We start from the raw sequence: 57,671 nt of genomic DNA on the forward strand, positions 1-57,671 counted from the left end.
TGGTTGAAGATGCAAACCTCAACCGGTCAGTGTTGGTGCTTCCTGATGGCTCCATCAGCTTCCCATTCGCCGACGGCGTTCGTGCAGCGGGACTTACAACGAGCCAGGTCGCCGCAAAGCTGGCTGACACGATGGCCCCGAACTTCACCACAACACCGAATGTCTATGTTTCTGTTGGCCAAGTCGCCGTTCGTCAGGCTACCGGTCCGATTGTTCCGGCCACGGATGACATCTATGTCTCTGGCGAAATCAACAATCCCGGCAAACTTGCGGCAAGCAGAGGCATTACCGTTCTGCAAGCCATTGCCCAAGGGGGCGGCTTGACACGTTTTGCCGCCACCAAACGTATTCAGGTGCGCCGTGGCAGCAAGATCTACGGCTATAACTACGAAACCAATGCGGGCAACATCCGCCTGCAAAAAGGTGACGTGATCATCGTGCCGCAGCGCAAACTTTTCGAATAAGCGCGACGGCAAAAAACGAGCAGAGGAAAACAGGTGGGACAGAAAAATAAAATTGCCGCCCTCCTGGCAGGAACCAGCCTGATCGCAACCGGGTTGGTTCCCGCCACTGGACAAGAAGCAGATGCCGTCGCCCCGATCGAGGGGTTTGCGATGACGCTGGGCATATCATCAACTTTGCGGGTCAACGACAACCTCAGCTTCAGCGACCCGTCGCCGGGCACGTCGACCCTGTGGGATAACACCGTTAACTTCGGGTTGCTCAGCGAAACCGGCGTGGCCCGGTTCACCGCTGATCTGGGTGCGACTGTCCGCACCGCAGCCCTGCCCGGTCAATCGACCGAAACGACGTTTGACGATCCCTCTATCGTTCTGGGTTATCAGATGGAAAGCGCCGACAGCCTGCTTGAGGCTGAACTGGCCTATCAGCAGGTTTCGCTGCAATTTGAAGACCCGTTGCTGGGCATTGACGACCTGATCGAAGACGGGCTTGAACCAAGCGATCTGACCGCCTCGGACGGTATGCGTGGCACGTATAGCGCAAGCGTTTCTTTCGAAACGGGCCGCACCGCCCCCTTTGGGTTTGGCACTGTCCTTGAATACGAAAAGACCGAATACTGGGACACCACCGATCCCGGCAACTATGATGACGAAACCACCGCAGCCGAAGTCTTTGCCCGCTTGCAATTTTCGCCCGTGATGGAAGGCCGTATCGCACTGGATTGGGAACAGTATGACGCGATGGACGCTGTTAGCACCTCGCGCCGCACCACCGGCGCGACGGCCAGCCTGACATACGAGATCAACGCCATCACCCGCATGACCGCCAGCCTTGGCTATACCGAGATCGAGGAAACCAACCTGATCGGGACCACACTGCAAGACGGCGTGACCGGTGGTCTGGCCGTGACCCGCGATTTTCCCACTGGCAACATCACAGCCGAATATTCCACCGGGATCAGCACCACGGGCCGCCGCGACACGATTGAGGTGCGCGGCGAGTTTGAGACACCGGGTGGATCCATCACCGCTGGCCTTGGTGCAACACGGTCGAATGCGGGCGATGTGAACATGATTGGCAGCCTGGGCTATACCAACGAACTGGCAATGGGCACTGTTACCGCAGCTCTGGAACGAAGCTATGATACGTCGAACGCTGGTATCGAAAACCGGTCAACCACCGCTTCGCTTGGCTTCGACACCGATCTGTCGCCCAACGCATCCATCGGGTTCGAACTGGATTATGCCGAGGTGACGGATGTTGCCGCCGACACAACCACTTCGATTTCCGGTTTCCGCGCGACCTATAACCGCGATCTGACGGCGGATTGGGGCCTGACGGCAGGGTATGAATATCGCAATCGCCAGGAGACTGGCGCCACGAACCGCGAATCCAACGAGCTGTTCGTCACCCTTGAACGGGAGTTCAGCATCCGCTGATCCCTGCCCCGCCCTGCCCCGCAAAGCAGAGCGGCTGAATTCAAAAAACCCACCCGTGCCTCGCAGCCGGGTGGGTTTTTTGTTGGTGTGCCAAGATGGCGTGGCGGCGTGGGAACCGCCTCAGTTCGACACTGAGCTGGCTGATTTCACTGCAACCACAGTTTCTTCTTCCGGCTCGCCAAATTGGCTGCCGGCCCCAAGCGCGATGTTCAGGCGCACATAGTTGCGGGCCAGTTGGCGCAGGTTGTCGGCAAGGGCCGTGTCAGCATCTGCAATCCGTTCCTCGGCGCTGATAAGGTCACGAATGGTCGCGCCTTCACGCCTCAGAAGCTCTTGGGTCAGATCCCGTGCTTCGCCGTTCAGGCGCACGCGACGCTGCGATTCCACAACGGCGCTGCGGCTGGCCTGATAGGCGGCAAGGGCGCTTTCGACTTCGCTGACTGAACCCAAAACAGCAGACTGCCAGCCCGCATAGGCTTGTCGGGCCGCGGATTGCCGCGCGGCAACACGGGACTTGTCGCTCTTCATCGGCAGCGACGGCAGGTTCAGGGTCGGCCCAATGGAATATTCAAGCCCGTCCCCGGAACTGGTCTTGCCATAGCCGATCATGCCGCTCAGCGACAGCGATGGGTACATGTTGGCCTGCGCGATGCCGACATTGGTGACGGCTTCATAATAGCTTCGTTCGGCGATTTTCATATCAGGGCGATTGCGCAGGATATCTGCGGGCACGCCGGTTTTCAGGGTTTTCGACGGGCGCGGCTGGCTGGCATTGTCGTCCAGATTGATGCCCAGACGGCCGGGCGCGACACCGGTCAGAACGGCGATCTCGGTTTTGCCGGCGCGGATCGCGGCGATCAGGGCCGGAATTTGCGTTTGTGTTTCGGCCACAAGCGCTTCGGTCTGGACGACGTCCAGCGTGGTCGCGGCGCGTTGGTCAAACAATTGCTTGGTTTGCGTCACCGCATTCCGGCGCGAGGCAAGTTGCTGACGACGCAGGTTCAACAACCGTTGGTTATACCGAAGGTCCACATAGGAATTGGACAGGTTCAACAGCACCGTCAGGCGGGCGGCGTCTTCTTCGGCGTCTGCGATGTCGATACGGGCGCCTGCGGCCTGAATTTGCTGGCGGCGCAACCCATATGGATCAAGCATCCAATCCAGACCAAGCCGGGCGCGGGTGGTATTGCTTCCCGTGCCACCTGGCGATTGCCCATAGCGGTACGTGGCTGTGGGCGACAGGCTCAGAAGCCCCGGAACGGCGTCGCGGTTGGCTTGGGCTTCGATTACCTTTTCTCGGGCGATTTCAAGGTCATAGTTCCCTGCCAGGGCACGCTCGACCAGCTTGTTGAAGACAGGATCCTTGAACCCCATCCACCAGGTATCATTGGCCAAAGGCACCGGAACCGCCTGCGTCGAAACGCTGGAATAAGATTTGGCGAATTTGAAGTATGGAAGTTTATAAGGCTCGTCCGTTGCACAACCGGAAAGCCCGATTGTCGCTGTCAGGACAATGCCCAAGACCGGCGCTTTGCGCCTGCTCATCTGTTTCATTTTGCTACCCGTCTGCCTCGTCAGCCGTCTGTGCGACTGTTGTTTTTACGGTTATTATTGACGGCAGACTGGCACAGAACCTTGTTTTCACCAAGAAATACTGAATTATTTGCAAAACTGCCGGGTCAGGCTGACCAAAAAACCACAACCTGCAAACATGAAGCGGGCCTTAGCCTTCGCGGAAAGCGCGTCTGAGCTGCTGCAAGAATGGCTCGGTCAGATAGGTCAGAACCGACCGTTCACCGGTTTGAAGGAAGGCTTCGACCGGCATTCCGGGGATCAGTTCGACATTGCCAAGACGTGCGATTTCTTCGGCGGGCAGGGTCAGATCAATGCGGAAATAAGACCGCCCGGTCTGTTGGTCATCGACAGATGTGGGCGAAATGCCCGCCACGGTCCCGAACAGTTCCGGCGTGGTGCGTTGGTTGAAAGCCGGGAACAGCACTTTCGCCACCTGCCCCACAAACACCTGATCAATCGACTGCGGGTCCACCTGCAACTTGAACTCGACCCCATCGGACAATGGAACAATCTGAGTAATTGTGGCCTCGGGCGCTACAACCCCACCTTCGGTGGTGGCCTGAAGTTCGTGGACGATCCCGTCGGTTGGAGCAAGGATGTCGATCCGCTCCAACTGCTTTTCGACGGTCACGATTTGCAGGATCAATTCCTCCCGTTCGGCGGTGGTGGTGCGCAATTCTGTCACCACCTGTTCCTTGAATTCGCGATCGGCTTGCAGGATCTCAAGCTCCGTATCGCGGATCGAGTTATAAATCCGTGCCAATTCTGACTGGTGCTCGGCGATCTGCCCCAGCAGAGAGGATTCTCGCCCCTGTAATTCCAGCAATTCACTTTCGCGCACCAGCCCTTGTTCGCTCAACCCCTGCTTGGTTTCCCTCTCCTGACTGACATAAGCCAATTGGTCCTGTTTGGCGCTGATCTGTGCTTCAACCCCGGAAATCTGATTGCGGAATTGCAAGATACGTTCCGCCAGTTGTTCCTTGCGACCGTTCAACACCTCGCGTCGGGCCACAAAAATCTCGCGCTGGCCTTTGAAATGCTGGGTCAGGTCGATATCCGGCAGATAAGGGCTGTCAATATTGAAGACGGGCGCTGCGAGTTCCTGATATTCTGCGTCCAGCCGGGCTTCGCGGGTGACAACCTCGGACAGACGGTTGCGATAAATCTCAAGATTGATTTTCAGCAGGCTGGGATCGAGCCGCAGCAGCACGTCGCCCTTGCGCACCACATCGCCGTCTTTGACCAGTATTTCCTGAACCACGCCGCCATCCAGGCTTTGCACCTGCTTGGGCAGGCCGCGCACGACCACCTTTCCCGGCGCGATCACCGCGCCGGTGATCAGCGTTGTGGACATCCAGACAAAGGCCGAAACCAGCAGTGCCAGACTGGCCAGCGCGCCCAGATAGACGGGAGTCGCCAGACCGGTCTTGATCGGCGCATGAGGGGCGGATACGGGATTGGCCATCGCCTATACCTCGAACACAGAGCTGGGGGCGGCAGTGGGCCGCTGTGGTGTGGCGTGTTGCAGCACGTCTTCCTTCAATCCGAACCGGCCGACTTTGCCTTCGTGCAGGATCAAGATCTTGTTCACGGCCTGAATGACACTGGGACGGTGCGCCATCACCAAAACGGTGCAGCCTTTCTTGCGCATGCCGATGACGGCACTGGCCAAAGCCTCGTCCCCTTTCGCGTCGAGGTTGGAGTTCGGCTCGTCCAGCACCAACAGACGCGGGCTTCCGTAAAGCGCGCGCGCCAGGCCAAGACGTTGTGTCTGCCCGCCCGACAAGGGTTGTTCGGTGGTGCCCACATAGGTCGTATAGCCCTGCGGCATCTTCAGGATCATGTCATGCACACCCGCAATCTGCGCAGCCTCGATGACATCCTCGTCGCGTGCATCAGGGTCAAACCGCGCGATGTTCTCGGCAATGGTGCCGGGCAACATTTCGACCCGTTGCGGCAGATAACCGATATGCCCGCCCAAATCTTCATTGTGCCATTGGTTCAGCGTCGCACCGTCCAACCGAACTTCGCCGTGGTCGGGTTGCCACAAACCCACAAGAAGCCGGGCAAGACTGGATTTGCCCGCCGCACTGCTGCCGACAACACCCAGCCCGTCCCCCGGTTCAAGTTCGAAGCTGATCCGTTCCAGAATGCGGGGCCGGTCGCTGACCAACGAGTTTTTCGGTGTCAGTTTCGTGACGTTCTTCACCACCAGATGCCCCTTGGGCTCTGGCAGATCGAAACCGCTTTGCGGGTCGGGAATGTAATCCATCGCATCTTTCAAACGGCGATGCGCATCGCCCGCCCTGCCGATCGTGCGCCAGTGAGCGATCACCTGATCGACAGGTGCCAATGCGCGCCCGGCGACGATCGAGGTCGCGATGATCATCCCGGCCGAGATTTCCTGCGCCAGCGCCAGATAGGCCCCGACGGTCAGCAAAGTGGATTGCAGCAGCAGCCGGAAGGACTTGGAAAACGCTGCCACGATCTCGGACCGATCGCCGCCGGTTTGATAATGGCCCAGGCTGTTTTGATGCAGCCCGCTCCACCGGTCCGTCACCTTGTCCAGCATCCCAAGGGCCAGGACGGCTTCGGCATTGCGACGCGTGCGTTCCACGAATGACCGCTCGACCCCTTCACTGTTTCCGGCGTTCTTGATGGGATCGCGCGATGCGAAGCGGTTGATGATCGCCGCAATGATCACGATGATCGCACCCCCAACCGTCAACCAGCCCAGCCACGGGTGGATAAAAAACACGACCGCCAGAAAAATAGGGATCCACGGCAGATCAAACAGGCCCAGAATGGCGGGGCTGGCCAGAAAGGCACGGATAACGGCCAGATCCTGCACCGGGTTGTAATGTTCCTTGTTGTCCACAAATCCTGACCGCAGCCAGAAGCCAAAGGCATCAGCACCAACCGCCTGATCCATCCGGTAGCTTGCGCGCGACAAAAGCCGGGCGCGCAGAAATTCGTAAACACCCAGAAAGGCGTAAAGGATCACGACGATGACAAACAGCCCCTGCAACGTGGCAACGGACCCGCTGGACAGCACACGGTCATACACCTGAAGCATATAAAGCGGACCCGTCAGCATCAGCAGATTGATCGCGGCACTGAACAAACCAACCGTCAGAAACGCCCGGCGCAGGCGCGAAAGCTCTTTCTTATAGGGATTTTTCTTGGACTTCACAGAAAACTGTTCTGACAATCAATTATTCCCATAGGTATCTGCGTCGATAATGCGACCAGTTTGTTCACATGTTCGGGGTGATGCAAGAACTGAACAATGGTCGTGGTCAATTAGTCCAGTGTTGTGCAAAAAACAACGCGCCGCGGATCATCCGGGGCGCGTTTGTTTTGAAGGCCGCTGTGGTTCGAAATCAGACGGTCAGCTTTGCGGCTCGTCAGAACCATTCAGGATATAGTCGCGGATCAAACGCAACATGGCGATGCTGACAAGCGCCGAGGCCGTGCCAACGGAACTGTAGAACCAAAGCGCCATCCAGATCGAATAGCCGTTCAGAAGGGCGGCGATGGCTGTGCCAAGCCCAACAAGCATTCCAAGACCAAGAACACCAATTACCATGTTCAACTCCCGTCCATGCGGTTGATCGCCAAGCTGCGCGACCTCGCAGAGATCATTCCTTCGATTCCATTACGCTCCACCTTGCGGAGCATTCGTGGCACAATTAAGGCGCGAGCGCCTGTTCTTCAGGGTTGAAAAACGATAGCCGCGGGTCGCAGGGGTGGCGATGCGCGGCAGTTTGTTCCGACCTGAGTGGTAATGACACTATACATGAAATCAACCAGTGCGGGAGTCCCGCCAAACAGAAACTTTTAAACAAGCGATACAGTGCCGATCTGCCGCGCGCGGTTCATTGACTGCGACCCGCCAGATCGTCGCGCCGAAATATTCGAAAGAATATATCGCAATTCGCCTAGCTGTTGTTTCCACGCGACTTTTTCCGACGGTTTTTATCGGGTGCCCCTTTGGTCTTTTTGGCAAAAACCTGACCCGCTTTCCTGTTGTCTCGCAGCCACATTCAAAAACAGCATAGTCTGTGACCCGCGACACACCCGGTCTGCAAAACCGAATCACTTTGCCGGTTTATGGCGCCGGGAAGCGGTCCTCTTGGGCAGGTTCACGGACCCTGAGCCGCAGCAAAAAGGTCAAGACATAGCCCTTGAGCCACAGAAATCCGGCCTCTTTCAATCCCCGAATGGCCCTGCCCCGCTGTATTCACGCCCGTTTCACGCTGTGATTACGGCTATGGCCCAGTGTGCCATCAGGGTTATCATCCGTGGGAGTGCACAATTGTTATCAGAGCATTTTTTGCAAGAAATGCCGAGTTTGGGTAGTATTTCGAAACAATCTTTTGTGCTTGCCACAAAGGTTTCCGAAGGAACACCAATGGACGCTGATCATTCCCGCCAACACGACCTGGACATCTTCTTGTTCGGGCCTCTGGCCGTGCAAGATGGGGCTGGCAACCACTTCACCCCGAAAAACCAGAAATCCAAGGCTGTTCTGGCCATGTTGGCCCTTGCCCCGCGCGGGTCGCGGTCACGCGTCTGGTTGCGCGACAAGTTGTGGAGCGACCGGGGCGAGGATCAGGCATCAGCCAGTCTGCGTCAGGCGCTGCTCGACATTCGTAAATGCTTCGGCGCGGATAAGAAGGACATTCTCAGCGCCGATAAATACTCCGTCTCGCTGGACCTGTCGCGCATCCGCGTTGATGCCATCGACCTGATGGACAAGGTGGAACAGGGCGAAGTGACACCGCCCGTCGGTCTCGAAGCGGTTTCGGAGCATTTTCTGGAAGGGTTCGACATCTGCGATCCCGAGTTCGAAAGCTGGCTGACGTTAGAACGCCAGATTTGGGAACAGCGGCTGGTGGATCACGACAGTGACAACAAAGCCGAAACCCCGCCTGAAATGTCAGCCGATGCTTTGGGCCTGTCGCGCGGCCCGTCTTCGCCTGATCCCGTGATCAGCGCGCAGATGAACGTCTCGGACCTTACCCAGCCCAAACAGGCGGCCACATGGGCCATCGGGGTGCAAAGTGGCATGGCCGGGGATGCACATGCCGGGCTTCTGATTGACAAACTGACCCGAAACCTGCGCGAAATGGGCCGTGTGCCCAGCGTGCGCACCTTTGAAAACCAGCCCTTGTCGCAAATGCGCAGCGAGTTTGGGCAGGTCGAAATCCCGTTGGTTCTGCGGGTGACGGAACTTGACCAAGGCCCGTCGGTCCGCCTGTCGGTCGAGCTTTTGACAGGCAAGGATGGCGTGACCGTCTGGTCGTCCAGTCAGGCTTTCGCCCCCAACGATTTCGCCCAACCCGCCTGCCCGGCCCTGAACGGGCTTGTATCGCACGCGGTGATCCAGATCGGGCGTCATTTGCAAATGCACGCAACCAGCCCGCAAATGGCAGGCGCCGGGCAATTTATCGAATGTATCTATCAGATGTTCGGGCTTTCGGTGAACGAGCTGTCCAGCGCCGAGGACAAACTGGCGCATCTTTTGAAGGTGCAACCCAACGCGCAAACCTATGCGTGGATGGCCTTTGCCAAGTCTTTTCAGGTTGGCCAACGGTTCACGCCCGACGCCGCCGCGCAGATTTCCGAAGCGCAGTATTACGCGACCCGCGCGCTGGAAGAGGACGAGTTCGACCCGCTCGTGCTGTCCCTCGCCGCGCATATCCATTCCTATCTGTTCAGCGAATTTGACATGGCCGCGTCACTGTTCGAACGCGCATTGAAGATCGACCCCGAACAGGCGATCGGCTGGGATCTTTACGCCACGATGAACGCCTATGCAGGCGACACGCGGAAATCTCTGGCCATGGCATCCTGGGCGCAGCATTTAGGGTCTAACACGCCGATCAGTTACTATTTCGACACCACGAAATGTATCGCCGCCGCCTTGGCGGGCGATCATACCGCCGCCATAGAAGCGGGCGAAAAGGCGCTGGTGCAACGACCCAAGTTCAACTCGATCCTGCGCTATCTGATTTCCAGTCACGCCCATCTTGGCAACGTCCAGATGGTCGAAAGCCTGCGCCACAAACTGGTCGAAATCGAACCTGATTTCTCGACCGGAGTGCTGCGGGGATCGGGCTATCCGGGGCTGGCCACGGAGGGCGGTCGCCAGTTTCTTCTGGGGCTGAGCAAGGCCGGATTTGACCGTGATTAACAAACAGGGGATGACATGATGAAAGACCGGGCCGACACGATCCATGAATGTGGCTCTATCGCTGAATTTCTGAGCCTTGCGCAGATCACCGTAGGCCCAAATGGCCTTCAGTTTGATGATGCCACCGACAAGATCGCCGAGATCTCGGTCGAAAGCCGCACAGGCGCGCAGGGCGCAGGCGGCGTCAGCGCAGTCAGGATGGTTCTGAACAAATCCGCCTTCAACAAATCGGCGCTGAACAAGAATAAAAACAAGAACAAGAACAAGAACAAGAACAAACTTCAGGCCCCAAGCGCCCAAGGGGCCAGCGGCGCCTTGATGCCCACGGACGCCCTGTTGCGTCTGCACCGTGCTGGTGCTGCCGATCTGGGCGCACGACTGCCGGATGAATGGACCAACATCACCCTGCCGCCGCCGCCCGGCCCGGATCACAGTCGGTTGGAAACTCTGCTGCTCTTGGCCATGCAGCGCAATATCGACGAACGCAAAATGCGTATTCCCGATATCATACAAGAAGCTACGCTGGATCTGACCGCCTTCACCCGCCCGCTTGGCATTGACGGGCTGTCGGGGTTTGAAAACACCGAGGCGCTGTTTCTGGAACTTTTGACCGTCACTGAATATATCGGGCTTTATTACAAGGGTCTCTTCGGGCGGCTTCGACCCAACCAGATTGAACCGCGCCTGCGTCCCGTCCTGCCCAACCCGGCGCACGAGGCCTATCCCAGCAACCATTCCTTCCAGTGTCACACGCTGGCCTTCGCGTTCAACACGATCCTGCCGGAACATCCCGCCACGCAGGTCTTGTCCGAAGCCGCGTTGAACGTGGCGCAAAACCGGGAATGGGCCGGGCTGCATTATCCCAGCGATACGGCTGCCGGACTGCTTCTGGCGAAACGATTTGCACCCCTGTTCGCCGAGGCTTTCGCCGACCGCTATCAGACCGTGCAGCAAGAATGGATCTGAGGGGCCGAAGAATATGAACACCGCAATCTCAAAATGCGCCGGGGCAGAGCAAGTCGAGGAAAGCAGCTATTATTACCTGTGGCACCTTGTGTCGCTGGGCGTGCTGACGCCCGACAAGGCGCAGACGGGTTTTGCCGATACGCTGTGGGACACTCTGGCGGCCAGGGCCGAGGCGACGCCTTCGACCGTTGTTCTGATCGATGTCGGATGCAGCTTTGCCCACCCGAACCTGAAAGACCGGGTCGATGCAGCGCGCTCGCTCGACTTCACCGGAACGCCCTATGGGGCGCGTCTGGCGACTGGATCGAGTGGCGAGCAGAAGAACTTTGCCGGGTTGTCGGTCGATGGCTTGCATCTTGACGGGCTGGACGCTGATGAACGCGCGATGTTCGATGAGGTGGTCCAGCATCTGACCGACAGCACCGGCGAGCTGCGCCCCTTTGGCGACACCGAAGCCAGATTTGCGTCGCATGGCACCGCCGTCAGCGGACTGATCGTCGGCGGGCCGGAACATTGCTGCGCGAAGGACGATAAACCCTCGGTCGGGGTGATCCCCTATTTCGGGGTCGATCCGTTTTCAACCCTGATTTCGCTGCGCACCGGGTTTGACAATGACCCGCTGCAATTCATCGCAGCCCTGCTTTATGCCTGGCACCAAAAGCCCGACGTGATCGTGATGCCGCGCGGCTTGCCGGACCCTGACGCTTCGGTCGTGACACCCAAGGACGATTTCAAGGCCGAGCTGCAAAGTTGGGCCAATCGCGAAGCCGCCGACCTTCTGCACCGGATCGAAGTGTTGACCGCCAAAGCCTCGCCCCATGATCCCACCGCGCCACAAGTGTCCGAAACCGGGCGCCACCTGTGGCATGTGGTGCAGGCGCTGTTCATCGCGATCAGCAAACACGTTCCCATTGTCTGCGCCGCTGGAAATGAAGGCGAAAGCCAATTGCTGTTCCCCGCCAATCTTGCAAATCGTGAAAACGGCATCATCGCCGTGGGGGCTGTGTCGGGTCAGGGCTATCGCTCTGGCTATTCCAATTATGGTGACGGCCTGACGCTGGTTGCCCCGTCAGATGATATGGAGGTCTTCAACCGCCACCAATTGCGGGAAACGCCAAAACGGGTGGACAAGATCGGGTATCTGAAACCCGACAGCGCGATGGCAGTGTCCTATAGCCGCAAGGGATTGCTGAGCACCGACATTCCCGGAAGTTTCGGATATGACGGGGCGGGGAACGAAGATCCAGACATGCCAGTCGAGCTGGCGAAGAGCGGGTTCTACACTCAGTTTGGCGGCACCTCTGGCGCCTCGGCGCTGGTCGGCGGTGTGGTGGCGCTGGTGCGCCGGGCCGAACGGTTGTCGGGCAGCGGCAAGGGTCCACGCGACGGGTGCGATCTGAAAACGCTTCTGATGACCACTGCGCGTCGTGACATGCCGATGATGGGCACAACGTTGCCCCTGAAATCCGACTGCATGAATGTTGCCAATGAAGACGCCGACGCGTTCGAGACTTTTTTTGGCGCCGGGCTGATTGACGCCAAAGCCGCGGTGATCGCCGCGCTGAACTGAACCGCGACAAGCCGCCAAAGCCGCCGGCCATGACCCCGGCGGCTTTTTCTTGCGCACGTCCCGCTGAATTCACGCAAATCTGCCCGAAATTCACGTTTAATAACGCAATATTCACGCCACCCTTTCGCCCCGTTTATGCCCCGGCGTCATATTATACAGGCGTTCTGAGGAACCCGTTTGGCGAAAGCCATTTTTATCACCTGTTCCTTTCCAAACCCCAGGCTGGTTTCTCAGTTCGCACCAGAGATTCAGACCCAAGACCCGATGATACCAACCCGATAACCGACCTGATGAACCGAGGTATGACCATGCAAAAACTGGACCCGAAACTGAAAGACCGGATGGAAAGTCTGACAGGAAATTCTCATCCCGTGCTGATCACCTGCCATGATGATTGCAATCTTCTGATGGATCACCTGAACAAGAACGGTGTCATGGTCGACGACAATATGGCCGAGATCCAGTTGCTCGTGGCGGATCTGACATCGCGACAGATCGAAGATCTGCTGAACCATGATACGGTCGCCCAGATCGCACTGGACGATGATGGTAGCGTGTTCCAGTAACCTTCGCCGTGCGGCCGTCATCGGCAATGCCGGTGCCGGTGGGCCGCACAACGCAGGCGATGGAACACACGTAAACGGGTCGGTTTCTCCCGCCGACCCGTTTTCTTGTTACCGCGGCATGGGTGTCTGATCCGTCAGACCCAGACGCGGTTTCAACGCGTCCAACCCATCGGCCAATGCGTCAACCACCCCGGCTTCGCGCATATGGGCGCGCATCGCGGCGTTCAGCCCGCCTTCGGTCGCAAGACTGTCCAGCAGATCGGTAAAGGACGTTTCCGGGTTCTCGGTCATACTGCGCAGAAAGCCTGCAAACACCGTCGCCAAATACTGCTCCGATGCCGTTTGATCGCCCGTCAGCGCCGCCAGCCAACGCGCCCCTTCACGCATCTGATCCAGGATCGGCGATGCCAGCGCCGTGGCCGCGAAATGCGCGTTCAACGCAACCTCGGACTGGCAGGGTATGATCATGTCGGTATCCGCAAACAGACTGCGCAACGCCATGCTGTCAGGATAGACCGGCAAGGCCGAGCCGCCCACCGCAATCGACGGCAGCGGGATCGTGATCGCGATTTCGTTCACCGGTGCGCACAACGTCCTTAGATCGGCCAACGGGACATCCACCATCACCGAGATCACCCGGTGATCGTCGCGGAAGGGCAGATCGGGCACGACCTTTCGTGCCACGTCTGCCAGCAGACACAGAAAGACGGTGTCGCTGTCTGCAACCACCTGATCGTTCGGGGCGATGGTCACATCGCTGAACTGCGCGGCCAGCGCCGCCGCCATCGCGCCGTTCCGTTCGGACACGAGGATCTGATGCCCGCGCCCGGTCAACCCGGCCACCATCGCCGCCGCGATCTCGCCCGTGCCGATGAACCCTATGCGTTCCATGCGTCGTCCTTCCTAAGCGGGCGCGTCCTGCGCGATCATCCGCGCCACGTCCAACATCCGGTGCGAAAAGCCCCATTCATTGTCATACCAGCCAAAGACCCGAAGCAGCCCCCCTTGCGACACCGAGGTTTCTGGCCCCGACAGAACAAGGCTTTCCGGCCGCATCCGCAGATCGCTGGACACGAGCGGCTCGTCCGTCCAGCCCAGAACATGCCCGTCGGCGGCTGTTTTCAGAACCGCGCGCGCTTCGGCCACCGATACCTCGCGCCCGGTGCGCACAGTCAGGTCAATGGCTGAAACACTGGCGGTCGGCACACGGATCGCCCGCGCCTCGACCCGCCCGGCCAGATGGGGCAACACCTCGCCCACCAGTTCATGGGCGCTGGTGGTGGTTGGCACCATGGACAGCGCGGCTGCCCGCGACCGCGCCGGATCGGCACGGGGCTTGTCCACTGTCGGCTGACTGCCAGTGTAACAATGCACCGTGGTCATATGCCCGCCAATCACGCCCAGTTCGTCATCAAGCAGTTTCAGCAGCGGGGCCAGCGCGTTCGTCGTGCAAGACGCGTTTGACACGATTCTCTGCCCCGTCAGCTTTGCCTCGTTCGCGCCCAGAACGATGGTCACATCCGCCTCGTTCGACGGGCCGGAAATCAGCACATTGCGCGCCCCTGCCTGAAGTCCACGTTCCGCCACCGCCCGTTTGCCCGCCATGCCGGTGCATTCCAGCACCACATCCACATCCGACAGGTCCATTGTGCTGATGTCAGACAGTCCGTGAAACGGAATCACCGTGCCGTTGATCGACAACCCGCCTTCCGATGCCTCGACCTGCCCCGCGAAGGGGCCAAATACGCTGTCATATTTGAACAGATAGGCGCAGGTGTCCAAGGACTCGATATCATTGATGAACGCGACCTCGAAATCCGACGGCGCGGCAGACAGGATCCGCAGGATCGACCGGCCAATGCGGCCAAAGCCGTTCAGGCCAATACGCGTTTTGCGCGGGGAGGAGGGGGACATCTGAACCTCGTCATCTGGGTGATGGGTCCACAGAACGCGAAAGCCGGGTCAGGTGCAAGGGGCGGTGTGAAATCTGCGGGCGTTGACGAATGCTCACGTTTGCGTTTGCCGGATGGACGAAGGGGGCGCATCCGGGTCAAATGGCAAAAGGCCCGATCAGAGGGCAAGGGGAATGGGAAAGATCTGTCGATGTTGGACGCCTATGCACGCAAACTGATTGACCCGCCGCTGAACGTGGCCGGGCGGGGTTTGGCACAGCTTGGCATAGGAGCGAACGCGGTGACGCTTGCCGGGTTGGGTTTTGGTCTGGCAGCGGCAGGGGCCGTTGCGATGGGTGCGTTTACGGTGGGTTTGGGCCTGATTCTGGCCTCGCGCCTTTCCGATGGGTTGGACGGAGCCGTGGCGCGCGCGACCCACAGAACCGACTTTGGCGGCTATCTGGATATCACCTCGGACTTTCTGTTCTACGGTGCGGTGCCGTTGGGGTTCGTGCTGTATGATCCGCAGACCAACGGAATCGCAGGCGCGGTCCTTCTTTTGTCCTTCTACGTCAACGGGGCGAGCTTTCTGGGCTATGCCATTCTGGCCGAGCGGAAGGGCATCGGCACCCAGGCCCAGGGCGTCAAATCGCTTCACTATTCGAACGGTTTGCTGGAGGGGACCGAAACCATCGTCTTCTTCATCCTTCTCTGCCTTCTGCCCACATATTTCGCGCCGCTCGCGTATCTGTTCGGCGCACTTTGTTTTGCCACTGCGATCTTGCGCGTCTGGGGCGCGTATCAGGCGTTTGGCGACATCACAACCGACCGACAGGAGACCTGATGAAACACCTTGCCCTTGCCGCCAGCCTGACCTTGGGCGCGCTGACGCACCCGGCCCTATCAGACCCTAACCCAGCCGATTGGGACGCGATCGAGACCGAAGCCCGTGGCCAGACCGTTTATTGGAACGCCTGGGGTGGCTCGCCCACCACCAATGCGTTTATCGACTGGGTCGGCGACCAGGTCAGCGGACGGTTCGGTGTGACGCTGGAGCATGTGAAACTGACCGACACCGCCGATGCCGTCACCCGCGTGCTATCGGAAAAGCAGGTGGGCAAGGACACGGACGGTGCCATTGACCTGATCTGGATCAACGGGGCAAATTTCGCGTCGATGAAAGAAAACGGCCTGCTGTTCGGCCCGTTCGCGGAAGACCTGCCCAACTGGCAATTTGTCGATGTCGAAGGCAAGACCGTGCGCACCGATTTCACCGTTCCGGTTGCGGGGTATGAGGCCCCATGGGCGATGGCGCAGGTCGTGTTCATGTATGACACGGCGGACATTCCGACCCCCCTGCCCTCGGCCGCTGAAATTCTGGACTGGTCCCAGGCAAATCCCGGCCGCTTCACCTATCCCCAGCCGCCCGATTTTCTGGGCACAACGTTTCTGAAGCAAATGCTTGTGGAACTGGCTGACGATCCTTCGGTGCTGGCTCAGCCCGTCACGGACGACACCTATGACACCGTCACCGCGCCGCTCTGGGACTTCCTCGAAGATCTCACGCCGACCCTGTGGCGTCAGGGCCGCGCCTATCCCGCCAACGGCCCGCGCCAGATCCAGTTGATGAATGACAACGAGATCGACCTCGCGATCAGTTTCTCACCTTCCGAGGCTTCGACCGCCATAGCCAACTATGAATTGCCTGCCACAGTGCGAACTTTCGTTTTGGACAAGGGCACGATCGGCAACGCGTCCTTCGTGGCGATCCCCTATAATTCAGGCTCCAAGGCAGGTGCGATGGTGGTTGCCAACTTCCTGATGTCGCCCATCGCGCAAGCCCACGCGCAAGACCCCGAAGTGCTGGGCTATGGCACCGTCCTCCATGTCGGTGCCCTGCCGCCCGAGGACCGCGCGCAGTTTGACGCGCTTGACCTTGGCATCGCGACGCTGACGCCCCAGCAACTGGGCGATGTGCAGGACGAACCGCACCCCAGCTGGATGACCCGCATTGCCGAGGATTGGCAGGTTCGATACGGCGTGCAATAGACCCTGACATGGCCCAAACCCGAAAGTTCCTTCACCTTCCCTTGTTCCCGGTGCTGACCGTTCTGGTTCTGCTGGGGCCGGTGGCGGCAGGGCTGTGGGGCACTTTGCTTCCGGCCTTCGGGCATCTTCCGACAACAGGCCGGACGGGGCTGACGCTCGATATATTTCGCACGCTGTTCGACTGGCCTGGCTTTGGCCCGGCGGTGCGCCTGTCGGTGGTCACGGGGCTGGCCGCCGCAATCCTGTCGCTGACGATCACCGCGCTGATCCTCGCTGGTTGGGCGGGCACACAGGGCTTTCGCGTTCTGGAACGTCTTCTGTCCCCTTTCCTGTCTGTCCCCCACGCCGCCGCTGCCTTTGGGCTGGCTTTCCTTATCGCCCCGTCCGGCTGGATCGTGCGGCTGTTTTCGCCGTGGCTGACCGGCTGGGACCGCCCCCCCGACCTGTTGATCCTGAACGACCCGTGGGGGATATCGCTGATTCTGGGTATGGTGATGAAAGAGGTGCCGTTTCTGCTTCTCATGTCCATCGCGGCATTGGGCCAGATCGACGACCGCCGCCGCTTGGCTCTGTGCCAAAGCATGGGCTATGGCCGCATCCTTGCCTGGCTTGTCGCGGTGTTTCCCGCCGTCTATGGTCGCATCCGCCTGCCTGTCCTGGTGGTGCTGACATGGTCCATGTCGGTCGTTGACGTGGCGGTGATCCTTGGTCCGTCCACACCACCGACCCTTTCTGTGCAAATCGTGCGTTGGATGTCGGACCCCGACCTTGTCTTCCGCCTGCAAGCCGCCGCTGCGGCGCTGGTTCAACTGGCGCTGGTCATCGGTGTGGTCGGGTTCTGGTTTCTGGGTGAAAAACTGGTGGCGCATCTGGTCTGTATGCGGATCGAGACGGGGCGACGGGGACACCGCGACCGCCCCTTGCGCATGGCGGGCTTTGCGGCTGGCACAGCGATCTCAGGCGTTTTGCTTTTGGGGCTTCTCAGCCTCGCCATCTGGTCCGTTGCCGGGTTCTGGACCTTCCCCGACCTGACCCCCGACCAATTCACCACGCGCAACTGGATGCGGCACAAATCCGGCAGTCTGGATGCATTTTTCGAAACGATGCTGATTGCCGGCATCGCGGTTGCCATCGGCATGGTCCTGACCATCGGCTGTCTTGAAACCGAGCACCGCCGCAATCTCCGTCTGACCCAGCGGGGGATGTGGCTGATCTATCTGCCCCTGATCGTGCCGCAAACCGCGTTTCTTCCGGGGCTGCAAACCTTGTTTCTGTCGCTTGGCCTGGATATGGGGCGCGGGCCTGTCGTTCTGGCGCATCTGGTCTTCGTGCTGCCCTATCTGCGCCTGTCGTTGGACGGCCCTTGGCAGGCATGGGACAACCGCCAAGCCACTGTCGCTGCCGCCCTTGGGTCCGGCCCCAACCGCGTGCTGTGGTACATTCGTCTGCCGATGCTGCTGGCGCCCCTGCTGACGGCCATCGCCGTCGGGGTCGCGGTGTCCGTCGGGCAATATCTGCCGACGCTGCTGGTCGGAGGTGGCCGCATCGAGACGCTGACCACAGAGGCCGTCGCGCTGGCCTCGGGCGGCGATCGGCGTGCGATCGGCGTATTTGGCCTGATGCAGACCGCCGCAGCTCTGGTGCCCTTCGCTCTGGCTTTGACTCTGCCCGCCCTGATATGGCGCAACCGAAAAGGGCTGTTGCATGGCTGACGGACTGCATCTGAATCAAATCGGTATCAGACATTCGGGTCACCGCCTGATGTCGATCAACACCCATGTCGCCCCCGGCGAAGTCGTGACCCTTATGGGACCGTCGGGCGTGGGCAAATCCACTCTACTTTCCGCTGTGATAGGCACTCTTTCACCCGAGTTCACACTATCCGGGCAAATCCATCTGAACGGGCGCGACCTGACCGGACTGCCACCTGATGAACGCTGTGTCGGCATCCTGTTTCAGGACGCGCTGTTGTTCCCGCATCTGTCGGTGGGGGCAAACCTTGCCTTTGGTCTGGCCCAGGGTGGAACGCGGGCGGAACGACGCGCAAAGATCGACGCCGCGCTGGCCGAGGTGGGGCTGGGAGGCTTTGCAGATCGTGATCCCGCCACCCTGTCCGGCGGGCAGCGCGCGCGGGTTGCCCTGATGCGGATGCTGTTGTCCGAGCCGCACGCGCTGCTGCTGGACGAGCCGTTTTCCGGGCTGGACGCTGAACTTCGCGGTCAAGTGCGGCAGTTGGTGTTCGATCACGCCAAGGCGCGGGCCTTGCCGGTGCTTTTGGTCACGCATGACGCCGAGGATGCTGACGCGGCAGGCGGAAAGGTAATTGTGCTGGAATAGGGTCTGGCATCTCCGGAACACCGACCGGCGCAATTACGGTGCGGTACACCGGGTCATGGTGGTCCAGAAAGTTCGTCTGATCCGGCCCTGTCAAGATTGCCTGCACCCGTGCTTGGGCCTCAGCGTTCCCGCGTATGGCACTTCGCCATCGGCTTCATTCAGCCCAGCATGGTGAATGACGAGAATGCAGAATTCGGACTGCGTGATCCGGGAATATGTCCTGATTGATTCTTGGGCGTAATCGCCCCACTGTGCGCGTTCAAACGATACTGGACCGCCGAAGGACACCGATGTCACATCTCGATCTTCACGATCCTGTCCCGAACGTCGAATGCTTGATCGTGATTGCGTCGATCCGGACCGAAGAGGAATGCAGACTGTTCCGGTGTGGGCGTTTCGGCTCGGGCGCGGGGCAAAGGCGACGATCCGGACGTCCACACCGCTGCAATAATGACGATCTTTGTCACTCCGACCACCGGATGGTCGCATGTCGACCCGACGAACGGCACTCTCGGAGTTTTGGCCAATATGTGGCTCTGACCCGGCACTTCGTCACTGTTTCCTTACGTTGGACCCACCCCATCGTCACGGTGCAACACCGCAAGGTTATCCATGCCTGACACCCCTGCCCCCACCGTTCTGGCCGCCCGCAATGCGGTGATCGCGATGTTCGTTCTGAACGGCACGCTGTTTGGCCTGTGGGCGTCGCGTATCCCCACCGTCTCGGTCAAGCTGTCGCTGGACCCCGGCGCGCTGGGGTTGCTTCTGCTCTTGATGGGTGGCGGTGCGATTGCGGCATTTCCGCTGGCAGGCCGCTGGGTGGACCGCCATGGCGCGGCCACCACCACCGTCTGGGTCGGGGCCATTCACGCGCTGTCAATCCTTGGCATCGGGTTGGCCCCGACGGTTTCAACCCTCGCTGCCGCGCTGTTCTTTTTTGGCGCAACACATGGCGCGATGGATGTGGCGATGAACTCTTGGGCAGGTGCGGTCGAACGACGCCTGCCCCGCCCGATGATGTCACGCTTCCATGCCTCTTGGTCCGTGGGCGCGGGGCTTGGGGCGGCGTCAGGCTTCGTCGCGATCAAACTGGGACTGCCGCTGCTGGCCCACGGCGTGTTGGTGATCGGCGTGGTGGCCGCCGTCTGCCTGTGGCTGGCCGTTCCGCCCGCCACGTCGCCCCTTTGGGCGCCGGCACCGCGTATTGATGCGCCGCATGCACCGCTGTTCACCTTGCCCAAGGGCCAGCTCGTGCTGGTCGGCCTGATCGCCATGTGTGCGTCACTGGGCGAAGGGGCGATGGCGGATTGGGGCGCGATTTTCCTGATGACCACGACTGGCGTTTCCGAGGCGTCGGCCGCCATCGGGTATGCTGTCTTTTCCGTGGCGATGGTGATCATGCGATTGGGCGGAGATAGGGTCACATATCGCCTTGGGCCGATGCGCACCGCACGGCTTGCCGGTGGCACCGCCGCGCTTGGGGCCGGGTTGGCCGTCGGCATCGCCACCTATCCGGTCGCACTGGTCGGCTTTGCGCTGATGGGCATCGGCTATGCGGTGATCATGCCACTGGCCTTCAGCCGCGCCACCAACGACCCCATTCTGTCGCCCGGCAAGGCGGTTGCCAGCCTCGCCACGCTTGGTTACGGCGGGCTTTTGATGGGGCCACCGGTCATCGGCTTCATTGCCGAAGTCAGCTCGATCCGGGTCAGCTTCGCCTTGCTGATGGCTTTGGCGGTGCTGATGGCGTCGCTGGCTCCGGCGCTTAGACAGCCCGACCCTTAATCATCCTCCGACACGATCGCAGGCCGATAGGGTTGATCCGCCTTCTTGAACAGCACGTAAATCGCCGGGATCACCAGAACCGTCAGCAAGGTCGATGATGCCAGCCCGAACAGAAGCGAGATCGCAAGCCCCTGAAAGATCGGGTCGGTCAGGATCACCGATGCCCCGATCATCGCGGCAATCGCGGTCAACAGGATCGGCTTGAACCGGATCGCACCGGCGCGCAGCAGGGTTTCGCGCAGGGGTTCGTCCCCTTCGGCCCCGTGACGGATGAAATCCACCAACAGGATCGAGTTGCGCACGATAATCCCCGCCAGCGCAATGAATCCGATCATCGAAGTTGCGGTGAACGCGGCATCGAACACCCAGTGTCCGAACACGATCCCGATGAAGGTCAGCGGAATTGGCGTCAGGATGATCAACGGCACCCGGAACGACCCGAATTGCGCCACCACCAGCACATAGATCGCCAGGATCGCCACCCCGAACGCCGCGCCCATGTCGCGGAAGGTGACATATGTGACTTCCCATTCGCCGTCCCACAACAGGGTGGGGGTGGCATCGCTGTCGGGCTGACCATACAGACTGATTTCGGGCTTTGGCACCTCGGCACTCCAGGGTCGGTCGTCCAGCGCGTCTTGCACAGCGATCATTCCGTAGATCGGCGCTTCGAAATCACCCGCCATTTCGGCCATCACCATTTCGGCAAAACGCCCATTGTGCCGAAAGATCGGATAGTTTCCGGCCTCTTCCGTGACCGTCACAAGATCGCCCAGCTCGACCACGCCCCGGTCGCCCGGCAACAGGTTTGCGGGCACAGGGGTGGACGCCAGACGCTCGGACCAGCTCAGCTCGCCACGCGGCAGGGCCACACGGATTTCGGTCGGGTCGCGCCCCTCGCCGCGATGGGAATAGCCTACGGGCATCCCGTCGAACAACACGCGGATCGTGTCATAGACATCGCTTTGCAGGACGTTGAAATATTCCAGACTGTCCTGATCAATCGCCAATCGCAGACGCGGGCGGGGTTGGCCGAAGCTGTCTTCGACATCCACCACATAGGGCACGGCGGCGAAGGCTTCGCGCACCTCGCGCGCCACCGCCCGCCGGGTGTCGGCATCGGGACCATAGATCTCGGCCAGCAAGGTCGCCAGAACCGGTGGCCCCGGCGGTATTTCAGCAATCTGGATCGAGCCGCCTTCGGGCAGGTCCATATCCGCCAGCATTTCACGTGCCGCCAGGGCGATTTCGTGGGACGAGCGGTCGCGGTGACTCTTTTCTTCAAGATTAACCTGTAAATCGCCCAGTTCTGGCTGTTTTCGCAGGTAATAATGCCGCACAAGCCCGTTGAAGTTGAAGGGTGCCGCCGTGCCCGCATGAAGCTGGATCGAGGTTGCTTCGGGCAAGGCGGCCAACCGCTCCGCCGCTTCGGTCAGCACACGCTCGGTCCGTTCAAGGCTGGTGCCTTCGGGCATGTCCAGAATGACCTGAAACTCGGATTTGTTGTCAAAAGGCAGCAGCTTCACGACCACGGTGCGGTCGAAGAAGAAGGTCATCGAGCCGCCGGTCAGAACCAGCACCACGACCAGGAACACACCTGCCCGCCAGCGGCTGGCAATCACAGGCGCGGCAATCCGGCGGAACAGACGTCCCAGCACGCCTTCGCTGTCGTGGCCATGCCCGCCAGCCTCTGCACCGCCGCGCCCGGCGATCTTCAGCATCAGCCACGGGGTCAGGATCACGGCAACGAAGAAGGAAAAGATCATCGCAGCCGACGCATTGACAGGGATCGGCCCCATATACGGCCCCATCAGGCCCGACACGAACAGCATCGGCAAAAGTGCAGCCACCACGGTCAGGGTGGCGACGATGGTGGGGTTGCCCACCTCGGCCACAGCCTCGATCGCGGCGGTCACGCGCGAGCGCCCGTCGCGCATCGCCCAGTGTCGCGCGATGTTTTCAATCACCACGATGGCGTCATCAACCAGAATACCGATGGAAAAGATCAGCGCGAACAGTGACACCCTGTTGATCGTATAGCCCATCATGTTGGACGCAAACAACGTCAGCAGAATGGTGGTCGGAATAACGATGGCGACCACGATACCTTCACGCCATCCAATGACAAGCGTCACAAGCAGCACGATAGAGACCGTGGCAAGGCCAAGGTGAAACAGCAGTTCATCGGCCTTCTCATCGGCCGATTGACCATAGTTTCGGGTGACTTCGACCGCGATATCCTCGGGGATCAGACTGCCACGCAGAAGCTCCAGCCGCTCCAGCACATGTTCGGCAACCAATACGGCGTTGGCGCCTTCGCGTTTGGCAATTGCCAGCGTCACGGCGGGCAGGCGCGTCCAGGCTGCCGCGGGATCGTCGCGGGTCATCGTCCAGGTGCGCGCGTCCACGGGTGCGCCACCAACGACGATATCTGCCACATCGCGCACATAGACGGGACGTCCGTCGCGGGTGGTCAGTTGCAACAGGCCAATATCCGAAGGGCCGCGCAAGGTCTGTCCCGCCGTCACCGTCAGGCTGCGGTCCAGTGTGGTAACGGTGCCTGCCGGGAAGGCCTGGTTGGCTTCGCCCACGCGCGCGGCCAGTTGTTGCAGTGTGACACCATAAAGGGCCAGCCGTTCGGGATCCGGTTCAATGCGGATCTGGTCCGTGCGCCCGCCAACGATATAGGTCAGCCCTACATCCTCGACCGACATGAGCGAGGCGCGCAACTCCTCGACCAGAGAATACAGCGCACGATCGTCCCAATACTCGGCCGCGTCCGGCCTGGGCGACAGGGTCAGCGCGACAATCGCCACGTCATTGATACCGCGCCCGACAATCAAGGGCTGCGATATGCCCTGCGGGATGCGGTCCATATTGGCCATGATCCGTTCGTTCACACGCAGGATTGCGTCATCTGGATCGGTGCCCACGTCAAACCGGGCAGTGACCATCACGCTGTCATCCGCCGTCTGGGAATAGACATGTTCAACCGCATTGATCGAGCCTAGGATCGCCTCAAGCGGTTCTGTCACCAGTTCGACCGCATCGGGCGCGTGCAGCCCGTCGGTGCGCAGCATCACATCGACCATGGGGACCGAGATTTGCGGCTCTTCTTCACGTGGGATGACCGCCAGTGCAATCAATCCCATCGCCAGCGAAGCCAACAGCAAAAGCGGCGTCAGGGGCGAGCGGATGAACGCCTTGGTCAGACGCCCGGAAATACCCAGTTTCATGGCTGCACCAGTTTGTCGCTTGCCGACAATCCTGCAAGAATTTCAACACCGTCGCCGGTTTCCTCGCCCAACAGAACCACCACGTCGCGCGTGCCGTCTGAGGTTTGCAGGGTCACGAAATCATTGCCGAACCGGGTGGAGACAAGGTCGCGGGGAATGACAATGCCCTGCCGCGTATCGACGGTCACATAGACCCGCACGCGTTCGCCCACAAAGAAGCTGCCCAGCCCGTCCACCTCGGCATCTGCCGTGATGCGGCCATTGGTGATCTGGGGATAGACCTGCCGGATCACGCCGGTCTGGGCGACTTCGCCCCCAAGTGCGGCCCCGGCGATTTCGATCAGGTTGCCTTCGGCGATGGATCGGGCATGGCGTTCGGGCACGTTCAGGCGCAACAGATAGTGATCTGATGCGATGATCGCCACCGGCTCGCCCGGCAACATGACGCTGCCGCGCGGGGCCAACACGTTCAGCACACGACCTGCGCCGGGGGCCAGCACCTCGCCTTCCCGCTGTTGCTGCACCAACACGTCGCGCGATTGGCGGGCCGAAGCCAACCGCCCCTCAAGCACCGCCACAGCGGTTTGCGCCTGATCCACGCGGGTTTGGGCGATGATGCCACGCGCCAGCAAGTCCTCGGCCCGCCGCAGGTCGTCACGTGCCTGTGCCAGTTCCGCCTCAAGCGATGTGGCCTGCGAAGTGGCCGCCGCAATCTGCGGTTCCATCTGTTCGTTGACCACCCGCGCCAGAACGTCACCTGCCGCAACCATGTCGCCTTCGTCAACCATCAGATCAACAATCGTGCCGCCGATCCGGGTCCGCGCGGTCAACGTATCGACGCTTTCCACCGTGGCGAACACCGCCTTGCGGTCTGACAGATCGGTGGCCGTCACCTCGTAAGTCTGGGCCATCACCGGCCCGGCAAGAAAAAGGGAAAGAAGCAGTGGTTTTAACATATCGACGCCTTTGGTTTGGGCGGGTTTCTGTCTGCGTCCGGCATTGGGCAGCCAGTTGCGCTTGACTTTCATATTAGCAAAAACTAAATTAGTAAACACTAAAATATTGTCAAGTTGGACACGCCTTCCAAAGCAAGGGGAAAAGATGACGCCTGCCAGCACAGACCCGATGGCCGATCTTCTGGCCCGTGCAAATGAGGTCGCGACCTTGTTGAAGCAATTGGCCAATACGCGTCGGCTTATGATCCTGTGTCGCCTGGCCGCAGGTCGCGCAACCGTGTCCGAACTGTGCACGGTCGCCGACCTCTCGCAATCGGCAATCTCGCAGCATCTTGCAAAGATGCGGTCCGAAGGTTTGGTGAAAGGCGAAAAAGAGGGATTGCAGATCTATTACACGATCTCGGACCCGCGCTGCCTTGACGTGCTGGGACATCTGAAAGCCAGCTTCTGCGATTGATCGGCTGGTTTGCCCACCCACGCCGAACGGTCAAGACCATAGTCAAACTGTAATAGTAATGTCGGCTTTCAGGGATGCAGCGGCGACGCGTTCCGCGTTTCGCAGATCATTGTCCGCCGTGCGGGCGCGCGCCTGATCCAGCGTAAGCCCATGTGCCAGCCACCGATCCACAAGGCGCTGCTCCAGCACCTCTGGCGGCACGTCCAGCCGGACAGATATGTCCCACCAGTCGTTCAGGTCACGCCACCCCGGCGCGTCAAACAGCAGATAATTGCCCTCGATGATGATGGTGTCGCAGGTCTCGGGCACCACGCCCGCCCCTGCAATGGCGATATCACGATCACGATCGAAGATCGGAAAATATACGATGTCTGCGTTGGGAAGGGCGCCGACGAGTCGCCGCAGGCCTTCGACATCAAATGTCTCGGGCGCGCCCTTTCGGGCCAGCAGCCCGCGTGCGGTCAAGACACGATTATCAAGGTGAAAGCCATCCATTGGAACGACCAATGCGTTGCACCCTGCCCCCACCATCAGTTCGGCCAGAACGCTGGACAGGGTCGTCTTGCCAGAGGCAGGCGGCCCGGCAAGGGCAACAAGCCTGCGCCGTCCGGCACGAGGCGCTGCCAGAATGCGATCCAGCAGCGCCTTTGCAATGTCATTTACATCATTCACGCAGCATCCTCGGCCGGTGGTTCCTTCGCGCCCGTCATGAACGCGACGGCGTCGGACATGGTATAATCTTTCGGGTCGATGGTGCAAAGCCGCTTGCCCAGCCGGTGAATGTGAATGCGGTCTGCGACCTCGAACACGTGGGGCATGTTGTGGCTGATCAGGATGATCGGAATACCACGGGCGCGCACGTCCTGGATCAGCTCCAGCACCTTGCGGCTTTCCTTGACGCCCAACGCTGCCGTCGGTTCATCCATGATGATGAACTTGGTGGCGAAGGCGGCAGCGCGTGCGACGGCGACGCCTTGACGCTGGCCTCCCGAAAGGGTCTCGACCGGTTGTTTGATCGACTGGACCGTCATCAGACCAAGCTCGGTCAGCTTGTCGCGGGCAAATTTCTCCATCGCTGGTTGGTCCAGCATCCGCAGATATTTCCCCATCCAGCCTTCCTTGCGAATCTCGCGACCCGTAAACATGTTGTCGGCAATCGACAGCGCGGGGGACAGGGCGAGGTTCTGATACACGATCTCGATCCCCATATCCCGTGCCTCGATGGGTGAGTTGAACCTGACCGGCTTGCCTTCAATCAGGATCTCGCCTTCGTCCGGCATGGTCGCCCCGCAGATCGCCTTGACGATCGACGACTTTCCCGCACCGTTGTCACCGATGACGGCAAGAACCTCGCCCGCGCGCAGTTCAAAATCCGAGTGGTCAATCGCGGTCACGTGGCCATAGCGCTTCACGACACCGCGGGCCTGAACGACAGGAGTTGCGTTTTCCATTATGCCGATACCCTTCTGATCCATTGGTCAATTGCGACCGCAATGATGATAAGCCAGCCGATGGCAAAGACCTGCCACAACACATCCACGCCTGACAGGCGCAAACCCGACCGGAAGACGCCGACGATCAACGCGCCGAACAGCGCCCCCATGATCGACCCGCGCCCACCGAACAGCGAAATGCCCCCGATGACAACGGCGGTGATGGAATCCAGATTGCCTTCGTAAAACGACTGCGGCGAAATTGACCCGACACGCCCAATCGACGCCCAGCCCGCCAGTGCACAGATGAACCCGGCCACGCCATAGACCGACAGCAGCGTGCGGTCGGTGCGGATGCCGGACAGATCGGCCGCTTCCTTGTCATCCCCAATGGCATAGACATGACGACCCCATGCGGTCTTGTTCAGCATGTACCACAGCACGATGAAGACGACGATCATCAAAAGCGCGCTGAGCGTGATCCGCGCACCGCCGATGCTGAAGGATTCGCCAAAGAATTTCAGAAACGGGGCCTCGGCGTCAATGTCCTGTCCGCGAATGGACTGCGCGCCAGACAGCCACAACAGCAGCGCATAAAAGATCGACCAGGTGCCAAGGGTCGTGATGAACGGCGGCAGCTTGATCCGGGTGATGAACCAGCCGTTCAACGCCCCCGCGCCAACGCCACCCATCAGGCCGATCACAATCGCGATCAGAGTGGGCACGCCCGAAAATACAGCAAGGTTGCCCATAACAACTGACATCAGAACCATGATGGCCGCGACCGACAGATCAATGCCCGCCGTGATGATGATCAACGACTGGGCGGCGGCCAGAATGCCGATGATCGACACCTGTTGCAGGATCAGGCTGAGGTTGAAGGCCGAGAAGAACTTGCCCCCGGCGATCAGACCGAAAGCAATCAGGCTCAGCACCAGCACGATCACGGGAACCAGCGTGGGGTTGTTGTGAAGCAGGTGCTGAATCCGTTCCAGCACCGTATGATGTTTGACATTAAACGCGGCGACACTTGCATCGCTCTGGTCCAAAGCGTGTTCAAAGTCCTGGCCTTTTTTGGCCGGTGTTGTCGGATCAGACATGACTCTCTCCCTTACCGGTCAGCGTAGCTGCGGCATCAGATTCCGTCAAAATTGACAAGGCGAATGGGAGAGCGGGGCGTAATGACGCCCCGCCCGGAAGATTGGTTGGGGTTAGCCCCAGCACTTCTCCAGACCTTCAGCAGACGTGATCGACGGAACGCCTTCGACGGGTTCGTCGGTGATCAGTTCGACACCGGTGTTGAAGAAGTCCAGCCCTTCGCTGTTCTGCGGCTTCTCGCCGGTTTCGGCGAAGGTCTTGATCGCTTCGATCCCCTTCGAAGCCATCAGCAGCGGAAACTGCATCGCGGTCGCGCCGATCACGCCATCGGCCACGTCCTGCACGCCGGGGCAACCGCCATCGACGGACACGATCGTAACACCTTCATCCTTGCCGAACGACTTGAGCGCCTCGTAGGCTCCGGCCGCAGCGGGTTCGTTGATCGTATAGACAAGGTTGATGTCCGGGTCGATCTGCAACAGGTTTTCCATCGCGGTGCGACCGCCATCGGGGGAACCATCCGTCACGTCGTTGCCAACAATGCGCGGATCGTCTTCGTCGCCAATGTCGGTCGGGTCCTTGATGTCGATGCCGAAGCCTTGCAGGAACCCGTTGTCACGCTGGTAATCCACCGAAACTTCGGATGCGTTCAGGTCCAGCAGCGCGATTTTCGCGTTGGCAGCATCGTCGCCCATCTTCGCCCTGGCCCACTGGCCGATCAGAACACCGGCCTTGAAATTGTCGGTGGCGAAGGTCGCGTCTGCCGCGTCGGCGGGCTCAAACTGGGTGTCCAACGCGATCACAAGCGCACCGGCTTCACGCGCCTGAGTGATCACCGGAACCAGCGCGCGGCTGTCGGTCGGCGTTATCAGAATACCCTTGGCACCTGAAGCGATGCAGGTCTCAACCGCGGCAACCTGAGTTTCCACATCGCCGTCGTATTTTCCCGCATAGGTCGACAGGCTGATGCCATTCGCTTCAGCCGCTGCCGATGCCCCTTCTTTCATTTTTACGAAGAACGGGTTGGTGTCGGTCTTGGTGATCAGACAGGCATTGGTTTCCGCATAGGCTGCACCAGCCATAAGGGTCATCGCCAAAGTCGAAGTGGTCATTAGGGTTTTCATGTTTTCCTCCCACAAGAAACAGTTTCTGGATTTGGACAAGGCTCCTCCCCCATCCAAGCCTGCATAGGTTGAACAGCAGGTCTGACCCTAAAAAGCCCGATTCCCCTGCTCGTGTCAATTAGTTTGTTAACTTTACTTACTAATAGATTGGGTTTATCTTTTATTCCATACGGGAGGCAACTATGGTCCGCGTCATGAGCGAAGATGGCATCAGAATGCGAAGCGCAGGCGTGAACCAAAGTGGTATCCGCGACCATAACGAACGCCTGATCCTGTCCATTCTGCAACGCCACCGTGCCGTGCCCGCCGCCGAACTGGCACGCAGGACCGGACTGTCCAAACCAACCGTGTCGACCATCCTGCGAAACCTCGAAGACGATGGGCTGGTGCGTCGGGGCGATCCGGTGCGGGGAAAGATCGGCAAACCCTCGATCCCGATGGAACTGGAACCCGACGGCGTATTGTCCATCGGCTTGAAAATCGGGCGCAGAAGCGCCGATCTGTTGTTGCTTGATTTTTCTGGCACGGTGCGCGGACAGTTGCGTTCGACCTATGATTATCCAATGCCCGATGCGGTGTTCGGGTTTCTCAAACAAGGGCTGGAGACACTGCTGGGCCAACTGCCCGTTGCGTTGCGCGACCGGGTGTGCGGGATCGGGATAGGAACGCCATTCGAGCTTTGGAAATGGCACGATCTGGTCGGCATCGCCGCTGAAAGCTTTCGGTCATGGAAAGACATCAGTTTCGCCGCCGAAGTCGCCAAGTTCAGCGATCTGCCCGTCGCGGTTGTGAACGATTCCACAGCCGCTTGTCATGCCGAACGGCTATATGGCCAGAACACCGTCTTTCGCGATTACGCCTATTTCTTCATCGGGTCTTTCATCGGTGGCGGTGTGGTCCTGAACGGCACTGTCTTCGAAGGAAACCAAGGCAATGCCGGGGCGCTTGGCTCGATGCGCAGCACGGGACCGTTGGGCGAGGCGCAACAGCTGATAGATGTTGCCTCGATCCACCTTCTTGAATCACGACTGGTTGAAACCGGGGTCGATCCGTCGATCATCTGGCAACAACCACAGGATTGGAACAACCTGTCCCGCCATGTCGACCCATGGATCGGTCAAACCGCACAGGAACTGGCCAAAGCGTCCCTGTCAATCTGTTCGGTCATTGATTTCGAGGCGGTGCTGATCGACGGTGCGTTCCCGACCGATGTGCGGTTGGAACTGGTCAAACGGACACGGCGGTATCTTGTCAATCAGGACAAACGAGGATTGATCGAGCCGCGGATCGAAGCGGGCAGCATCGGCCACAACGCCCGTGCCATCGGGGCCGCCAGCAGCCCGATCTTTTCACAGTTTCTGCTGAACACCAATGCAGGGTTGTCAGGTATTTGAGGTCACGCTGACAAAACAGGGCGCTGATCGTTTGGTGGGCGTCTGTGATGTGGCAACCCAGAAGCAATCCTGTCTGAGTGTGACGGCTTGTCCGATCTGGATTTGCCGTGCTTACTCAAACGTATTGATGCTACGCTTCGTGGCAGCAGCCCCCTGCCCGACGAGGACATCCATGGACCAGATCGCAAATCTTAACTGGATCGAAGGAATTGGCTGGCTGGCCTCTTTGATCACGATTGCCTCCTATTCGGTCAGCACCATGCTGCCGCTTCGGTTTCTTGCAATCACGTCATCGCTTTGTTTTGCCACGTATGCCTTCATCCTGCACCTGTGGCCGCTTCTGGCGATGGAGCTTATCTTGCTTCCCATAAACCTTTACCGGTTCTGGCAGTTGCTGTCTCTGCGCAGAAAGGTAAGCACGGCATCCGGCGCCAAACAGGCCGATTTTTCAGTCATCAAAACTTATGGAAAGCGGTCGCGGTTTGATGCAGGCTCGGCGGTCTTTGAACGCGGTGATCTGGTGGACCAGCTTTATTACCTGGCAAAAGGTCGGATCAAGATCGAAGACTTCGGCATCGACTTGGCACCCGGCGATGTCTTTGGCGAGATTGCATTCTTCGCCGATGCCGCCACGCGCACCGCGACCGCCCGCTGCACCGAGGATGCCGAGGTTTATGGCATCAATGAAAAGCAGTTCATGCGATTGCAGTTCGAAGACCCGAGTTTTGGGTTGGCGATCATGCGAACGATGACCCGTCGCCTGATGGCTAATGTGAACAGTGCATCGGGCACGTCCTGAAAACCTCGTCTTGCCCGACCGTTCCTGGGCGCGCGCAATCTGGTATCGATATTGCTGTCGGTTTTGCCTATGCAGGAACAATGCGGCCCCCAGATTCTTGAGGGCCACAGGCTTTATTTCGGAAAATTGTCCGTCCGATCAGTGGCCCAAGGTTGCCGCATCCACCCGACGTGGATCGGATGCCCCAAACAAAAGCCCGGAGTCCGCGTCAACCATGATGGACTGGGTGGACCCCATGACTGATTGCTCGCTGACCGAATGGCCGCGTTGTTCCAGTATGCGGATCGTGTCTTTGCTGATGCCGTCCTCGATCCTGATTTCATCAGGCAGCCATTGGTGGTGGATGCGCGGGGCAACCGATGCTTCGGCGATGTTCATGCCGTGGTCGATGACGTTCATGATGATTTGCAACGTGGTGGTGATGATGCGCGAGCCACCGGGGCTTCCCGTCACCAGGAACACATCATCGTCTTTCATGACAATGGTGGGCGACATTGACGACAGCGGACGCTTGCCGGGTTCCACTGCGTTCGCGTCGCCACCAATCAGACCATAGGCATTTGCAACGCCAGATTTGGCTGAAAAGTCATCCATCTCGTTGTTCATCAGAACACCTGTGCCATCGGCCACCATGCCAGTGCCGTATGAGAAGTTGATCGTGTAGGTGTTCGACACCGCGTTGCCCCACTGATCCACGATCGAGAAATGGGTGGTCTCGTTGCTTTCATATGGCGCAAGATCACCCGGTTTGATCGTTTCCGACGGGGTCGCCACGTTCAGGCTGATCTGTTTTCTGATATCCGCCGCATAGTCTTTCGACGTGATCTGATCCAGCGGGACGTCAACGAAATCGCTGTCGCCAAGATACTCGGAACGGTCGGCATAGGCGCGTTTCATCGCCTCGGACATCAGGTGGATCGTGTCGGCCGAGTTGTGACCAAGGAACCCGATGGGATAGTCTTCCAGGATGTTCAGGATCTGCACGATATGCGCACCGCCCGAACTGGGCGGGGGCATCGAAACGATCTTGTACCCACGATACTCGCCGGTCACAGGTTCGCGCAGAACGGGCATATAGGCCGCCATGTCTTCGACGGTGATCCGCCCGCCTGCCGCTTGCACGGATGTGGAAATCTGTTCTGCCACGCTGCCTTTGTAAAACCCGTCAGTGCCTTCATCGGCGATCTTTTGCAGGGTGTTGGCCAGATCGGCCTGAACCAGAAGATCGCCCGGTTCATAGAAGCTGCCATCTTCCTTGTAGAAAATCTTTTCCGAGGACGGCCATTTCCTAAGTCGCTCATCCAGACCTTTCAGGCTGTCGGCCAATCCCGGCGTGACCGCAATGCCGTCGCGGGCCAGCGCAATGGCCGGTTGGACAACCTCTTTCCACGACATGGATCCATATTCATCCAACGCCATCTTCATACCCGCAACGGTGCCCGGCACACCCGAGGCCAGGCCGGTGAAGCGTGACAGGTTGCTGTCGGCATTGCCATCCGCGTCCAGAAACATGTCTCGTTCTGCGCCTGACGGGGCCATTTCACGATAATCAATCGCACGCGTTTCATTGGCTTCGGCGTCATGCACCAACATGAAGCCACCGCCACCAAGATTGCCCGCGCGTGGCAGTGTAACGGCCAGTGCGAACGCAACGGCAATGCCCGCGTCAATCGCGTTGCCGCCCGCTTCAAGAATATCCAGACCAACCTGCGCCGCCACCGCTTCCTGCGCCGCGACCATGCCGTTTTCGGCATAGACCGGATGCACGCGATCGTCGCCCGAGAAAATGGCAGCTTGTTGTGCGTAAGATGTTTGGACAGTGATCAACGATGCGCAGAGCGCACCGATACATAAATGTTTCACGGTATATCCCCCAAAAAATGTTCAAGAAAGCAACGGAAGCGTCTGGCACCACGACCGGCTGGTCAAGCGGGGTGGTGGCGGCACGCGGATTTTCGCGCAACTTACAGTAGATTTATGACCTTGGGTAATTCTACATTCGAGAGATCGCCCCTTGTCCCGGCAATGTTGGTTGACGATGCAGCGAGGCGCTGGGTCGTGAGACGCCGCTGATCAGCGAACTGAAAAGCGGGCTGAGCGCCATAAGCCGTGTTGCCCCGGCGTCTCTAGGCATAACGCGGATGGCAACCCGTGGCACGACCATCAACACAGCGCCGCCAGGACCTTGCCGGAACCGCTATGCCGACACTTCAGGTTGCAAACTCGTCGGTCCGGCACAACGAATTGTCCGCGGCAACTTATGTGACAGGGCTAATCCCCATCTTCGCGCAAAGGCTGCCTTGTTTCGTGTCTGGCCCTTCAAGTCATCCCGGTGTGTTGCCCGATTGTTATTCAGTTGGCCAAAAAAAAGGGCGGATTGCTCCGCCCCAGGTCTTGAGGGAATTCAGGCTGGCTCAGAAGCCATACACCAGCGACACACCCAACGAGTTGTCGGCATTGCTAAAGCCGGGCTGCGGGTCGCTGTTCCAATCCGTGCGGTAAGACACACGTGTCGAAATACGATCGGTGACTTTGAAGTTCACACCCAGATCGTTGTAAATCGTGGTGTCTGCGTCAGAGAAAAGCACATCCGTGTCCATCGACAGAGAGACGGTTTCCGTAATGTCCGTATAGAAACGTGACGACAGGATTCCAGCGACTTCGGTCGAGCCTACGCCCGCTTGGTTTTCGACATAACGCGCGCCGGGGCCGGCTTGGACGCGCCAGCTCATGTTGGGTTCGTTGATCACACGGTAGCCAGGGCCAAAGCCAAGGAACGCGTCGATCTTGTTGGCGTCGAAATTGTCATAACGGACCGAACCCAGACCAAACAGATAGAACTGTTCGTTGAAGTAACGGTTCACGTCATAGGTTGCGTAGATTTCTTCCTTGTTGCGCACGCCATTGTCTTCAGCGAACTCAGCTGCAAAGCCAAAAGTTTGGTTCCAAGGGCCGTTGCCATAGCGGAAACGACCAGCAAGATCCAGGTCGGCAGTGTCAGTGTTGCCTGCCGTCGCCGTAAAGCCAAGCGCGACGCTACCGGTCCAACCTTGTGCGTATTGGTTGCTCAGACGGTCGCGTTTATCTGCGTTGTTCAGATCATCTGTGACATCTTCCTGAATGTCGTCGATACGATCATCAAGGGTGTCAACGCCAACCAAAGCGCCCTGCGCAAATACAGGGGCAGCCACGAGAAGCGCCAGGGCCGATGCAGCCAGCACATTACGTTTTTTCATGGGTCTATCCTTTCCCCAAAAAAGTATGACCCGACCTGAAAGGGCGGGAGCATTCCTGCTGGGAGAGCAGATAGATCGCCACTTGACATAAGAACAATTCAAAATAATCAGGTATAAAACGATATCTACTTATAGATAGGAAGGTCCTCTTTCTTTCCAAGGACTTCGACGCTTTCGCTCTCGCTGATCTGAGCCAGTTCGGCGATAACAGCGTCTTGATCGGCGTCAATCTGTGACCGGATTGCAACAAGTGCGTTTTCAGCGACAGCCCGAATGTCGTCTTCAAGGTCGTCGCGCCAGACCGACCAGACAGGAAACGGAAAGATCGGCGCGTCCGGCACCAGATGCAATTCGCCCCGGTCGAGATAGCGTTTGATATAGCGCGCTGGCAGATAGGCTGCCGCCTTGCGCATCCGGACATAATCCGCCGCCAAGGCACCAAGCGACAGTGTCATTCCGGGGTTGGTCAGTTGCGGCAATTCAAGCGCGTGGGCGTGGACAAATTCGGGGCCCCAGTCCACAAACACATAACGATCCGCTATGTCGTCAAGACCGGCCTCCCACGACGCTGCAAGGACAAGCTCTTCGTCATATATCTTGCGCGCGGTCAGTCCTGGGCGCAGTTGTGGGCTGTACATCAGGCCAATCTGGACGATCCCTTCGACAAGAAACCGCATGATGCGGTCAGGCATGCCAAGTTCCGCACGAATATTGAGGGTCGGCATGGCGTCCTGCATACGGTCAATCCAACGAAACCCCAGTCGCGGCCATAACGAATATTGGGCACCGATGCTAAGCGACTTGCTATAGCCCTCGGGCACCCCAATCTGCTGGCGCGCTTCTTCCCAAATCTTGACAAGTGACAAAGCGTAGCGTTCGAACTCGCGCCCGGCGGGCGTCAGTTCAGCACCCGCTTTGGAGCGCAAGAAAAGCTGCTTTCCCAAACTTTCTTCCAACCGGGCCACGCGCAAACTGACAGCTGATTGTGTCACCAGAAGGCGTTCGCTGGCATTCACGAAAGAACCGCTTGCGGCAACCTCCAGAAAGGTACGAATAAGAGTGATATCCATGCGAGACATCCATAAGAAATACTGCGATCAGCCATGAGTGTAGCCAGTATTCGTCATTCTGTCTGTATCTCTTGATGCCCGAGTCAGATGGCGAACGCCCGCCATTGCTTTCCTTGGGGAATATTCCGAAGAGCGTTTCGAAACCGCAGGGTTTGCGAGCTGTTGGTGCTTGTTCAAATCCGGACATTCCGACCTATTCTCAACCCAGATTTCCCGGCCAGGACACTCCACTGTTCTTCCCTTCAAAAGCAGAGTAGTCTGACCTGAAGCTGATGTTTTAACGGAGATCGACCTGAATGACGCCATTCGCTATTGCCGGCGTGCAAATGTATGTGAACGCATTGCAACCAAACGTGGATGGGATGATCCATCGACTTGACGTTCTCATGGCACGCTTCCCCTGGACCCAGATGGTATTGTTCAGCGAACTGGCCGCATACGGACCACTGAACAAATTTGCCTTGCCGCTTCAAAACGAAGCAATAGACCGGTTTCGAGACGCCGCGATAAAACACAAAATCTGGCTGATACCCGGGTCGATGTTTGAAAAAACCGAAGATGGTAAAATCTATAACACGTCGACGGTCATCAACCCGCAAGGCGAAACAGTTGCGACCTATCGCAAGATGTTCCCCTTCCGCCCATACGAAGCTGGCGTCGAGGCTGGAACCGGGTTTTGCGTGTTCGACGTGCCCGAAGTTGGCCGGTTTGGATTGTCGATCTGCTATGACATCTGGTTCCCGGAAACGACCCGACAGCTTACCAGCCAAGGCGTCGAAGTCTTGCTGCACCCGGTTCTGACCGGCACCACCGACCGCGACGCGGAACTGGCCATTGCGCGTGCCACCGCCGCCCAATTTCAGTGCTATGTGATCGACGTCAATGGTCTGGGCGCTGGCGGCGTTGGCAAGTCCTGCGTGATCGACCCGTCGTCAATGGTTCTGCATCAGTCCGCTGGACAAGAGGACATGTTCCCGATTGAATTGGATCTGGACCAGGTTCGCCGACAACGCGAAACCGGAATGAAAGGACTGGGTCAGGTTTTGAAAAGTTTCCGCGACCGATCTGTCGACTTTTCCATCTATGACCGCGACAGCGGTGCCGACGCCTATCTGAAAACTCTTGGGCCTTTGGAAATTCCGACGCAAGGGTCGCGCGCCGGGCTGCATGTTGACGTTCCCGGCCAAACGACACCTGCCTTGGGCGAAGACACTGCACCGACGCAGGATACACCACCGCAATATCCTGCAAAGATTTACAGCAGCTAAGACAGGCGCCCTGACGACTAACGATTGCGCTTCAGTCTGCTCTGCATCCGATTAAGAAGGGGAGACATTCGATGCAATCAGTGAGCGACTATTACTCCGCGCTTCAACTACGGTCTGACCGCTGGAGCGCCTTGCGCGACGCCACCGCTGCCCTTTCGCGGGATGCCGAGGGTGAAAAATCAAAGCAGTTGATCGGAAAGATTGGACAGCTTTTTGACTCGCTGTCCTTGATCGAAGCCTATTGGGCTTTCCCTGGCATGCAGGCGTTTGACGTCATTCGCCGCCAGTTCGAACATCGGAAATATGACGACGTTGCATTTTCGGTTCAGCGCATAACCCGGGCCCTGACGACGGGCGCATATCGGCGCAGGCAAGTTCCGCTGGAACGCGACAGCGTGGACGCCGACGAACATGAAGACGAGGTCGTCCAATCTTTGGAAGCGCGGGCGTTGACCAAGCCCTATTTCGAGGTTCTGGTCGTCGATGACCTGAATGAACATCAGGAACGCTGGCTAAAAAACAACTTTTCGCGAATGCGGCGCGATGAAGACCCGTTTCACTATGAAATCGTGGTGGTTCCCAGCCTGCAAGATGCGTTGATCGGGGTGCTGTTCAACCACAACATTCAGGCCATCGTCGTGCGCCCCGGTTTGAAGATGGATTCACAGGTCGAACTGGCCATTCTGACACGCTATCTGAACCGCGCTGGCGGGATCGAGGATATCGAGGCGCTAGAGCCTGAAAGCTACGGACCGGAACTGTGCCGGTTGGTTGCAAAGGTCCGCCCTGAACTTGATGCCTATCTGGTCACGGATCGTTCGGTCGAAGATATCGCCGGGCTGGATCTGGGAATTTGTCGCCGGGTTTTCTATAATCAGGAAGATTTTCTTGAGCTTCATTTGAACATCCTGCGCGGCGTTCAGGCGCGGTATAAAACACCGTTTTTCACCGCACTGGTCGAATATTCAAAGCAACCCACCGGTGTGTTCCATGCGCTGCCCATCAGCCGCGGGAAATCCATTTCACGCAGCCATTGGATTCAGGATATGGGCGCGTTTTACGGCCCCAACATCTTCATGGCCGAGACATCGGCCACATCGGGCGGTCTGGACAGTTTGCTGGAACCCCACGGCCCGATCAAAGAGGCGCAGGAACTGGCAAGTCGTGCGTTTGGCTCTAAGCAGACATTCTTTGCCACCAATGGCACGTCAACCTGCAATAAAATCGTTGTGCAGGCTCTGGTTCGGCCGGGCGACATTGTTCTGGTCGATCGTGATTGCCACAAATCGCACCATTACGGCATGGTTCTGGCCGGGGCGCAGGTTGTCTATCTCGATAGCTATCCATTGAATGAATATTCGATGTATGGCGCGGTGCCATTGCGTGAGATCAAGCATCAACTGCTCAAACTCAAGGCCGAGGGCAAGCTGGAACGCGTGCGGATGCTGTTGCTGACGAACTGCACGTTCGATGGCATCGTTTACAACGTCGAGCGGGTGATGGAAGAATGTCTGGCGATCAAACCCGACCTTGTTTTCCTGTGGGATGAGGCCTGGTTCGCCTTTGCCCGGTTTGGGCCGACCTATCGTCAGCGCACCGCCATGAATGCCGCAAACAACCTGCGTGACCGACTGCGCACCAAGGATCACGAACGGGCTTATCTTGAACAGCAAAAGCAGCTTGAGAAAGCCGATGATGAAACCATCCTGAACACGCACCTCATCCCGCCGCCGGATGCCAGAATTCGTGTCTATGCAACCCATTCAACCCACAAGACCCTGACCTCGTTACGGCAAGGGTCGATGATCCATGTCAACGATCAGGACTTCAAAGGCGAGGTCGAGGCCAGCTTCCGCGAAGCCTATATGACCCATACGTCAACGTCGCCAAATTACCAGATCATCGCCTCTTTGGATGTCGGCAGACGGCAGGTGGAGCTTGAAGGCTTTGAATTTGTTCAGCGACAGGTTGAGGCCGCGATGTCGATGCGCCGGGCGATTTCGACCCATCCAAAATTGCAGAAATACTTCAAGGTTTTGACGGCGGGAGACATGATCCCCGAACAACACCGCGAAAGTGGCGTTCAAAGCTATTATGATTCCGAACAAGGTTGGACCGACATCTGGGATTGTTGGGAAAAGGACGAGTTCGTGCTTGATGCCACCCGCGTCACCCTTGCCGTGGGAGGCACCGGTTGGGACGGGGACACGTTCAAGACAAAAATCCTGATGGATAAATACGGAATTCAGATCAACAAGACCTCGCGCAACACGGTTTTGTTCATGACCAATATCGGCACAACCCGATCATCCGTCGCCTATCTGATCGAAGTTCTGGTCGAAATTGCCTCAGACCTTGATGACCTGCTTGATGATGCCTCGATCATGGAACGGCGCGGATTTGAAAAGCGGGTCAACAATCTGATGCATGATTTGCCGCCCCTGCCTGATTTCAGCCGGTTCCACGACAGTTTCCGCACGGACCAGACAACATCCGAAGGCGATATCCGTTCGGCGTTTTTTCTGAGCTATGATGAAAAGAACTGTGATTATCTGGAGCTTGATGGATCGTTGATATCCGCCGAGGAAGGCGGCGAGGATGTGGTGTCGGCCTCGTTCATCATTCCCTACCCCCCAGGCTTTCCGATCCTGGTGCCGGGGCAGGTCGTCAGCGCCGAAATCCTGGCCTTCATGCGCGCGCTGGATGTGAGCGAGATCCACGGATACCGCGAAGACCTGGGGCTGCGGGTGTTTACCCAGGATGCTCTGAAGCAGCAGATGAAGACAAATACGGCCCGACTGAAACTGAATGCCGCGCGAAATAAATAATACAAGAACAGGGAGAACGATAATGCCAACAGCTGTCTTGAAGAACATATCCGAGATCAGACGCCATTTTCACCGCAATGAGGATCCGATCTATTTTATTTCAGCGACCAATTTCAACCTGTTGGGCCTGGACGAATGGTGCAAGAACTTCAAATACATATGCTATATCGACTGCTACGATGGCAAGCATCCCAACGTGTTCTGTCCGTCCGAACAACCTCATGCGGAATTCCAATCAATCGAAGATATCAACAACTACCTTCTTCAGCACAAGGAAGTGATCGACCTTGTGAAACGGCGTGGCGGCAAGCCAAAGTTTGTGTTTCTGATGTTCGATGAAGAAACCGAGCGTTTGGCCAAAGAACTGGGTGCCGAAGTGTGGTTTCCCAAGGCCAAGCTGCGCACCAAGATGGACAACAAGATCGAAACCGTGCGCATCGGCAACAAAGCCGGGGTTCCGTCGGTGCCCAACGTCCTGGCCGAAGTCAAAGACTATGACGATCTGCGCAAGACCTGCGAGAAAGCAGGCATTGGTCACGATCTGGTCTTGCAGTCGGCCTTTGGGGACAGCGGGCACACGACGTTCTTCATCAAATCCGAGGCTGATTTCCGCCGCCACGAGCATGAAATCGTAGGCGAAGGCGAGATCAAGATCATGAAACGGATCGACTGCCGCGGCTCTGCGATTGAAGCCTGTGCCACCAAGCAAGGCACGATTGTCGGCCCGCTGATGACCGAGCTTGTCGGCTTCAAGGAACTGACCCCCTATCGTGGCGGCTGGTGTGGCAACGAAATCCTGTCCACCGCGTTCCCCCCCAAAGTGCGCCAGAAAGCCCGTGAACTGACCTTCAAATTCGGTGAGCAGTTGCGAAAAGAAGGCTATCGCGGCTATTTCGAGCTGGATTTCTTGATCGACAAAAAAACCGGTGACATCTGGTTGGGAGAGTTGAACCCGCGCATTACCGGCGCGTCTTCCATGACCAACCACGCCGCTTTTGCGCATGCCGACGCCCCATTGTTTCTGTTCCATCTGCTTGAGTTTTCGAAAAAGAAATTCGAGCTGGATGTGAACGAGTTGAACAATCGCTGGGCCGACCCTGCGATGATCGACAGTTGGTCACAGATGGTTATCAAACACACGGAAGATAACGTCGATATTGCGACCGAAGTGCCCGAAACCGGCATCTACAGGATGCGCGAAGACGGCAGCATCAATTTTGACCGTTTCGACTATCACCGTCGTGCCGTGGAAAGCGAGAACGAGGCGTTTTTCCTGCGCATTCTACAACCGGGTGACTATCGATACGAGGGGGCCGACATCGGCATTCTTGTGACCCGTGGCCGTTCGATGACACCGGGGTTCAAGTTGAACGAACGCGGCAAGCGCTGGATTCACGGCATCAAGCAAGGCGTGTCAGGCCGCCCCCTCCCGGTGGTGGAGGCGGGACCCGCGCTTGCCGATCCAGCCTTCAAAATACTGTAGGTCCCTGCACCCATGCGACTGAATTGGCGCGCCATTTCCGAAGCTGAACCCGGTCCTAAATGGGCCGGGTTGTTTGAAGAATACTGGCCCGCCTATCATCGTTGGTGGATGAGCGAAGGCGCAGAAGCCCGACCCGGATATTGGGACAGCCTGCAAGCCCTGAAAAAGCATATGCCCGAGATGCTGCCGCTTTATGAAGAGCTTTGTGAACTGGCGGGCGGTTCTGACCACGCCGCGCGATTTCTGAGCTTTTATTGCCCGCCTGCCTATTTGTCCGGCTGTTCGCAGGCAATCTGGCCGGGGGCAGAGCCGGTTCTGGTGCGCAACTATGATTATAGCCCGCACGCCTTTGACAGCCTGATCCTGCACACCAGATGGAAAGGCAGAACCGTAATGGGCACCAGTGACGGTTTGTGGGGACTCGTGGATGGTGTGAACGACGCGGGTCTTGCGATCTCGCTTACCTTTGGCGGGCGTCGGGTGGTGGGTGACGGCTTTGGCGTGCCATTGATCCTGCGCTATGTTTTGCAAACCTGCGAAACTGCGGCAGAGGCCGGTAAAGTGCTGGCGCGTGTGCCCACGCATATGAGCTATAATGTCACCGTGGTGGATGCAAAACGCCGCTATCTGACGGCTTTGATGGCACCGGATCGGGCGACGCTCATTACCCATGCGGCTGTTGCAACAAATCATCAGGAAAAGGTCGAATGGGCAAGCCACGCGCGGCTTACCGCGACAGTCGAGCGCGAACGTTTCTTACTTCAGCGCCTCACCCTGCACACCGAACCCGAAGAAAAATTCATCGGTGCCTTTTTGAAACCACCGTTGTACTCGTCCGCTTTCGATCATGGTTTCGGCACGCTTTACACCGCGGTCTATCGACCGAGAAAACTGGAAATGGAAGTTTACTGGCCGAAAGCACGTTGGCGGCTGGACCTTCGGAAATTCCAGGAAGGTGAACAACAGATTTTCACGCCAACACTTGCGGTCTAAGACTCCGCCGATTTCGTCAAGCCAATACATCATCCACTGTGTGGTGGGACGTAAGGTTGGACCTTCGGGATCCAGCGCGGCACCGAGGCTTTGTAATCCAGGTATTCCTTGCCAAATCGCCGCGCCAGGCCAGGTTCTTCCACGAAGGCAAAATAGATGGTGTTGAGTATAAAGAACCCCACGGCCCACCCCAACAGCGCCAAACTGCCTAACGCAACTGCTTCCGCAATGATGATCAAAATGACCGACGTGAGCATTGGGTTGCGCATATGACGGTAAGGTCCGCTGACGACAAACTTTTTCGGCGGATCCCAGGGCGCGGGCGTTCCTTCGCCCTCGTGCAAGAACTGCGTCATCGTCTTGATGGCAAGCGCAAATGCCGGTGCGGCCAAGATCGCGGCCATCACCCATGCCAGCGCGCCACTCTGCAACCGGTTGAAGGGCCAGCCATCGCCAAGCCATTGGATGAATAACGGAACATAGATCAAGGCCGTCCCCGGCAGGATCAAAACCGCTTTGGTCATTCGCCAGAACATACCGATATCCTATCACAACTGTCCTGCCACGGCAGTCCGGTTCTGGACATATCCGCTTGGCTTACCCGCGCGGCACGCCGTTTTGCAATATTGTCATCACGTCAGGTGCAGTCAGTTGGACAGGGTTGGCCTTCATCGAACTGGATTTCAGTGCATCGTGTATCAGGGCGTCCGCTTGTGTCTGGTCGGCCAATAGATCAACCAAGTCCGGGATACCCTGCAAGTCAAACACGTCTGAAAGTTCGGTGAAACTCCGATCACCCCAACCATCAAACACCGCCACGATTTTGCGCTTCAGAAAGTCGTATCTTTCCAAACTGCCCCCTTCGGCTTTCGTGCGTTGAAAATTCACATCCAGCGACGGGCCAAGAAGGTTCGCGCAAATCATTCCGTGCGCAAGGTTGGTTTTTCCACCAATCACACCGGCAAGCCCGTGGACCGCACCAAGACCAGCGTTTGCAAGCGCGATGCCGCTGATCATGCTGACATAGGCCAACGCGTCGCGTGCATCTGGGTCCTCGCACCTCATCAACGTCGCCACGGCTTGCAACCCCATCGGGATAGCAGGTCGACACAGCGCATCGGTCAACGGGTTCGCCCGGCAGGACAGAAATGGCTCGATCACCTGTGTGACCGCATCCAGACCCGACGACACAGTGACCTGTCTCGGCGCGTTGTCGGTCAGGGCGGGATCGACGATGGCCATTGTCGGATACATGCGATCATCGCGCAGGCTGACCTTCAGGGCGGCATCGGGCACGCTGATCACGGCATTTCTGGTCATTTCGGCACCCGTCCCTGCCGTCGTGGGCACAGCGACAAGCGGCAGCGGTTGTGCGCCAAGTGGCAGGCCTGCCCCGACCACTTCCAGATGGTCCATCAGATCGCTGTCCGATGGGATCAGCGCCGCTGCCGCCTTGCCCAGATCAATCGCCGAGCCGCCACCAATGGCCAGCACCGCCTGAACCTGATGTGCACGCCCTGCGTTCACCGCCAGTTCCACTTGCGACACCGTTGGCTCGCCCTTAGCGAAAACCGTTTCAAGCGTTGCACCTTTTTGGACAAGGTCATGGGCGATGTCGTCAACCCGATCGACCGAGCGCCCGCGCACCAAAAGAATGCGTTCTCCAAAACTCAGCACGTGGTCGCAGACAGTGTCCGCCTGTCCACGGCCAAACAGGGTTTTTCCCGGTGTTCTGAAACCAAAGGGCGTCATGTCATGCCGTGCGTTCTAGAAAGCAAGTGTCGCCGCGACGGCGCGTTTCCAAGCCGCGTATTTTCTGTCGCGATCCGCACTCGCCATGGTCGGAGTGAATTGATGTTCAAGCGCCCAGGTGCGGGCAAATTCTGCCTGTCCGGGATAAACACCGGCGCGCTGTCCGGCCAACCAGGCTGCACCCATTGCCGTGGTTTCCAGCACTGCGGGGCGGTCGACTGCGGCTCCGATGATATCGGCCAGGAACTGCATCGTGAAATCCGAGGCGCTCATCCCGCCATCGACGCGCAGGGTCGCGGTCTCGGCGTCGCCCATGTCAGCCTGCATCGCCTCAAGCAAATCGCGGGTTTGGAAGCCGATGCTTTCCAGCGCCGCACGGGCAAATTCGGCGGGTCCGGAATTGCGGGTCAGGCCAAACACTGCGCCCCGACACTCGGCGTTCCAGTAAGGCGCACCAAGGCCGGTAAAGGCGGGAACCAGCACAAGCGATTGCGCCGGATCGGCGGCTTCGGCCAGTGGCTGGGTCTCGGGCGCGCTGGTAATGATTTGCAACCCATCGCGCAGCCATTGCACCACCGCCCCGGCGATAAAGATAGACCCTTCCAGCGCATAGGTCGGTTTGCCGTCAAGCTGATAGGCGATGGTGGTCAGCAGCCGGTTCTGGCTGACGACCGGCGCATCACCGGTATTGAGCAGCGCAAAACACCCGGTGCCATAGGTCGATTTCAGCATGCCCGGTTCGAAACACGCCTGCCCCACGGTCGCGGCCTGTTGATCGCCTGCGACACCAAGGATCGGGATCGGCGCCCCAAAGGTCTTGGTCACGCCGAAATCTGCGGCGCAATCCAGCACTTCGGGCAACAGCGCCATCGGGATGTCCAGCATCTTGCACATGGTGGCCGACCAGCGCCCCTTGCGGATGTCGTAAAGCATTGTGCGTGCGGCATTTGTGGCGTCGGTCACATGGCGCTGGCCGTCAGTCAGGTTCCATATCAGCCAGCTGTCCACTGTGCCAAAAGCAAGCTCTCCGGCCTCGGCTTGCGCGCGCGCGCCGTCAACATTGTCCAGCAGCCAGCGCACTTTGGTGGCACTGAAATAGGGGTCCAGCAACAATCCGGTTCTGTCGCGCACAGTTGCTTCATGACCCTGTTCTTTCAGCGATTGGCACAGGTCTGATGTGCGGCGGTCCTGCCAGACAATCGCATTGTGGATCGGCTTGCCGGTGGCGCGGTCCCAGATCAGGGTGGTTTCACGCTGGTTGGTAATTCCCAAGGCGGTGATGTCAGCGGCGCTTAGCCCGCCCTTGTCCAGTGCTGCACGACAGGTTGACAGGGTGGTGGACCACAGGTCGCCGGCATCGTGTTCGACCCAACCGGATGCCGGAAAATGTTGTGGAAATTCCTCTTGGGCGCTGGCGACAATTTTCATGTCTGCATCGAAAACAAGCGCGCGACTGGACGTTGTGCCCTGGTCGATAGCGAGGATATGGGTCATGGCGCGTCTCCTCGTCTGGATGATAGCCAAGTGAAACTTCTTGAAATTCAAAGGGTGGTCGGGGCCTTCTGGCCCCGACCGGGAACGATCAGTTCCAGGACGCAATCAGCTCGTCATAGCTGACCGTCTTGGGCTCTTCGTCTTCGTTGGCAAGTTTGGCCTTGGGCGAACCCGGCTGGCTCAGCCAGTATTCCGGATCCTGTTCTTCGTTCATCTTCGGACCAATATCGCCCTGGATGCCGGCGCGTTCAAGACGCTCCAGAACCCGTTCCTGGTCAGCACACAGACTGTCCAGAGCTTCCTGCGGAGTTTTCGCACCGGACATAGCGTCGCCGATATTCTGCCACCACAGTTGCGCGAGCTTCGGATAATCCGGAACGTTGGTGCCGGTCGGCGACCATGCAACACGGGCCGGCGAACGATAGAACTCGATCAGACCGCCAAGTTTGTCGGCACGCTCGGTGAAGCTGTCGTGCTGGATCGTCGACTCGCGGATGAAGGTCAGGCCGACGTGGCTTTTCTTCACGTCCACGGTCTTGGAGGTCACGAACTGGGCATAGAGCCAGGCCGCCTTGGCACGATCCACCGGGGTGGATTTCATCAGCGTCCAGGACCCCACGTCCTGATAGCCGACCTTCTGGCCGTCTTTCCAGTAAACGCCATGCGGGCTGGGCGCCATGCGCCATTTCGGCGTGCCGTCCTCGTTCATCACCGGCAGGCCGGGCTCGACCGAGGCGGCGGTAAACGCGGTGTACCAGAACATCTGCTGGGCGACATTGCCCTGCGCCGGGATCGGGCCGGCCTCGGAGAAGGTCATGCCCGCGGCGGCCGGGGGTGAGTACTTGTTCAGCCATTCAATGGCCTTGGTCACGGCATAGACCGCCGCGGGCGCATTGGTGGCCCCGCCACGTGCCACGCAAGAGCCGGTGGGCTGCGAATTCTCGTTCACCCGGATACCCCATTCGTCGACCGGAAGGCCGTTGGGTTCACCCACGTCGCCCATGCCGGCCATCGACATCCACGCGTCGGTGTAGCGCCAGCCCAGGCTGGGGTCTTTCTTGCCGTAGTCCATGTTGCCATAGACTTCGCTATCGACACCCAAGTGGCTCAGGTCACGCCCTGTGAAGAACTCGGCAATGTCCTCATAGGCCGACCAGTTGACCGGAACGCCCAGATCGTAGCCGAATTGTTCCTTGAAATCGGCCTTGTTCTTTTCGTCGTTGAACCAGTCGTAGCGGAACCAGTAGAGGTTGGCGAATTGCTGGGTGGGCAATTGGTACAGCTTGCCATCGGGCGCGGTACCGAACTGCGTGCCGATGAAATCGTCGATGTCGAGACCGGGGTTGGTCACATCCGCGCCCTCGCCCGCCATCCAGTCGGTCAGGTTGCGCGCCTGCTGGTAGCGCCAGTGGGTGCCGATGAAATCGGTATCGTTGACATAGGCGTCATAGATATTCTCGCCCGACTGCATCTGCGTCTGGATCTTTTCGACAACATCGCCTTCGCCGATCAGGTCATGTGTGACCTTGATGCCGGTGATCGCGGTGAACGCGGATGCCAGCACCTTGGATTCGTATTCGTGAACGGTCAGCGTTTCCGAGACCACCTTGATCTCCATGCCGGCCATCGGTGCGGCCGCATCTACGAACCACTGCATCTCGGCTTCTTGCGCGGCACGATCAAGCGACGAAAGATCGCCGATTTCAGCATCGAGAAAGGCCTGCGCCTCCTCCATGCCCGCAAAAGCGGTACTTCCCAGCAAGGTCAAGGCCATTGCCAGGGATGTGGTTGATTTCAACGTCAAGTTCATGTGGATCCTCCCAATTGTAGGAACTTGGTTGCGACGAAGGCGGCGCCCGTTTCGGTTTCTCAGGCCGTGTCGGGCGTCGCCGGTTTGCCATTTGCTACACCCAGCGGAAGACCGCCGCGGCGTAGATCAGGCAGACGATCAGTGCAAAAGGTTGGTTTGCGCCGATCAATCCAAGCCAGGCCAAATTGATAAAGGCCGAGCCGAGAAGGGTAATGAAGAGGCGGTCGCCTCTGGTGGTTTCGATCCGCAAAACGCCAACGCGCGGCGTTTCGGGGAACCTGATTGCCAGCACCGTGAACGTGATCAGCAGACTCGCGATGACCATGAAGAAAATTGCGGTCGGCCATGTCCATGCCATCCATTCCATAATACAGCCCTCCTTGATTCAGGCTTACACGCGACCCAGGGCAAAGCCCTTGGCGATGTAGTTGCGGACAAAATAGATCACCAGCGCACCGGGCACGATGGTCAGCACCCCGGCAGCCGCCAGCACGCCCCAGTCGATACCCGCGGCACCCTGCGTCCGTGTCATGATTGCGGAAATCGGCTTGGCATCCACCGTGGTCAGGGTGCGGCTGAGCAGCAGTTCGACCCACGAGAACATGAAGCAGAAAAACGCGGCCACCCCGATCCCACTGGCAATCAGCGGCGTGAAGATTTTCACGAAGAACCTGCCGAAGCTGTAGCCGTCGATATAGGCCGTCTCGTCGATCTCTTTCGGCACGCCACGCATGAACCCTTCCAGGATCCACACCGCCAGCGGCACGTTGAAAAGCGTATGCGCCAGTGCGACCGCGATGTGCGTGTCGAACAACCCGACCGAGCTGTAGAGCTGGAAGAACGGCAAGGCAAAGACCGCGGGCGGCGCCATCCGGTTGGTCAGCAGCCAGAAGAACAGATGCTTGTCACCCATGAAGTGGTAACGGCTGAACGCATAGGCCGCCGGCAGCGCCACCGCCAAGCTGATCACGGTGTTGATGGTCACATAGATGATCGAGTTGACATACCCCATATACCAGGCCGGATCGGTCAATATCGTCCGGTAGTTCGACAGAGTCAGATCCTTGGGAAACAGGGTGAACTGGTTCAGGATCTCGGTGTTGGTCTTCAGGCTCATGTTCAACAGCCAATAGATCGGCAGCAGCAGGAAAACGAGATAAAGGGTCATTACAACTGTGCGGCTGTTGATCCAGCTCAGGCCGAAACCGCCTTTTGATTTGGTCGCTGTCATATCGGTCATTGTTCAGCCCTCCTGTTTGTCGAGGTTTGTCATCACGGTGTAGAACACCCAGCTGACAAGAAGGATCACAAGGAAATACATGATCGAGAATGCCGCCGCCGGTCCAAGATCAAACTGTCCCAGCGCCATCTTGACAAGGTCAATCGACAACATCGTCGTGGCATTTCCGGGGCCACCGCCGGTGACGACGAAAGGCTCGGTATAGATCATGAAACTGTCCATGAAACGCAGCAGAATGGCGATCATCAGCACGCCCATCATCTTGGGCAACTCAATGAAGCGGAAGACTTTCCAACGCGACGCCTGGTCGATCTTGGCGGCCTGATAATATGCATCGGGGATCGACTTCAGCCCGGCAAAAGCCAACAGCGCCACCAGCGAGGTCCAATGCCAGACATCCATCACGATAATCGTGATCCAGGCGGCGACGGTGTCTTGCGTGTAGTTATAGGAAATCCCAAGCGCGTCCAGCGTATAGCCCAGAAGGCCGATATCGACGCGACCGAAAATCTGCCAGATGGTGCCGACCACGTTCCACGGGATCAACAGGGGAAGCGACATCAGCACCAGACAGAAGCTGGACCAGAAGCCGCCCTTGGGCATGTTCAGCGCCACGAAGATCCCCAGCGGAATCTCGATCGCCAGAATGATCGCCGAGAACATCGCCTGCCGTGCAAGCGCATCCCACATCCGATCCGATTCCAGCATTTCCGAGAACCACTCAAGCCCCGCCCAGAAGAACTGGTTGTTGCCGAACGTGTCCTGCACCGAATAATTCACCACCGTCATCAGTGGAACCACCGCCGAAAAGGCGACCAGCACCAGCACGGGCAACACAAGGAACCACGCCTTTTGATTGACTGTTTTCTGCATCAGACGGCCCCTCCCACGGGTTCGTTTTGTGCACCAGACGGCGCGACGCGCCAGTCATTCGCATAGACGTTGACACGACCGGCATCGAAGGTGATGCGGTTCATATCCGCGCCGATCTCTTCGCCTTCATTGGCAATGATATTGATGTCACGACCGAAAAATTCGGCGCGAACGATCTTGTGACGACCCACATCCTCGACCCGGTTCAGCTTGACCGGAAGGCCGCCTTCGGACACCAGTCTTGTGTATTCCGGGCGCACGCCGATCTCGACCTTGCCGCTTTGCGGCGCGTATCCGGCACCAAGCGGGATCTCGACCCCGTCGATCACCGCCGTGTCGCCCCGGACCGACGCTTCCAGCAGGTTCATTCCGGGCGAGCCGATGAAGAAGCCAACGAAGGTGTGCGCGGGCCGCTCGAACAATTCCTCGGGTGTGCCGATCTGCACAACCCGGCCATCATACATCACCACCACCTTGTCCGCGAAGGTCAAGGCTTCGGTCTGGTCGTGGGTGACATAGATCATCGTGTGACCAAATTCGTGGTGCAGTGATTTCAACTGCGTGCGCAATTCCCACTTCATATGCGGGTCGATCACCGTCAGCGGTTCATCAAACAACAGCGCGTTCACGTCCTCGCGCACCATGCCCCGGCCAAGGCTGATCTTCTGCTTGGCATCGGCGGTCAGGCCGCGCGCCTTGCGATCCAGCTCGGCCTCCATGCCGATCATCTTGCCGATCTGCTGAACCCGCTGGGCGACATAACTGGCATCCGCGCCTCGGTTCTTCAGCGGAAACGCCAGATTTTCGCGCACCGTCATGGTGTCATAGACCACCGGGAACTGGAACACCTGGGCGATGTTTCGCTCTGCGGTGGGCGCATAGGTGACATCGCGGTCATTGAACAGGATGCGGCCCTGACTGGGATGCAACAGGCCCGAGATGATGTTCAGCAACGTGGACTTGCCACAACCGGATGACCCCAGCAAGGCATAAGCCTCGCCATCCACCCAGTCATGGTTCAGCTCTTTCAACGCGAAGTCATCTTCGCTGGTCGGGTTGGGCAGATAGGAATGCGCCAGATTATCAAGGGTGATCTTTGCCATGGGTCAGGTCTCCTCAGGCGGCCATTGCGTAGGACGCGGGCGCAACCAGTTTGCCGCTTTCATCGAACACATAGACATGAGCCGGGTCGAGATAGACGCTTAGATCGGCACCCAGTTTCAGGTCATGCACGCCATGGATCAAACCGACCCAGCGCTCTCCGTGGTGATCAAGGTGAATAAACGTCTCTGATCCCGTCAGCTCGGTCACAACAAGCCGCGTTGCGAATTGCAATGCGTCAGAAGAATGACTTTGGATTTCCAGATGGTTCGGGCGGAATCCGGCGGTGTATTTGCCGTCGTCAAGATCGGCCAGGCTTCCGCTCGCGGTTGCTGACTGGCCTTCGCCGAACATAAGCTTGTCGCCTGCCTTTGTGACCGGCAGAAAATTCATCGGCGGATCGCTGAACACGCGGGCTGTGGTTGCATCCACCGGCTTGCGATAGACGGTTGGCGTCGGCCCGAACTGCGTCACCCGACCTTCCCACAACGTCGCGGTATTGCCACCCAACAAAAGCGCCTCTTCCGGTTCCGTGGTGGCATAGACAAAAATGCTGCCCGCCTCTTCGAAAATCTTGGGAATTTCGATGCGCATTTCCTCGCGCAGCTTGTAATCCAGGTTGGCCAGAGGTTCGTCCAGCAAAACAAGCCCCGCGTCCTTGACCAACGCCCGCGCCAGCGCGCAGCGCTGTTGCTGGCCGCCCGACAATTCCAGAGGTTTGCGGTCAAGCAGCGGCGTCAATTGCATCATGTCAGCGGACTTTTTCACGGCGGCGTCAATCTCGCTCGTGCTCTTGCCCAGAAGTCGCAAGGGCGAGGCGATGTTGTCGTAAACCGTCATCGAGGGGTAATTGATGAACTGCTGGTAAACCATGGCGACCTTGCGATCCTGCACCCGCATACCGGTCACATCCTCGCCATTCCAAAGAATGCGACCGTCGTTGGGCACATCCAGTCCAGCCATCAGACGCATCAAGCTGGTCTTGCCCGACAGCGTCGGCCCAAGCAGCACATTCATCGTGCCGCTCTGTAACTCCAGGTCAGTGGGATGGATGTGCACCTGCCCATCCATTCGTTTGGTGACGCCGTCTAGCATCAATGTCATTTTCGTCCTCCGCTAACGCAAAGCCCCCTATCCGGTGGCCCGCGCCTCCCCATTCGTGTCGGCTTTGGCCATCCAGTCGTCCAAGGCCAGTATTTGTTCGGCGGTCATCCGCAGACCCAACTTGCTGCGCCGCCAGACCACATCCCCGGCCTGTCGGGCGAATTCCCTGGTCATCAGCCAGCGCAGCTCTGCTTCGGTCAGCGTGGCGCCAAAGTCGTGACCCAAATCCGAAACCGATCGCGCCGTTTTCAAAATCTTCCAGGCATCAGTCCCATATGCGCGGATCATGCGTTCGGCCCAAAAGGTGTCAAGAAAGCCGTATTCCCGCTGCAACCGGGCCACCAGATCCGGCTTCTCACTCACTTTGAAATCACCGCCCGCCAGCGTCACACCCGCCGTCCATTGGCCCGGCAATTCCGGAAAAAACCGACCGATCCTATCCATCGCCGATTCCGCAAGACGGCGATAGGTGGTGATCTTTCCGCCAAACACATTGAGCAGCGGCGCACCACCTTCCGTATCCACCTTCAGCGTATAGTCACGCGTTGCTGCGGTGGCCGAACTTGCCCCGTCGTCGTAAAGCGGGCGCACACCGGAATAGGTCCAGACGATATCATCGCGGCTGATATCCCGCTTGAAATACTGATTGGCGAACGCGATCAGATAATCCTGTTCAGCCTCGGTGCAGACCGGTTCGATCGACGGGTCCTCATGATCCTGATCGGTGGTGCCGATCAGCGTGAAATCCTGTTCATAGGGAATGGCGAAGATAATCCGCCCGTCCGTGCCCTGGAAAAAATAGCATTTGTCGTGATCGTAAAGCCGCCGGGTCACAATATGGCTGCCGCGCACCAGCCTTACGCCATCTTGCGCTTTGCTGCGCACAGCGTTCTTGATGATATCACCCACCCAAGGCCCGCCTGCATTGACAAGCATACGCGCATGGAACAGCGATGTCTCACCCGTTGTGCGATTTTCCGTCTCGATCCGCCAATGATCGCCCTCGCGCCTTGCCGAGGTAACTTTGGTGCCAACCATGATCCTGGCGCCGCGCTCTGCCGCGTCGCGGGCGTTCAACGCCACAAGCCGCGCATCATCGACCCAGCAATCTGAATATTCATACGCTTTCACAAAGCGGTCGTCCAATGGCGCACCTTCCGGTCCGGCGCTCAGGTCAACCGTCGTTGTGCCCGGCAGGAGCTTTCGCCCGCCAAGATGGTCATACATGAAAAGACCCAGACGGATCAGCCATGCCGGGCGTCGCCCACGCAGCCAGGGCATGAAGATCTTCAGCAATTTCGAGGTCGGCGTCTCCCCTTCGAACCGCATATCCTTGTGATACGGCAGCACGAAGCGCATTGGCCAACTGATATGCGGCATTGCCTGAAGCAGCGTTTCACGCTCCATCAACGCTTCGCGCACCAGACGAAACTCAAAATATTCCAGATACCGCAACCCGCCATGAAACAGCTTTGTTGATGCCGACGACGTAGCCGACGCCAGATCTTCCATCTCGGCCAAAGCGACGGACATCCCACGTCCAGAGGCATCCCGCGCGATGCCGCACCCATTGATTCCGCCACCGATGATGAAAAGATCGAAGGCATTATCGGTGGCAGCAGCCGGCATGGTTCCCCCCAAGGTTAGCGCTCGATACTGTTTTAGCAGCTCACCTATAAAAAGAAAGTTGTTTGTTTTCGTTTATTTTCGATTTTTGTAGGAATATGAAATTTAAGAACAATTTACTGCATTCAACGGAATGAATTGATCGTTCTGGCTCCGATTTGATCAGAATCGCGGTCTGAAAAGAAAAATTTCACTCGAATCGGGCGGGCTCTTTCAGCGCCTCTGTGCCAAAAGAGCGCAAGGCAATTGCGGCTTCGTTCGTTTTCTTGTAATTTCCTTTGGAAACAGCAGGAAGCGCATGCGCCCGACCATATGTCCCAAGTTTTCCGTCACACAGAAATTCTGACCATCGCGCGCCGCGAGGGGAAAGTGACGGTCGAAGATCTGGCGGAACAGTTCGGTGTGACACTGCAAACAATCCGCCGCGATTTGACCGACCTTGCCGATGCGGGCCGGTTGGAGCGGGTGCATGGCGGCGCCGTCCTGCCCTCCGGGACCACCAATATCGGCTATGAAGAACGGCGCGCCCTGAACGCAGAGGTCAAGCGGAACATCGCGGTGTCCTGTGCTGCACAGATCCCCGATGATGCGTCGGTGTTTTTGAACATCGGCACCAGCACCGAAGCGGTGGCGACGGAGCTTCTGGGCCACAAGAACCTGATGGTCGTGACCAACAACATGAACGTGGCCAATATCCTGGTGGCCAATCCCGACTGCGAGATTGTGGTGGTCGGCGGCACCCTGCGCAGGTCAGATGGCGGGTTGGTCGGCAGCCTGACCACGGCAGCCATCAGTCGGTTCAAATTCGACATCGCGGTGATCGGGTGCTCGGCGATGGACATTGACGGCGACCTGCTGGATTTCGACCTTCAGGAAGTCGGTGTCAGCCAATCCATTATCCGGCAGTCACGTCGGGCCTTTCTGGTTGCCGATGTCTCCAAACTGACCCGGAAGGCCCCGGCGAAGATTGCGTCCCTTTCCGAATTGGATGCCTTTTTCACAGATCAGCCCCTGCCCCCCAGCTTGGCCGAAAAATGCCGCAACTGGGGCGTCAATGTCGTGGTGGCTGGCCGATCATAGGTCGCAGGCCATGGCCTGCTTGCAGCGGTGTATCATCTGAACGCTCCTTGGAATTGCTGCATTTTTCACGCACCCATCCCGTTCAGTTTTTCAGCACTGCCATATTGTCGGCGCGTCAGCCGATCCAGACCGGATCGCTGCCGAGCGGACTGTTGCATTAATCGGATTAGGCTGAGTTGATTTTTGAGGCGGGGCACTCTGTTATGCGGTGGGCTCAAACAGCTCTCTGATGAACTCGATTTCGCCCTTGATGCCTTGTTGTTTGCGATGGATGTGGCCGCGTTTGATGGTCCTGATGGTCTCGATCCCGCTCAGGGCTGCTTTGGCGGCACCCCAAGAGCCGCTGCAGCGCGACATCGTCGCTCTCGATCCGAATGTTTTGCCATTTTCTGTCGATGTGCCTGATGCTGTTGAAATGTGGGTCATATCGGTGATTGATCTCGCGGATGACGCGCCGATAGCCGTGGGCTTTGTCGGTTCAGATCGTGACCGGCCGATGCAGCCGAACGCGTTCAATCACCTTGCGCACGAAGGCCTTGGCAGCTTTAGCGTGCCGCCGACACGGATATAGGTTTCATCCACATGCCAATCGACGCTTGCGCGGCGCAGAGGTTGCTCGGTTCGCTTTGTCAACTCAGGTTCAAACTTCCGAACCCAACGACACCCCGTCGATCGGTCGATCGTGACACCGCGCTCTTCCAGTAGATCTGCGAGATCTAGATTGGACAGCGAATAACGCAGATACCGCCGCTCGGCACATAGAATAATGTCTCGCGCGAAGCGGTCGTGTTTGAATGGCGATTTACGTGGCATGAGCAACCTCAAAAACATGATCGGGGCCAAATGGCATGGTTAATGCAACAGTCCCTGCGCAAGAGTGTTACCCGACATAAACGCAACATGTTCAACGGTTTCGGAGCTGCGCACCGTGACCCCGGATGGGATCTGGGATATCCTGTCATTCGTCGCCAGGTGTGGTTGGAAGGTGGTTCGATCGGTCGAGAGCCGTCCGATCCGCCCCTCACAACACGGCGCTTATTGCCGCAGAGCACCACACAAACCGCCGCGCCTTGCAAGACGTCGCCATGTCCAATAACGCCGCAAATTATCGGACATAACTTACCCAGTGCATGGACGCCGGATAGTCTCACCAATAGTGACTCAAATCGGCGTCCAGTCTCACATACCCTGAATCGGTTTCAGAAATGCGACACAGGCAAACCCTTGAAACCAAACGGAACGCAGTCTCAGAAAATCCAGAAATCCGACACTGAGACTGGACATCCAGCCGGATCAAAGGCCGACCAATCTCAAACACCCTCGATCAGAATATCCAGCGCGCCCTGCCCGGCTGTCCCCACGGGGACATGGCAGTCTGGCGCGCGCCCTACCCGTCCAGTTCCTGAAAGAACGCCTTGACCGCATCCTCCAGCCGATGCCGATCGACGTTGGAAAAGTCGCGCGCAATCCGCATTTCGATCCGCCCTTCCGACGCCGCACAGCGCACGGTGCCGCCTTTGACATCCTGCCGAAAGGTGGTCTTGGCGGCCCCCACTGGCTTTGCCGTCGCGGGCTTTTTCGGCAGCGGCGCCGGCGTCGCATGTTCGCGCAGCACCGCCAGTTCTGCATCCGGGGTCGAAACAAAGGCGGCCGCCAGTGCTGACCTGACTTTTGCAGCCAGCCCCGGTTCGGATACCAGTCGTTTCTCCAATGACAGACCCAGAGCCCGCGGGATTGCTTCGGGGAATTTCAGATGTGACCCGATGGCGTCCAGCAGCACCATGAAATGCTTGATGTAGCTTCGCTTCTGCCGCGACAAAGACCCGAACAGGGCGGTCAGCGCCTCGTCTGAATCTTGCGCCGATGTCTCGGGATCCGCCACATAGCCCCGCGCAAGCTCGGCCATTTCGGCAAAGGAAATATCGCGGCGCACAAGGTTTTCATCGACCATGCGACGATAAAGCAATTCAAGCTCTTCCCCATGCGCGATCAGCCCGGCGGGGATGCGAGCGAAAGCGTCGTCGCCGGTTTCGTCATACAGTTCCTGAAACGCGGTCAGACGGCGGAAGCCCTGGACGAGCTCATAGACCCCCTCGCCCACCTGCTCGATCCGGATCGGGTTCGACAACCCCACGTCACGGATCGAAGCCTTCAACTCATCCAGTTCCTCATCCCGTCCCGGTTTGCGGTCACGGGTCAGTTTGTCGGTTCGGATCGCGGTCAACGGGATCAGATCGGTGATCAGCCCGGCTTTCTTCAGCCGCACATGCTCGTGCGCCAGTCGATCGTTCTCGGCGCGGATGCTTGCCTCAACCGCTTTCCGCTCTTCCAGCGCAGCGGCGTTTTCCGAAATCGCGGATGCCATCGGACCGCGTCGGTGTTCGACCACAGGCTCCGCAGGCGGTGCTGCCGCCGGCGTATCGGTTTCCGGGAAGTCGATGTCAAAAACGCGACGTTTGCTCATGCTCTATCCTCCAGCTTGTCCCAGGCGGTCAGCAGGTTGTCCCTGAACTCTTCATACGCGGTGTCAAACGACCCGCGTGCGCGCCGCCAGGTTTCCCGCGTCATATCGCGGTAATCAATTTCATAGATCGAGCTGAGGAAACGGCCGGATTGTTCGACGGCGCGCGTCATCTCGATCGGGTGGTCTGCCAGTCTTTCCCCAAAAACCTTACCAAAAGCCGTGCGCATCGCACGGTGCAATTCATTCGACGCTTCATAGCGCGTGAGCAGGAATCGCACATCGGCAAACACCTTGGGTAGCGACATTGTCCCCGCGGGGACAGAGTTGGTGAAGCGCGCCAGATCCTCCAGCGCCTCGGACAGCTGACCGATGAAAGATGTGGTGCTGTCATATTCCCAGTAACCGGGGCCGGACGGGATATAGAGAACATCCGCCGCAAACACCGCGTTCATTGATTGGTAACCGATTGCGGGGGGGCAATCGAAGATGATCATGTCATAGGCATCATCCGCCAGATCATCCAGAAAACGTGACACGGCGGCAAAGAACGACCATTCCGGGTTCACATGCCGATACTGGGCAGACGCAAATTCGACAAACGCCGCGTTGGCGCAACTGGGTATGATGTCGATCGTCGGCCAGCAGGTCGGCTTGATGAAATCCGAATTGCGCAGATCGGAAAGGCCCATATCGGTGATCGCGGCGGGCAGGCGGCGTTGGGGCAGGGCGGTGCCGCTTTCGGCCCCAGCAACCGCGCTGTTCATCCGCTGCGTTTCCTGGATCAGGTCGCGCGCCATGACGCCCCAGACGGTGTATTCCTCGGCCACATCCGTCAGACCCATCGAGTGGCTGAGCGTCGCCTGCGGGTCGAAATCCACGCAGAGCACGCGGTAGCCATCAAGGGCTGCGGCA

46 protein-coding genes and 1 pseudogene (2 of these 47 cut by a window edge) are annotated in these 57,671 nt (G+C 58.5%); 19 read left to right on the top strand and 28 right to left on the bottom strand.

Going from position 1 to position 57,671, the window contains the following annotated elements; all coding sequences use genetic code 11:
* Window positions 1–464 carry the 3' portion of a polysaccharide biosynthesis/export family protein gene (locus AC13C8_RS02025; protein ID WP_482846256.1) on the top strand. The gene continues 121 nt to the left of window position 1, outside the view, so the window shows 464 of its 585 coding nt (coding positions 122–585); its start codon lies off the left edge, out of view; it ends in the stop codon at window positions 462–464.
* Window positions 465–497: 33 nt separating this feature from the next.
* A complete protein-coding gene (locus AC13C8_RS02030; protein ID WP_091433381.1) occupies window positions 498–1,901 on the top strand; it encodes a porin family protein in 1,404 nt (467 codons plus the stop codon).
* A gap of 120 nt (window positions 1,902–2,021) precedes the next feature.
* On the opposite strand, the gene AC13C8_RS02035 is transcribed toward AC13C8_RS02030, so the two are convergent.
* The 4 genes from AC13C8_RS02035 to AC13C8_RS02050 form a co-directional block, all read right to left on the bottom strand.
* Entirely contained in the window at window positions 2,022–3,446 is a 1,425-nt protein-coding gene (locus AC13C8_RS02035) for an efflux transporter outer membrane subunit (protein ID WP_177179408.1), read from the bottom strand.
* Window positions 3,447–3,624: 178 nt separating this feature from the next.
* Window positions 3,625–4,941 carry an HlyD family type I secretion periplasmic adaptor subunit gene (locus AC13C8_RS02040; RefSeq protein ID WP_482846257.1) on the bottom strand — a complete coding sequence of 439 codons (1,317 nt, stop codon included), beginning with the start codon at window positions 4,939–4,941 and terminating at the stop codon, window positions 3,625–3,627.
* Window positions 4,942–4,944: 3 nt separating this feature from the next.
* On the bottom strand, window positions 4,945–6,669 hold the full coding sequence (locus AC13C8_RS02045; protein WP_177179409.1) for a type I secretion system permease/ATPase: 1,725 nt from the start codon (window positions 6,667–6,669) through the stop codon (window positions 4,945–4,947).
* 198 nt (window positions 6,670–6,867) lie between these two features.
* Window positions 6,868–7,065 (bottom strand): hypothetical protein, encoded by a 198-nt coding sequence (locus tag AC13C8_RS02050; protein ID WP_091433393.1) that lies wholly within the window; start codon window positions 7,063–7,065, stop codon window positions 6,868–6,870.
* 825 nt (window positions 7,066–7,890) lie between these two features.
* On the opposite strand from AC13C8_RS02050, the gene AC13C8_RS02055 reads away from it, so the two are divergent.
* The 4 genes from AC13C8_RS02055 to AC13C8_RS02070 all read left to right on the top strand — a co-directional run bounded on the left by AC13C8_RS02055 (window position 7,891) and on the right by AC13C8_RS02070 (window position 12,777).
* On the top strand, window positions 7,891–9,675 hold the full coding sequence (locus AC13C8_RS02055; RefSeq protein WP_482846259.1) for an AfsR/SARP family transcriptional regulator: 1,785 nt from the start codon (window positions 7,891–7,893) through the stop codon (window positions 9,673–9,675).
* 15 nt (window positions 9,676–9,690) lie between these two features.
* Window positions 9,691–10,641 (top strand): phosphatase PAP2 family protein, encoded by a 951-nt coding sequence (locus AC13C8_RS02060; RefSeq protein WP_218142265.1) that lies wholly within the window; start codon window positions 9,691–9,693, stop codon window positions 10,639–10,641.
* A gap of 13 nt (window positions 10,642–10,654) precedes the next feature.
* Window positions 10,655–12,211 (top strand): S8 family serine peptidase, encoded by a 1,557-nt coding sequence (locus AC13C8_RS02065; protein WP_482846260.1) that lies wholly within the window; start codon window positions 10,655–10,657, stop codon window positions 12,209–12,211.
* 290 nt (window positions 12,212–12,501) lie between these two features.
* On the top strand, window positions 12,502–12,777 hold the full coding sequence (locus tag AC13C8_RS02070; protein ID WP_482846261.1) for a hypothetical protein: 276 nt from the start codon (window positions 12,502–12,504) through the stop codon (window positions 12,775–12,777).
* Between the two features lie 108 nt (window positions 12,778–12,885).
* Here AC13C8_RS02070 and AC13C8_RS02075 read toward each other — a convergent pair whose 3' ends face one another.
* On the bottom strand, window positions 12,886–13,668 hold the full coding sequence (locus AC13C8_RS02075; RefSeq protein WP_482846262.1) for an NAD(P)-binding domain-containing protein: 783 nt from the start codon (window positions 13,666–13,668) through the stop codon (window positions 12,886–12,888).
* A 12-nt stretch (window positions 13,669–13,680) separates the two neighbouring features.
* Window positions 13,681–14,691, bottom strand: coding sequence for a type I glyceraldehyde-3-phosphate dehydrogenase (locus tag AC13C8_RS02080; RefSeq protein ID WP_482846263.1), 1,011 nt, complete (start codon window positions 14,689–14,691; stop codon window positions 13,681–13,683).
* A gap of 189 nt (window positions 14,692–14,880) precedes the next feature.
* Between AC13C8_RS02080 and AC13C8_RS02085 the strand changes: the two genes are divergently transcribed.
* From AC13C8_RS02085 to AC13C8_RS02105, 5 genes are all read left to right on the top strand, one after another.
* Window positions 14,881–15,513 (top strand): CDP-alcohol phosphatidyltransferase family protein, encoded by a 633-nt coding sequence (locus AC13C8_RS02085; protein ID WP_091433411.1) that lies wholly within the window; start codon window positions 14,881–14,883, stop codon window positions 15,511–15,513.
* The gene (locus AC13C8_RS02090) at window positions 15,513–16,718 is read left to right on the top strand and encodes an ABC transporter substrate-binding protein (RefSeq protein WP_482846265.1); all 1,206 of its coding nucleotides are present in this window, start codon (window positions 15,513–15,515) and stop codon (window positions 16,716–16,718) included. Before AC13C8_RS02085 ends, AC13C8_RS02090 begins: the two co-directional genes overlap by 1 nt.
* Window positions 16,719–16,726: 8 nt before the next feature.
* A complete protein-coding gene (locus AC13C8_RS02095; protein WP_482846266.1) occupies window positions 16,727–18,430 on the top strand; it encodes an ABC transporter permease in 1,704 nt (567 codons plus the stop codon).
* Complete coding sequence (locus tag AC13C8_RS02100) at window positions 18,423–19,055, top strand: ATP-binding cassette domain-containing protein (RefSeq protein WP_482846267.1); 633 nt, start codon at window positions 18,423–18,425, stop codon at window positions 19,053–19,055. The genes AC13C8_RS02095 and AC13C8_RS02100 overlap by 8 nt, the downstream gene beginning before the upstream one ends.
* 612 nt (window positions 19,056–19,667) lie before the next feature.
* A complete protein-coding gene (locus AC13C8_RS02105; RefSeq protein ID WP_245744802.1) occupies window positions 19,668–20,840 on the top strand; it encodes an MFS transporter in 1,173 nt (390 codons plus the stop codon).
* On the opposite strand, the gene AC13C8_RS02110 is transcribed toward AC13C8_RS02105, so the two are convergent.
* Together AC13C8_RS02110 and AC13C8_RS02115 are read right to left on the bottom strand one after the other, a co-directional pair.
* Window positions 20,837–24,076 (bottom strand): efflux RND transporter permease subunit, encoded by a 3,240-nt coding sequence (locus AC13C8_RS02110; protein WP_482846268.1) that lies wholly within the window; start codon window positions 24,074–24,076, stop codon window positions 20,837–20,839. The two genes, AC13C8_RS02105 and AC13C8_RS02110, sit on opposite strands and share 4 nt — an antisense overlap.
* Window positions 24,073–25,104 (bottom strand): efflux RND transporter periplasmic adaptor subunit, encoded by a 1,032-nt coding sequence (locus AC13C8_RS02115; protein ID WP_482846269.1) that lies wholly within the window; start codon window positions 25,102–25,104, stop codon window positions 24,073–24,075. The genes AC13C8_RS02110 and AC13C8_RS02115 overlap by 4 nt, the downstream gene beginning before the upstream one ends.
* A gap of 73 nt (window positions 25,105–25,177) precedes the next feature.
* Here AC13C8_RS02115 and AC13C8_RS02120 point away from each other — a divergent pair, with 73 nt between their 5' ends.
* Complete coding sequence (locus AC13C8_RS02120) at window positions 25,178–25,489, top strand: ArsR/SmtB family transcription factor (protein WP_091433482.1); 312 nt, start codon at window positions 25,178–25,180, stop codon at window positions 25,487–25,489.
* Window positions 25,490–25,531: 42 nt separating this feature from the next.
* Here the strand turns inward: AC13C8_RS02120 and AC13C8_RS02125 are convergent, their stop codons facing one another.
* The 4 genes from AC13C8_RS02125 to AC13C8_RS02140 all read right to left on the bottom strand — a co-directional run bounded on the left by AC13C8_RS02125 (window position 25,532) and on the right by AC13C8_RS02140 (window position 29,144).
* On the bottom strand, window positions 25,532–26,161 hold the full coding sequence (locus tag AC13C8_RS02125) for a nucleoside/nucleotide kinase family protein (RefSeq protein ID WP_482846270.1): 630 nt from the start codon (window positions 26,159–26,161) through the stop codon (window positions 25,532–25,534).
* Window positions 26,158–26,964 (bottom strand): ATP-binding cassette domain-containing protein, encoded by an 807-nt coding sequence (locus AC13C8_RS02130; RefSeq protein WP_091433489.1) that lies wholly within the window; start codon window positions 26,962–26,964, stop codon window positions 26,158–26,160. Before AC13C8_RS02130 ends, AC13C8_RS02125 begins: the two co-directional genes overlap by 4 nt.
* Complete coding sequence (locus AC13C8_RS02135) at window positions 26,940–28,022, bottom strand: ABC transporter permease (protein WP_091433492.1); 1,083 nt, start codon at window positions 28,020–28,022, stop codon at window positions 26,940–26,942. The genes AC13C8_RS02130 and AC13C8_RS02135 overlap by 25 nt, the downstream gene beginning before the upstream one ends.
* 111 nt (window positions 28,023–28,133) lie before the next feature.
* Window positions 28,134–29,144, bottom strand: a complete 1,011-nt coding sequence (locus AC13C8_RS02140) for a substrate-binding domain-containing protein (RefSeq protein WP_482846271.1) — start codon at window positions 29,142–29,144, stop codon at window positions 28,134–28,136.
* 182 nt (window positions 29,145–29,326) lie between these two features.
* On the opposite strand from AC13C8_RS02140, the gene AC13C8_RS02145 reads away from it, so the two are divergent.
* Both AC13C8_RS02145 and AC13C8_RS02150 read left to right on the top strand, forming a co-directional pair.
* Window positions 29,327–30,538 (top strand): ROK family transcriptional regulator, encoded by a 1,212-nt coding sequence (locus tag AC13C8_RS02145; RefSeq protein ID WP_482846272.1) that lies wholly within the window; start codon window positions 29,327–29,329, stop codon window positions 30,536–30,538.
* A 172-nt stretch (window positions 30,539–30,710) separates the two neighbouring features.
* Complete coding sequence (locus AC13C8_RS02150) at window positions 30,711–31,337, top strand: Crp/Fnr family transcriptional regulator (RefSeq protein WP_482846273.1); 627 nt, start codon at window positions 30,711–30,713, stop codon at window positions 31,335–31,337.
* A gap of 138 nt (window positions 31,338–31,475) precedes the next feature.
* Here the strand turns inward: AC13C8_RS02150 and ggt are convergent, their stop codons facing one another.
* The 3 genes from ggt to AC13C8_RS02165 all read right to left on the bottom strand — a co-directional run bounded on the left by ggt (window position 31,476) and on the right by AC13C8_RS02165 (window position 35,643).
* Complete coding sequence (gene ggt, locus AC13C8_RS02155; protein WP_482846274.1) at window positions 31,476–33,200, bottom strand: gamma-glutamyltransferase; 1,725 nt, start codon at window positions 33,198–33,200, stop codon at window positions 31,476–31,478.
* 551 nt (window positions 33,201–33,751) lie between these two features.
* A complete protein-coding gene (locus AC13C8_RS02160; protein WP_091433505.1) occupies window positions 33,752–34,573 on the bottom strand; it encodes a DUF481 domain-containing protein in 822 nt (273 codons plus the stop codon).
* Window positions 34,574–34,698: 125 nt separating this feature from the next.
* The gene (locus AC13C8_RS02165; RefSeq protein ID WP_482846276.1) at window positions 34,699–35,643 is read right to left on the bottom strand and encodes a LysR family transcriptional regulator; all 945 of its coding nucleotides are present in this window, start codon (window positions 35,641–35,643) and stop codon (window positions 34,699–34,701) included.
* 296 nt (window positions 35,644–35,939) lie between these two features.
* Here AC13C8_RS02165 and AC13C8_RS02170 point away from each other — a divergent pair, with 296 nt between their 5' ends.
* The 4 genes from AC13C8_RS02170 to AC13C8_RS02185 all read left to right on the top strand — a co-directional run bounded on the left by AC13C8_RS02170 (window position 35,940) and on the right by AC13C8_RS02185 (window position 42,215).
* Window positions 35,940–36,911, top strand: coding sequence for a carbon-nitrogen hydrolase family protein (locus AC13C8_RS02170; protein ID WP_091433511.1), 972 nt, complete (start codon window positions 35,940–35,942; stop codon window positions 36,909–36,911).
* 71 nt (window positions 36,912–36,982) lie between these two features.
* Window positions 36,983–39,739 carry an aminotransferase class I/II-fold pyridoxal phosphate-dependent enzyme gene (locus AC13C8_RS02175; protein ID WP_482846277.1) on the top strand — a complete coding sequence of 919 codons (2,757 nt, stop codon included), beginning with the start codon at window positions 36,983–36,985 and terminating at the stop codon, window positions 39,737–39,739.
* 22 nt (window positions 39,740–39,761) lie between these two features.
* The gene (locus AC13C8_RS02180) at window positions 39,762–41,222 is read left to right on the top strand and encodes a biotin carboxylase (protein ID WP_482846278.1); all 1,461 of its coding nucleotides are present in this window, start codon (window positions 39,762–39,764) and stop codon (window positions 41,220–41,222) included.
* A 12-nt stretch (window positions 41,223–41,234) separates the two neighbouring features.
* Entirely contained in the window at window positions 41,235–42,215 is a 981-nt protein-coding gene (locus tag AC13C8_RS02185) for a C45 family autoproteolytic acyltransferase/hydrolase (RefSeq protein WP_482846279.1), read from the top strand.
* 29 nt (window positions 42,216–42,244) lie between these two features.
* On the opposite strand, the gene AC13C8_RS02190 is transcribed toward AC13C8_RS02185, so the two are convergent.
* The 10 genes from AC13C8_RS02190 to glpD form a co-directional block, all read right to left on the bottom strand.
* Window positions 42,245–42,751, bottom strand: coding sequence for a methyltransferase family protein (locus AC13C8_RS02190; protein WP_482846281.1), 507 nt, complete (start codon window positions 42,749–42,751; stop codon window positions 42,245–42,247).
* A 61-nt stretch (window positions 42,752–42,812) separates the two neighbouring features.
* A complete protein-coding gene (locus AC13C8_RS02195; RefSeq protein ID WP_482846282.1) occupies window positions 42,813–43,967 on the bottom strand; it encodes an iron-containing alcohol dehydrogenase in 1,155 nt (384 codons plus the stop codon).
* Between the two features lie 15 nt (window positions 43,968–43,982).
* Window positions 43,983–45,461, bottom strand: a complete 1,479-nt coding sequence (gene glpK, locus AC13C8_RS02200) for a glycerol kinase GlpK (RefSeq protein ID WP_482846283.1) — start codon at window positions 45,459–45,461, stop codon at window positions 43,983–43,985.
* A gap of 88 nt (window positions 45,462–45,549) precedes the next feature.
* Window positions 45,550–47,271, bottom strand: coding sequence for an ABC transporter substrate-binding protein (locus AC13C8_RS02205; protein WP_482846284.1), 1,722 nt, complete (start codon window positions 47,269–47,271; stop codon window positions 45,550–45,552).
* A gap of 94 nt (window positions 47,272–47,365) precedes the next feature.
* Window positions 47,366–47,638: a DUF2160 domain-containing protein gene (locus AC13C8_RS02210; RefSeq protein ID WP_482846285.1), complete on the bottom strand. Its 273-nt coding sequence runs from the start codon at window positions 47,636–47,638 to the stop codon at window positions 47,366–47,368.
* A gap of 24 nt (window positions 47,639–47,662) precedes the next feature.
* Window positions 47,663–48,511: a carbohydrate ABC transporter permease gene (locus tag AC13C8_RS02215; RefSeq protein ID WP_091433528.1), complete on the bottom strand. Its 849-nt coding sequence runs from the start codon at window positions 48,509–48,511 to the stop codon at window positions 47,663–47,665.
* Window positions 48,512–48,514: 3 nt separating this feature from the next.
* Window positions 48,515–49,384 (bottom strand): carbohydrate ABC transporter permease, encoded by an 870-nt coding sequence (locus tag AC13C8_RS02220; protein WP_091433530.1) that lies wholly within the window; start codon window positions 49,382–49,384, stop codon window positions 48,515–48,517.
* Window positions 49,384–50,487 (bottom strand): ABC transporter ATP-binding protein, encoded by a 1,104-nt coding sequence (locus tag AC13C8_RS02225; protein ID WP_091433533.1) that lies wholly within the window; start codon window positions 50,485–50,487, stop codon window positions 49,384–49,386. The genes AC13C8_RS02220 and AC13C8_RS02225 overlap by 1 nt, the downstream gene beginning before the upstream one ends.
* Before the next feature lie 13 nt (window positions 50,488–50,500).
* Window positions 50,501–51,589, bottom strand: a complete 1,089-nt coding sequence (locus tag AC13C8_RS02230) for an ABC transporter ATP-binding protein (protein ID WP_091433536.1) — start codon at window positions 51,587–51,589, stop codon at window positions 50,501–50,503.
* Window positions 51,590–51,616: 27 nt separating this feature from the next.
* Complete coding sequence (glpD, locus tag AC13C8_RS02235) at window positions 51,617–53,218, bottom strand: glycerol-3-phosphate dehydrogenase (RefSeq protein ID WP_091433539.1); 1,602 nt, start codon at window positions 53,216–53,218, stop codon at window positions 51,617–51,619.
* 309 nt (window positions 53,219–53,527) lie between these two features.
* Between glpD and AC13C8_RS02240 the strand changes: the two genes are divergently transcribed.
* Window positions 53,528–54,295: a DeoR/GlpR family DNA-binding transcription regulator gene (locus tag AC13C8_RS02240; protein WP_091433540.1), complete on the top strand. Its 768-nt coding sequence runs from the start codon at window positions 53,528–53,530 to the stop codon at window positions 54,293–54,295.
* Window positions 54,296–54,496: 201 nt separating this feature from the next.
* Here the strand turns inward: AC13C8_RS02240 and AC13C8_RS02245 are convergent.
* The 3 genes and pseudogenes from AC13C8_RS02245 to AC13C8_RS02255 all read right to left on the bottom strand — a co-directional run.
* A pseudogene (locus AC13C8_RS02245) lies at window positions 54,497–55,108 on the bottom strand (DDE-type integrase/transposase/recombinase).
* Window positions 55,109–55,682: 574 nt separating this feature from the next.
* Window positions 55,683–56,759, bottom strand: a complete 1,077-nt coding sequence (locus tag AC13C8_RS02250; RefSeq protein WP_482846286.1) for a ParB/RepB/Spo0J family partition protein — start codon at window positions 56,757–56,759, stop codon at window positions 55,683–55,685.
* Window positions 56,756–57,671: the 3' portion of an AAA family ATPase gene (locus AC13C8_RS02255; RefSeq protein WP_482846287.1), read on the bottom strand. 389 nt of this gene lie beyond the right edge of the window; 916 of the gene's 1,305 nt are visible here — the last part of the coding sequence; its start codon lies beyond the right edge, outside the window; the stop codon is at window positions 56,756–56,758. The genes AC13C8_RS02250 and AC13C8_RS02255 overlap by 4 nt, the downstream gene beginning before the upstream one ends.

It is taken from the genome of Aliiroseovarius sp. B-4 (assembly GCF_056857795.1).

Coding starts and splice junctions, on each gene's coding strand:
- AC13C8_RS02035 (WP_177179408.1), bottom strand. CDS start 3,446: ATGAGCAGGCGCAAAGCGCCGGTCTTGGGCATTGTCCTGACAGCGACA.
- AC13C8_RS02040 (WP_482846257.1), bottom strand. CDS start 4,941: ATGGCCAATCCCGTATCCGCCCCTCATGCGCCGATCAAGACCGGTCTG.
- AC13C8_RS02050 (WP_091433393.1), bottom strand. CDS start 7,065: ATGGTAATTGGTGTTCTTGGTCTTGGAATGCTTGTTGGGCTTGGCACA.
- AC13C8_RS02055 (WP_482846259.1), top strand. CDS start 7,891: ATGGACGCTGATCATTCCCGCCAACACGACCTGGACATCTTCTTGTTC.
- AC13C8_RS02060 (WP_218142265.1), top strand. CDS start 9,691: ATGATGAAAGACCGGGCCGACACGATCCATGAATGTGGCTCTATCGCT.
- AC13C8_RS02065 (WP_482846260.1), top strand. CDS start 10,655: ATGAACACCGCAATCTCAAAATGCGCCGGGGCAGAGCAAGTCGAGGAA.
- AC13C8_RS02070 (WP_482846261.1), top strand. CDS start 12,502: ATGAACCGAGGTATGACCATGCAAAAACTGGACCCGAAACTGAAAGAC.
- AC13C8_RS02075 (WP_482846262.1), bottom strand. CDS start 13,668: ATGGAACGCATAGGGTTCATCGGCACGGGCGAGATCGCGGCGGCGATG.
- AC13C8_RS02080 (WP_482846263.1), bottom strand. CDS start 14,691: ATGTCCCCCTCCTCCCCGCGCAAAACGCGTATTGGCCTGAACGGCTTT.
- AC13C8_RS02085 (WP_091433411.1), top strand. CDS start 14,881: ATGTTGGACGCCTATGCACGCAAACTGATTGACCCGCCGCTGAACGTG.
- AC13C8_RS02090 (WP_482846265.1), top strand. CDS start 15,513: ATGAAACACCTTGCCCTTGCCGCCAGCCTGACCTTGGGCGCGCTGACG.
- AC13C8_RS02095 (WP_482846266.1), top strand. CDS start 16,727: ATGGCCCAAACCCGAAAGTTCCTTCACCTTCCCTTGTTCCCGGTGCTG.
- AC13C8_RS02100 (WP_482846267.1), top strand. CDS start 18,423: ATGGCTGACGGACTGCATCTGAATCAAATCGGTATCAGACATTCGGGT.
- AC13C8_RS02105 (WP_245744802.1), top strand. CDS start 19,668: ATGCCTGACACCCCTGCCCCCACCGTTCTGGCCGCCCGCAATGCGGTG.
- AC13C8_RS02110 (WP_482846268.1), bottom strand. CDS start 24,076: ATGAAACTGGGTATTTCCGGGCGTCTGACCAAGGCGTTCATCCGCTCG.
- AC13C8_RS02115 (WP_482846269.1), bottom strand. CDS start 25,104: ATGAAAGTCAAGCGCAACTGGCTGCCCAATGCCGGACGCAGACAGAAA.
- AC13C8_RS02120 (WP_091433482.1), top strand. CDS start 25,178: ATGACGCCTGCCAGCACAGACCCGATGGCCGATCTTCTGGCCCGTGCA.
- AC13C8_RS02130 (WP_091433489.1), bottom strand. CDS start 26,964: ATGGATCAGAAGGGTATCGGCATAATGGAAAACGCAACTCCTGTCGTT.
- AC13C8_RS02135 (WP_091433492.1), bottom strand. CDS start 28,022: ATGTCTGATCCGACAACACCGGCCAAAAAAGGCCAGGACTTTGAACAC.
- AC13C8_RS02140 (WP_482846271.1), bottom strand. CDS start 29,144: ATGAAAACCCTAATGACCACTTCGACTTTGGCGATGACCCTTATGGCT.
- AC13C8_RS02145 (WP_482846272.1), top strand. CDS start 29,327: ATGGTCCGCGTCATGAGCGAAGATGGCATCAGAATGCGAAGCGCAGGC.
- AC13C8_RS02150 (WP_482846273.1), top strand. CDS start 30,711: ATGGACCAGATCGCAAATCTTAACTGGATCGAAGGAATTGGCTGGCTG.
- AC13C8_RS02160 (WP_091433505.1), bottom strand. CDS start 34,573: ATGAAAAAACGTAATGTGCTGGCTGCATCGGCCCTGGCGCTTCTCGTG.
- AC13C8_RS02165 (WP_482846276.1), bottom strand. CDS start 35,643: ATGGATATCACTCTTATTCGTACCTTTCTGGAGGTTGCCGCAAGCGGT.
- AC13C8_RS02170 (WP_091433511.1), top strand. CDS start 35,940: ATGACGCCATTCGCTATTGCCGGCGTGCAAATGTATGTGAACGCATTG.
- AC13C8_RS02175 (WP_482846277.1), top strand. CDS start 36,983: ATGCAATCAGTGAGCGACTATTACTCCGCGCTTCAACTACGGTCTGAC.
- AC13C8_RS02180 (WP_482846278.1), top strand. CDS start 39,762: ATGCCAACAGCTGTCTTGAAGAACATATCCGAGATCAGACGCCATTTT.
- AC13C8_RS02185 (WP_482846279.1), top strand. CDS start 41,235: ATGCGACTGAATTGGCGCGCCATTTCCGAAGCTGAACCCGGTCCTAAA.
- AC13C8_RS02190 (WP_482846281.1), bottom strand. CDS start 42,751: ATGTTCTGGCGAATGACCAAAGCGGTTTTGATCCTGCCGGGGACGGCC.
- AC13C8_RS02195 (WP_482846282.1), bottom strand. CDS start 43,967: ATGACGCCCTTTGGTTTCAGAACACCGGGAAAAACCCTGTTTGGCCGT.
- glpK (WP_482846283.1), bottom strand. CDS start 45,461: ATGACCCATATCCTCGCTATCGACCAGGGCACAACGTCCAGTCGCGCG.
- AC13C8_RS02205 (WP_482846284.1), bottom strand. CDS start 47,271: ATGAACTTGACGTTGAAATCAACCACATCCCTGGCAATGGCCTTGACC.
- AC13C8_RS02210 (WP_482846285.1), bottom strand. CDS start 47,638: ATGGAATGGATGGCATGGACATGGCCGACCGCAATTTTCTTCATGGTC.
- AC13C8_RS02215 (WP_091433528.1), bottom strand. CDS start 48,511: ATGACCGATATGACAGCGACCAAATCAAAAGGCGGTTTCGGCCTGAGC.
- AC13C8_RS02220 (WP_091433530.1), bottom strand. CDS start 49,384: ATGCAGAAAACAGTCAATCAAAAGGCGTGGTTCCTTGTGTTGCCCGTG.
- AC13C8_RS02225 (WP_091433533.1), bottom strand. CDS start 50,487: ATGGCAAAGATCACCCTTGATAATCTGGCGCATTCCTATCTGCCCAAC.
- AC13C8_RS02230 (WP_091433536.1), bottom strand. CDS start 51,589: ATGACATTGATGCTAGACGGCGTCACCAAACGAATGGATGGGCAGGTG.
- glpD (WP_091433539.1), bottom strand. CDS start 53,218: ATGCCGGCTGCTGCCACCGATAATGCCTTCGATCTTTTCATCATCGGT.
- AC13C8_RS02240 (WP_091433540.1), top strand. CDS start 53,528: ATGTCCCAAGTTTTCCGTCACACAGAAATTCTGACCATCGCGCGCCGC.
- AC13C8_RS02250 (WP_482846286.1), bottom strand. CDS start 56,759: ATGAGCAAACGTCGCGTTTTTGACATCGACTTCCCGGAAACCGATACG.